This is a genomic window from Paractinoplanes globisporus DSM 43857 (genome assembly GCF_000379645.1).
GTDB lineage: Bacteria > Actinomycetota > Actinomycetes > Mycobacteriales > Micromonosporaceae > Actinoplanes > Actinoplanes globisporus.
In genome coordinates, this window is sequence record NZ_KB903307.1 from 110127 (window position 1) to 167797 (window position 57671).

52 protein-coding genes (1 of these 52 only partly in view) are annotated in these 57671 nt (G+C 70.5%); 34 read left to right on the forward strand and 18 right to left on the reverse strand.

Annotated elements, in window-relative coordinates; all coding sequences use genetic code 11:
* Positions 1–35: 35 nt before the first annotated feature.
* The 3 genes from A3CQ_RS0122980 (at position 36) to A3CQ_RS0122990 (ending at position 2032) form a co-directional block, all read left to right on the forward strand.
* Positions 36–716: a type 1 periplasmic-binding domain-containing protein gene (locus A3CQ_RS0122980; protein ID WP_020513305.1), complete on the forward strand. Its 681-nt coding sequence runs from the start codon at positions 36–38 to the stop codon at positions 714–716.
* Between the two features lie 181 nt (positions 717–897).
* The gene (locus A3CQ_RS53700; protein ID WP_020513306.1) at positions 898–1665 is read left to right on the forward strand and encodes an alpha/beta fold hydrolase; all 768 of its coding nucleotides are present in this window, start codon (positions 898–900) and stop codon (positions 1663–1665) included.
* A gap of 55 nt (positions 1666–1720) precedes the next feature.
* Positions 1721–2032: a hypothetical protein gene (locus A3CQ_RS0122990; RefSeq protein WP_245577307.1), complete on the forward strand. Its 312-nt coding sequence runs from the start codon at positions 1721–1723 to the stop codon at positions 2030–2032.
* A 21-nt stretch (positions 2033–2053) separates the two neighbouring features.
* On the opposite strand, the gene A3CQ_RS0122995 is transcribed toward A3CQ_RS0122990, so the two are convergent.
* Positions 2054–2863, reverse strand: a complete 810-nt coding sequence (locus A3CQ_RS0122995) for an isocitrate lyase/PEP mutase family protein (protein ID WP_020513308.1) — start codon at positions 2861–2863, stop codon at positions 2054–2056.
* A 43-nt stretch (positions 2864–2906) separates the two neighbouring features.
* On the opposite strand from A3CQ_RS0122995, the gene A3CQ_RS0123000 reads away from it, so the two are divergent.
* Positions 2907–3881 (forward strand): ArsR/SmtB family transcription factor, encoded by a 975-nt coding sequence (locus A3CQ_RS0123000; protein ID WP_020513309.1) that lies wholly within the window; start codon positions 2907–2909, stop codon positions 3879–3881.
* 8 nt (positions 3882–3889) lie between these two features.
* Here A3CQ_RS0123000 and A3CQ_RS0123005 read toward each other — a convergent pair whose 3' ends face one another.
* The gene (locus A3CQ_RS0123005; protein WP_026206064.1) at positions 3890–5680 is read right to left on the reverse strand and encodes a serine/threonine-protein kinase; all 1791 of its coding nucleotides are present in this window, start codon (positions 5678–5680) and stop codon (positions 3890–3892) included.
* A 136-nt stretch (positions 5681–5816) separates the two neighbouring features.
* Between A3CQ_RS0123005 and A3CQ_RS0123010 the strand changes: the two genes are divergently transcribed.
* Positions 5817–7529 carry a CocE/NonD family hydrolase gene (locus tag A3CQ_RS0123010; RefSeq protein ID WP_020513311.1) on the forward strand — a complete coding sequence of 571 codons (1713 nt, stop codon included), beginning with the start codon at positions 5817–5819 and terminating at the stop codon, positions 7527–7529.
* A gap of 3 nt (positions 7530–7532) precedes the next feature.
* On the opposite strand, the gene A3CQ_RS0123015 is transcribed toward A3CQ_RS0123010, so the two are convergent.
* On the reverse strand, positions 7533–7892 hold the full coding sequence (locus A3CQ_RS0123015) for a nuclear transport factor 2 family protein (RefSeq protein WP_020513312.1): 360 nt from the start codon (positions 7890–7892) through the stop codon (positions 7533–7535).
* A gap of 22 nt (positions 7893–7914) precedes the next feature.
* Positions 7915–9099 carry a serine hydrolase domain-containing protein gene (locus A3CQ_RS0123020; protein WP_020513313.1) on the reverse strand — a complete coding sequence of 395 codons (1185 nt, stop codon included), beginning with the start codon at positions 9097–9099 and terminating at the stop codon, positions 7915–7917.
* Between the two features lie 68 nt (positions 9100–9167).
* Here A3CQ_RS0123020 and A3CQ_RS0123025 point away from each other — a divergent pair, with 68 nt between their 5' ends.
* Together A3CQ_RS0123025 and A3CQ_RS0123030 are read left to right on the forward strand one after the other, a co-directional pair.
* On the forward strand, positions 9168–9641 hold the full coding sequence (locus A3CQ_RS0123025) for a hypothetical protein (RefSeq protein WP_020513314.1): 474 nt from the start codon (positions 9168–9170) through the stop codon (positions 9639–9641).
* 48 nt (positions 9642–9689) lie between these two features.
* Entirely contained in the window at positions 9690–10043 is a 354-nt protein-coding gene (locus tag A3CQ_RS0123030) for a VOC family protein (protein WP_020513315.1), read from the forward strand.
* 119 nt (positions 10044–10162) lie between these two features.
* Here the strand turns inward: A3CQ_RS0123030 and A3CQ_RS0123035 are convergent, their stop codons facing one another.
* Positions 10163–10501 (reverse strand): YnfA family protein, encoded by a 339-nt coding sequence (locus tag A3CQ_RS0123035; RefSeq protein ID WP_026206065.1) that lies wholly within the window; start codon positions 10499–10501, stop codon positions 10163–10165.
* A 30-nt stretch (positions 10502–10531) separates the two neighbouring features.
* The gene (locus tag A3CQ_RS0123040) at positions 10532–10888 is read right to left on the reverse strand and encodes an STAS domain-containing protein (protein WP_020513317.1); all 357 of its coding nucleotides are present in this window, start codon (positions 10886–10888) and stop codon (positions 10532–10534) included.
* Between the two features lie 287 nt (positions 10889–11175).
* On the opposite strand from A3CQ_RS0123040, the gene A3CQ_RS0123045 reads away from it, so the two are divergent.
* Positions 11176–12180 carry an AraC family transcriptional regulator gene (locus tag A3CQ_RS0123045; protein ID WP_020513318.1) on the forward strand — a complete coding sequence of 335 codons (1005 nt, stop codon included), beginning with the start codon at positions 11176–11178 and terminating at the stop codon, positions 12178–12180.
* 19 nt (positions 12181–12199) lie between these two features.
* On the opposite strand, the gene A3CQ_RS0123050 is transcribed toward A3CQ_RS0123045, so the two are convergent.
* On the reverse strand, positions 12200–12565 hold the full coding sequence (locus A3CQ_RS0123050) for a hypothetical protein (RefSeq protein ID WP_157296192.1): 366 nt from the start codon (positions 12563–12565) through the stop codon (positions 12200–12202).
* A 239-nt stretch (positions 12566–12804) separates the two neighbouring features.
* On the opposite strand from A3CQ_RS0123050, the gene A3CQ_RS0123055 reads away from it, so the two are divergent.
* Positions 12805–13095, forward strand: a complete 291-nt coding sequence (locus A3CQ_RS0123055; RefSeq protein WP_026206067.1) for a hypothetical protein — start codon at positions 12805–12807, stop codon at positions 13093–13095.
* A gap of 15 nt (positions 13096–13110) precedes the next feature.
* Here the strand turns inward: A3CQ_RS0123055 and A3CQ_RS0123060 are convergent, their stop codons facing one another.
* Positions 13111–14010 (reverse strand): Gfo/Idh/MocA family protein, encoded by a 900-nt coding sequence (locus tag A3CQ_RS0123060; protein WP_020513321.1) that lies wholly within the window; start codon positions 14008–14010, stop codon positions 13111–13113.
* Positions 14011–14055: 45 nt separating this feature from the next.
* Here A3CQ_RS0123060 and A3CQ_RS0123065 point away from each other — a divergent pair, with 45 nt between their 5' ends.
* From A3CQ_RS0123065 to A3CQ_RS0123080, 4 genes are all read left to right on the forward strand, one after another.
* Positions 14056–14421 (forward strand): hypothetical protein, encoded by a 366-nt coding sequence (locus tag A3CQ_RS0123065; protein ID WP_020513322.1) that lies wholly within the window; start codon positions 14056–14058, stop codon positions 14419–14421.
* Entirely contained in the window at positions 14414–14857 is a 444-nt protein-coding gene (locus A3CQ_RS0123070) for a hypothetical protein (protein WP_020513323.1), read from the forward strand. Before A3CQ_RS0123065 ends, A3CQ_RS0123070 begins: the two co-directional genes overlap by 8 nt.
* A gap of 105 nt (positions 14858–14962) precedes the next feature.
* The gene (locus tag A3CQ_RS0123075; RefSeq protein WP_020513324.1) at positions 14963–15436 is read left to right on the forward strand and encodes a hypothetical protein; all 474 of its coding nucleotides are present in this window, start codon (positions 14963–14965) and stop codon (positions 15434–15436) included.
* 116 nt (positions 15437–15552) lie between these two features.
* Complete coding sequence (locus A3CQ_RS0123080; protein WP_026206070.1) at positions 15553–16365, forward strand: Fpg/Nei family DNA glycosylase; 813 nt, start codon at positions 15553–15555, stop codon at positions 16363–16365.
* On the opposite strand, the gene A3CQ_RS58505 is transcribed toward A3CQ_RS0123080, so the two are convergent.
* On the reverse strand, positions 16350–17711 hold the full coding sequence (locus A3CQ_RS58505) for a polysaccharide deacetylase family protein (protein WP_020513326.1): 1362 nt from the start codon (positions 17709–17711) through the stop codon (positions 16350–16352). The two genes, A3CQ_RS0123080 and A3CQ_RS58505, sit on opposite strands and share 16 nt — an antisense overlap.
* A 133-nt stretch (positions 17712–17844) precedes the next feature.
* Positions 17845–19179 carry an FAD-dependent oxidoreductase gene (locus A3CQ_RS0123090; RefSeq protein ID WP_051115323.1) on the reverse strand — a complete coding sequence of 445 codons (1335 nt, stop codon included), beginning with the start codon at positions 19177–19179 and terminating at the stop codon, positions 17845–17847.
* A gap of 221 nt (positions 19180–19400) precedes the next feature.
* On the opposite strand from A3CQ_RS0123090, the gene A3CQ_RS53710 reads away from it, so the two are divergent.
* From A3CQ_RS53710 to A3CQ_RS0123105, 3 genes are all read left to right on the forward strand, one after another.
* On the forward strand, positions 19401–29222 hold the full coding sequence (locus A3CQ_RS53710) for an RHS repeat-associated core domain-containing protein (protein ID WP_051115320.1): 9822 nt from the start codon (positions 19401–19403) through the stop codon (positions 29220–29222).
* Between the two features lie 28 nt (positions 29223–29250).
* Positions 29251–29520, forward strand: coding sequence for a hypothetical protein (locus tag A3CQ_RS0123100; protein ID WP_020513328.1), 270 nt, complete (start codon positions 29251–29253; stop codon positions 29518–29520).
* Positions 29521–29604: 84 nt separating this feature from the next.
* Positions 29605–31209 (forward strand): RICIN domain-containing protein, encoded by a 1605-nt coding sequence (locus tag A3CQ_RS0123105; RefSeq protein ID WP_169516298.1) that lies wholly within the window; start codon positions 29605–29607, stop codon positions 31207–31209.
* Here A3CQ_RS0123105 and A3CQ_RS0123110 read toward each other — a convergent pair.
* Positions 31199–32395: a carboxylate-amine ligase gene (locus A3CQ_RS0123110; protein ID WP_020513330.1), complete on the reverse strand. Its 1197-nt coding sequence runs from the start codon at positions 32393–32395 to the stop codon at positions 31199–31201. The two genes, A3CQ_RS0123105 and A3CQ_RS0123110, sit on opposite strands and share 11 nt — an antisense overlap.
* 65 nt (positions 32396–32460) lie before the next feature.
* On the opposite strand from A3CQ_RS0123110, the gene A3CQ_RS0123115 reads away from it, so the two are divergent.
* From A3CQ_RS0123115 to A3CQ_RS0123135, 5 genes are all read left to right on the forward strand, one after another.
* Positions 32461–32727 (forward strand): DUF6412 domain-containing protein, encoded by a 267-nt coding sequence (locus A3CQ_RS0123115; protein ID WP_020513331.1) that lies wholly within the window; start codon positions 32461–32463, stop codon positions 32725–32727.
* Positions 32728–32778: 51 nt separating this feature from the next.
* Entirely contained in the window at positions 32779–33426 is a 648-nt protein-coding gene (locus tag A3CQ_RS0123120; RefSeq protein ID WP_020513332.1) for a YidC/Oxa1 family membrane protein insertase, read from the forward strand.
* A gap of 93 nt (positions 33427–33519) precedes the next feature.
* Positions 33520–34926, forward strand: a complete 1407-nt coding sequence (locus A3CQ_RS0123125) for a carbohydrate-binding protein (protein WP_026206071.1) — start codon at positions 33520–33522, stop codon at positions 34924–34926.
* Between the two features lie 166 nt (positions 34927–35092).
* A complete protein-coding gene (locus A3CQ_RS0123130) occupies positions 35093–36352 on the forward strand; it encodes a chitinase (protein ID WP_020513334.1) in 1260 nt (419 codons plus the stop codon).
* 30 nt (positions 36353–36382) lie between these two features.
* Positions 36383–37573 (forward strand): carbohydrate-binding protein, encoded by a 1191-nt coding sequence (locus tag A3CQ_RS0123135; RefSeq protein ID WP_040432718.1) that lies wholly within the window; start codon positions 36383–36385, stop codon positions 37571–37573.
* Positions 37574–37625: 52 nt separating this feature from the next.
* Here A3CQ_RS0123135 and A3CQ_RS53715 read toward each other — a convergent pair whose 3' ends face one another.
* Positions 37626–38243 carry a DedA family protein gene (locus A3CQ_RS53715; RefSeq protein ID WP_020513336.1) on the reverse strand — a complete coding sequence of 206 codons (618 nt, stop codon included), beginning with the start codon at positions 38241–38243 and terminating at the stop codon, positions 37626–37628.
* 53 nt (positions 38244–38296) lie between these two features.
* Between A3CQ_RS53715 and A3CQ_RS0123145 the strand changes: the two genes are divergently transcribed.
* From A3CQ_RS0123145 to A3CQ_RS0123160, 4 genes are read left to right on the forward strand one after another with little or no spacing between them, the layout of a single operon-like run.
* The gene (locus A3CQ_RS0123145; protein WP_020513337.1) at positions 38297–39934 is read left to right on the forward strand and encodes an alpha-amylase family protein; all 1638 of its coding nucleotides are present in this window, start codon (positions 38297–38299) and stop codon (positions 39932–39934) included.
* 46 nt (positions 39935–39980) lie between these two features.
* Positions 39981–40745 carry a 3-oxoacyl-ACP reductase FabG gene (fabG, locus tag A3CQ_RS0123150; protein WP_020513338.1) on the forward strand — a complete coding sequence of 255 codons (765 nt, stop codon included), beginning with the start codon at positions 39981–39983 and terminating at the stop codon, positions 40743–40745.
* A 58-nt stretch (positions 40746–40803) separates the two neighbouring features.
* A complete protein-coding gene (locus A3CQ_RS0123155; RefSeq protein WP_020513339.1) occupies positions 40804–41205 on the forward strand; it encodes a hypothetical protein in 402 nt (133 codons plus the stop codon).
* A 2-nt stretch (positions 41206–41207) separates the two neighbouring features.
* Positions 41208–42671: a glutathionylspermidine synthase family protein gene (locus A3CQ_RS0123160; RefSeq protein ID WP_020513340.1), complete on the forward strand. Its 1464-nt coding sequence runs from the start codon at positions 41208–41210 to the stop codon at positions 42669–42671.
* A 51-nt stretch (positions 42672–42722) separates the two neighbouring features.
* On the opposite strand, the gene A3CQ_RS57635 is transcribed toward A3CQ_RS0123160, so the two are convergent.
* Genes A3CQ_RS57635 through A3CQ_RS0123175 form a run of 3 tightly spaced genes read right to left on the reverse strand, consistent with a single transcriptional unit; the run spans position 42723 to position 46780 of the window.
* Complete coding sequence (locus tag A3CQ_RS57635; protein WP_020513341.1) at positions 42723–45731, reverse strand: GAF domain-containing protein; 3009 nt, start codon at positions 45729–45731, stop codon at positions 42723–42725.
* Positions 45728–46387 carry a response regulator transcription factor gene (locus A3CQ_RS0123170; RefSeq protein WP_211216669.1) on the reverse strand — a complete coding sequence of 220 codons (660 nt, stop codon included), beginning with the start codon at positions 46385–46387 and terminating at the stop codon, positions 45728–45730. The genes A3CQ_RS57635 and A3CQ_RS0123170 overlap by 4 nt, the downstream gene beginning before the upstream one ends.
* Positions 46388–46420: 33 nt before the next feature.
* Positions 46421–46780, reverse strand: a complete 360-nt coding sequence (locus A3CQ_RS0123175) for a response regulator (protein ID WP_020513343.1) — start codon at positions 46778–46780, stop codon at positions 46421–46423.
* Between the two features lie 153 nt (positions 46781–46933).
* Here A3CQ_RS0123175 and A3CQ_RS0123180 point away from each other — a divergent pair, with 153 nt between their 5' ends.
* The 7 genes from A3CQ_RS0123180 to rocD all read left to right on the forward strand — a co-directional run bounded on the left by A3CQ_RS0123180 (position 46934) and on the right by rocD (position 52742).
* The gene (locus A3CQ_RS0123180; RefSeq protein ID WP_026206073.1) at positions 46934–47785 is read left to right on the forward strand and encodes an alpha/beta fold hydrolase; all 852 of its coding nucleotides are present in this window, start codon (positions 46934–46936) and stop codon (positions 47783–47785) included.
* A gap of 8 nt (positions 47786–47793) precedes the next feature.
* On the forward strand, positions 47794–48753 hold the full coding sequence (locus A3CQ_RS0123185) for an alpha/beta hydrolase (RefSeq protein ID WP_020513345.1): 960 nt from the start codon (positions 47794–47796) through the stop codon (positions 48751–48753).
* 5 nt (positions 48754–48758) lie between these two features.
* Entirely contained in the window at positions 48759–49136 is a 378-nt protein-coding gene (locus tag A3CQ_RS0123190) for a cupin domain-containing protein (RefSeq protein ID WP_157296194.1), read from the forward strand.
* 122 nt (positions 49137–49258) lie between these two features.
* Positions 49259–49858: an ATP-dependent Clp protease proteolytic subunit gene (locus tag A3CQ_RS0123195; RefSeq protein ID WP_051115321.1), complete on the forward strand. Its 600-nt coding sequence runs from the start codon at positions 49259–49261 to the stop codon at positions 49856–49858.
* A gap of 136 nt (positions 49859–49994) precedes the next feature.
* The gene (locus A3CQ_RS57640; RefSeq protein ID WP_157296196.1) at positions 49995–50588 is read left to right on the forward strand and encodes a hypothetical protein; all 594 of its coding nucleotides are present in this window, start codon (positions 49995–49997) and stop codon (positions 50586–50588) included.
* Positions 50589–50709: 121 nt separating this feature from the next.
* Positions 50710–51522: a dimethylargininase gene (gene ddaH, locus A3CQ_RS0123205; protein WP_342663683.1), complete on the forward strand. Its 813-nt coding sequence runs from the start codon at positions 50710–50712 to the stop codon at positions 51520–51522.
* Positions 51519–52742: an ornithine--oxo-acid transaminase gene (rocD, locus tag A3CQ_RS0123210; protein WP_020513350.1), complete on the forward strand. Its 1224-nt coding sequence runs from the start codon at positions 51519–51521 to the stop codon at positions 52740–52742. The genes ddaH and rocD overlap by 4 nt, the downstream gene beginning before the upstream one ends.
* Positions 52743–52845: 103 nt before the next feature.
* Here the strand turns inward: rocD and A3CQ_RS0123215 are convergent, their stop codons facing one another.
* Complete coding sequence (locus A3CQ_RS0123215; protein ID WP_020513351.1) at positions 52846–54003, reverse strand: FHA domain-containing protein; 1158 nt, start codon at positions 54001–54003, stop codon at positions 52846–52848.
* 114 nt (positions 54004–54117) lie between these two features.
* Here A3CQ_RS0123215 and A3CQ_RS0123220 point away from each other — a divergent pair, with 114 nt between their 5' ends.
* Entirely contained in the window at positions 54118–54903 is a 786-nt protein-coding gene (locus A3CQ_RS0123220) for a LolA-like protein (RefSeq protein ID WP_040432721.1), read from the forward strand.
* On the opposite strand, the gene A3CQ_RS0123225 is transcribed toward A3CQ_RS0123220, so the two are convergent.
* Complete coding sequence (locus tag A3CQ_RS0123225) at positions 54882–55967, reverse strand: 1-acyl-sn-glycerol-3-phosphate acyltransferase (protein ID WP_020513353.1); 1086 nt, start codon at positions 55965–55967, stop codon at positions 54882–54884. The two genes, A3CQ_RS0123220 and A3CQ_RS0123225, sit on opposite strands and share 22 nt — an antisense overlap.
* On the reverse strand, positions 55967–56815 hold the full coding sequence (locus A3CQ_RS0123230) for a patatin-like phospholipase family protein (protein ID WP_020513354.1): 849 nt from the start codon (positions 56813–56815) through the stop codon (positions 55967–55969). Before A3CQ_RS0123230 ends, A3CQ_RS0123225 begins: the two co-directional genes overlap by 1 nt.
* Before the next feature lie 39 nt (positions 56816–56854).
* Here A3CQ_RS0123230 and A3CQ_RS0123235 point away from each other — a divergent pair, with 39 nt between their 5' ends.
* Positions 56855–57671, forward strand: partial view of a serine hydrolase domain-containing protein gene (locus tag A3CQ_RS0123235; RefSeq protein ID WP_020513355.1) — the 5' portion only. Its footprint extends 509 nt past the window's final position; the window shows 817 of its 1326 coding nt (coding positions 1–817); it begins with the start codon at positions 56855–56857; its stop codon lies off the right edge, out of view.

The window sequence follows — 57671 nt, forward strand, 5'->3', positions numbered from 1 at the left end:
CGCAACACCCACCACCCCCGAGAGGACCTTTCGACGTGCGCTCCCTGCCTCGGGCCGTCGCCACGCTCGCCGCGGTCGCCGCGCTCGCCGGCGTGAGCGCCGGCTGCGGCAACCCCGACGACGACTGGTCGCGGCCGCACCCGATGCCGACCGCGATCGGGGCGCTCGGCGCGGGCTTCGTCGACCCCACGGCCACGCCGACCCCGGAGGGCACGATCACGCCGAAGCCGGGCTCGTGGAACGACGTCCACCCGCCGAAGGGCTACCGGGTCGTGCTGCTCACGGCCGGGCATGACGAGCCGACCAACGCCCTGGTGGCGGCGGTCAGGGAGTGGGCCAAGGCCGAGGACGTCAGCCTCCGCACGATCGCGGCCGACGGCGACCTCGTGCCGGGCATCTCCAAGGCGGTCGACCTGAAGCCCGACCTGATCGTGAGCGCCGGCAACGAGCTCGTCGACCCGCTGGCCGTGGTCACCGCGAGCCACCTGTCGCAGCAGTTCCTCGTGGTGGGCGCGGAGGTCGCCGAGCCGACCCAGAACGTGACGGCGGCGGACTGGTCGGGCGCGTCGTTCCGCGGGGAGGGGCTCGGCGCGTCCTCGACGTACGACCCGACGTCGTTCACCGCCGAGCGCTGCGGGGCGGCCATCCGCGCGGGCGTGGCCGCCGTGTTGCACAACATCACGGGCATCGTGCTGTGGCTGGACGTCGTCCGATAGTTTTTGAGGCGCTTGACTGAAACTATCGGAAAGTCATCGGAACTTAGGCGTTGACTCCGCCGAAAGCGTGTACCAACAATGAATCGCCCGGGCGGCGCGGCAGTGGGTGGCCGCGCCGTTCGGGCCGCAAGGTGGGAACTGGCCGTTTCCGCGGCCCGCGGGGGCGAGCAGCGTCGGAAGCATGATTCTGCTCATCCATGGCCACCCGTTCGACCACACCCTGTGGGATCCACAAGCCGTCGCGCTGCGCGAAGCCGGCTACGACGTCATCGCCCCCGACCTGCGCGGTTACGGAACCACGCCGACGGTTGCTTCGGAGATAACGTATTTGTCGGACTTTGCCGCCGACCTTGCCCGCGAGCTCGACCGGCACGGCGCCCGCCAAGCGATCATCGTCGGCGTCTCGATGGGCGGCCAGATCGCGATGGAGTTTTACCGCCGATATCCTGACCGCGTCGCCGGCCTGATCCTCTCCGACACCTCCCCGGTCGGCGAGACCGAGGAGGGCCGCCGGTACCGCAACGACCTGGCCGACCGGCTGCTGGCCGAGGGCATGACCGGCTATGCCGCCGAGGTCCTGGACAAGATGATCACCCCATACCACGTGAATGCGCTGCCCGGCGTCGCTGAGCATGTCCGCCGGATGATGCTCGCCACCTCGCCGGCGGGTGCGGCGGCGGCGCTGCGCGGCCGGGCCGAGCGCCCCGACTACCAGGACACCCTCGAGACCGTACGGGTGCCGACGCTGATCCTGGTCGGCACCGAGGACCCGTACACCCCGCTCGCCGACGCCGAGCTGATCCGCAAGCTCGTCCCCGGCAGCGATCTGGTCGTCGTCGACGGCGCCGGCCACCTGCCCGGCCTGGAGAAGCCCGAGCAGGTCAACGCGGCCCTGCTCGCGTTCCTCAACTCACACTTTCCGATCGAGCGCATTCCGGCCGAGGCGTGATCGGCGCCATCGTGGTAGACCCGACGGCGACGGGTACCTCGAAAGGATGGCGAACATGGCTAGTGAAGATCTCCCCACCGAGGCGGCCGAGGGTCATCGCGACCGCCGGTTCCACGGCGGCACGCCCGCGCACCTGGACGACGACGAGCTCGCCCGGCGCACCGAGGCCGAGCGCGCCGAGGCCGGGGTGTCCGATTACGACCCCGGCGACGTGCCCGCGGCCACCGACGACCCGGTCCCGTTCGACCCCGCGTTCGACGAGGTCGAGCAGGACATCGAGAGCGTCACCGCGCGGCAGGAGGCGGAGGGCGAGACGACCCCGCTCAGCGAGGACAACCCGTTCCCGCCCACCCGCTACGCGGAATAGCGCCCCGGCTGCTGGGGGCGCTCAGGCCCCCAGCAGCCCGTTCAACTCGCCGTATTCGATGGCTTCGCCGACCGACGTGTACGTGCCGTCGGTGAGCGCCTCCCGCGCGGCGCGTCGCATCAGCGCGTACGCCGCCTGGGCCACGCCCGAGCCCAGGCTGACCCGGGCCACCCCGAGCGCGGCCAGCTCCGCCACCGACGGCGCTCCCGGCCAGACCAGCACGTTCATCGGCGCCGGGATCTTCGCGACCAGCGCGCCCACGACCTCGGGATCGACCGCACCCGGCACGAAGATGCCGTCCGCGCCCGCCGCAATGTAGGCCTCGGCCCGGGCCACCGTGTCGGCGAAGTCGCCGCTGCCGAGCAGGTAGTTGTCGATCCGTGCGTTGATGAACAGGTCGTCGCGCGGGGCCGCCTCGCGCGCGGCGGCCAGCCGGGAGACCATCTCGTCGACGGGCCGGAGGGAATCCTCGATATTGACGCCCGCGGCGCCGGCCGCGACCACGCCCCGGATCGTCTCGGCGACGCCGGCCGGGTCGTCGCCGAAGCCCGACTCGATGTCGGCGGTCACCGGCACCGAGACGGCGGACACCACGCGGCGAACAGCGGCGACGGCCGTCTCACGGTCGAGGGCGTCGCCGTCCCGGGCACCGAGGCTCCAGGCGACACCGGCGCTGGTCGTGGCAACGACCGGGGAGCCGGCGGCCTCGGCGACGCGGGCGCTGGCCGCGTCCCAGGCGTTGGCGAGAACCAGCGGCGAGCCCGGGACGTGCAGGGAACGAAGAAGTGCGGCTTGTTGAGTCACGAGGACAGTCTTCGCCCCGGTCGGCATCGCGCGTAAGGTTTCAGCACCAGCTAAAACCACGGAGGCGGCAATGGCCACCATCGGCCTGTCGGCGACGGCCGCCACGCGCATCCGCTTCGCCGTGTCCTGCCTGTGGGAGGTGCTGGCGAGTGTCCGCATACTGCGCGACCCCGGGGTGCCGGCCGTGCACCGGCGCTGGGCCGACCGAGCCCGCGCCGGCGTCGACGAGACCGGCCTGTTGTGGCAGCTGGTGGCCCCGAGCGGCGGCTACACGCCCGACTTCCTGACCCCGTCGCCGACCGGGCTCGCCGCCGACCTCGACCGCGAGCTCGACGGCCTGCGCGCCACTCCGCCGTCGGTCGTGCGCTTCCAGCTCGCGTCGGCCGGTCGCGCCGGCCCGTCCCGCGACGACCCCGCCGGCCATCTTGCCCGGCTCGCGGACGACCCGGCCGCCGGCCTGGCCCGGCTGGCCGACGAGATCGCCGCTTACTGGTCGGTCGCGATCGCCCCCGACTGGCCGCGCCTGCGCGCGCTGCTCGACGCCGAGGTGCAGCGCCGGGCCCGCCGCCTGGCCGAGAACGGCAGCGACGCGATCCTGAACGACCTGCATCCCCGCGTCTCCTGGCGGGCCGGGACGCTCACCATCGACCAGCCGCACTGTGTCGCCCCCGACGTCCCCTCCGGCTCCGGACTCGTCCTGATCCCGTCGGTCTTCGTCTGGCCGTCGGTCCTCACGGTCACCGTCGGCGAGCCGCAGCTCGCCTATCCGGCTCGCGGCGTGGCCACCCTGTGGGAGCGTTCGTCCCGCGAGTCGGACGCGCTGACCGCGCTGCTCGGCCGGGGCCGGGCGCGTCTGCTGACCGAGCTGGCCACTCCGCTGTCCACCACGGAGCTCGCCCGGCGCACGGGCATCACTCCGGGCGGTGTCTCGCAGCATCTGACGACGCTGCGCGCCGCCGGGCTGGTGGTCGCGCACCGTCAGGGCCGGTCGCTGCTCAACACGCGAACCGCGGTGGCCGAGGCGCTACTCTCCGCCGCGTCCTAATCATTCGCTCACAGCGGCAGCACCACCGGTGTTGGCGTGCCGGCCACGCAGGTCACCGTCATGCGATAGCGCGTCGGCGTGCCGGCGAAGACGATCACCGCGGTGAGCGCCGGGCCCGGCTCGACCTTGTCCACGGTGTAGCCGGAATTCTCGTGCCACGAGGTCAGCGTCGCCTTGCCCTGCCCGCAGGTCGCGAAGGCATAGCCGCCGGGCGAGTCGAGCCGCTTCCCCGCGGGCGCCGCCGATCCGCCACCGGACGGGCTCGGCGTCCCCGGCGATCCGGACCCCGGGCCGGCCGATCCCGCCGGCACACCGCCGGGGCTCACCGACCCGATCGGCTCACTCCCCGCAACCGGCGGTCGCACCGGCACGTCGGTCGGAGTCGGTCGCGTAGCCGCACTTCCGTCACTCACCGCAGGCATCCCAAGACCGGCGCTCACGCTGGGTGCGGCAGTTACGGTCGCTGCCGCCTGCGGCGCCTCACGATCCACATCGGACGGCCCGCCGAGCGCCAGCCCGACGAGCGCCGCGATCACGACGACCACGATCGCCACCCCGAGCAGCACCCGGCCACGCTGCTCAAAAAACCGCGGTTCGCCGCCGGCTTCCGGTGGCTCATTCCCCTTTTCCCGTACGGGGGAGCCACCGCTCCCGACCACAAGACCGGCTCCCCATTTCGCGGGGGAATCCCACCGCGCGCCGGCCACCGTCTCGGCCGCCGGTGCGCGCCGCTGGTTGACGGCACCCCGCGCCGGCCGGACCACCGCCTCGGCACTCTCCTGCCCGGCGTTGCGCCTGCCCGCCGCCGCCGGCTCGGGTTCGCCGGCCGGTCCCGCGTTGAAGCCCGGCCTCCCCCGGCCGCCGTCGGAGTCTCGTCCCAGGCCGGTTCCCCGGTTGGCCGCGGCCGCGCCCGCGCGCACCGACGTCTCCGCATCGAGATCGTCGGCTCCGCCGTCGGCGGGCGCTTCCACCCGTACGAGATCGGGATGTGCGGCCTCGGCCGCGTCACCCAGCGTGGCCGACACCTCGGCCGCGCTCGGACGGGCGTCGGGATCCTTGCGGAGGCAGCGGTCGATGAGATCGCCCACGGCCGGCGGCACGCCCGGTAACGACGGCAGCGGCACCGGGTCCTGGTAGACGTGGGCGCGCAGCATCTGCGTGGTGCTCTCGACCGACCAGGGCGACTCGCCGGTCAACAGCCGATAGAGCAGCACGCCGAGGGCATAGACGTCCGACGCTGGGATGATCAGATCGCCGGTCAGCCGCTCGGGAGCCAGATAGGCCGGCGTGCCGACCAGCATGTCCTCGGGCGACGCCGGTCCCGCCGCCGCCGCGATGCCGAAATCGACGACCTTGGCGCCGGCCGGGGTGACCATGATGTTGGCCATCTTGATGTCGCGGTGCACCAGGCCGTGATCGTGCGCGGCCGCCAGCGCCGCCGCCACCTCGCCGCAGATGCGGAAGACCGTGCGCGGCGGCAGCTTGCCCGAGGAGACGCGCTGCTGCAGCGTGGGACCGTTGACCAGCTCCATCACCACATAGGGCGTGCCGGTGCCGGTCGCCTCGCCGTAGTCGTAGACCTGGGCGATGTTCGGATGGGACAGGGTCGCCGCCGAGCGCGCCTCGTCCCGGATGCGGGCCCGTGACTGCGGATCGTCGACGAATCGCCCGGCCAGGAGCTTGACCGCGACCGGCCGCCCGAGGACCTCGTCCCGGGCGCGCCACACCACCGCCATGCCACCACTGCCCAGTTCATCGAGCAATTTGTAGCGGCCGCCGAGCGTCTGCCGAACCTCCACCGTGGCAGTGTGCCCGTCCGGACGGAAAATCGCACATCCACATCCACTCGAATGCCATTCACATTTCATTTCCCAGTGTGATCAACTGTCATTTCCACCGGTTCCCGAGAATTGATCAAGAGCGAGGGGTACGGGGATGGCCGAATCGACACGGCGGCTCACCGACGCCGCCCTCAGCCGGCTGCTGCGCCTGCCTCCGGTGCGCAACGACTACACGGTCTCGCCCGTGCGCACGCCGATGCGCGACGGTGTGATCCTGCAGGGCGATCATTTCGAGCCCGTCACGCGTACGTCCCGGGGCACCGTTCTCGTGCGCACGCCGTACGGCCGCGGCTGGCCCCTCGCCCTGCTCAACGGCCGGGTCTTCGCCGCTCGCGGGTACCACGTGGTGATCCAGAGCGTGCGCGGGACGTTCGGCTCGGGCGGCGCGTTCCGGCCGATGGCCCAGGAGATCGAGGACGGCCCCGACACCATCGCGTGGCTGCGCGACCAGCCTTGGTTCGACGGCCGGCTGGCCACGCTGGGCGGCTCCTACCTGGGCTGGACGCAGTGGAGCGCTCTGATCGAGCCGCCGGCCGAGCTCCGGGCCGCGATCGTGCTGGTCGGCCCGCACGACTTCCGCACGGCGGTCTACGGCACCGGCGCCTTCACGCTCGGCGACTTCCTCGGCTGGAGCGACCAGATCGCCCATCAGGAGGACGGCGGATATCTGCGGCGGGCGGCCGTGATGGCCCGCGCGCCGCGCCGCCTGCGCCCCGCCCTCGAAGGCCTGCCGCTCCCGGTGGCGGCCGAGCCCGTGCTGCGCGGCCGCGCGCCGTGGTACCGCGAGTGGCTCTCCCACCCGCTCGAGGAGGACCCGTGGTGGGCGCCGTACCGGGCCGGCGAGGCCCTGCGGCGGATCGACGCCCCGGTCCTGCTGATCGGCGGCTGGCAGGACCTGTTCCTCGACCAGACCCTTCAGCAGTACGCGGCACTCCGCTCGCGGAACGTCGAGGTGGGGCTGACCGTGGGCCCGTGGACCCACCTGGACGTCGCCACCCGCGGGACGGGCATCGTCGCCCGCGAGACGCTCGCCTGGCTGGACCAGCACCTGGCCGGCGGCCCGGCCGCCCGCAAGCACCCGGTCCGCGTCCACCGAACCGGCGAGTCCCGCTGGCACGCCCTGCCCGCCTGGCCCCCGTCCACGCTTCCGGCCGTCTTCCACCCCCACGCCAACGGCACTTTGACCACCGCACCCGCGGCACCTGCCGAGCCCACGCCCACCGAGCCGGCGCCCGTCACGCCCGAGCCCGCGACGCCTACGCCCGCATCGGTGCCGGTCGGCGGAACGGTGAGCTTTCGTTACGACCCGGCCGACCCGACGCCGGCGCTGGGCGGGCGCACGCTCACCGGCACGATGGGCGTCAAGGACAACCGCCCGCTCGAGGCCCGCCCCGACGTCGTCACCTTCACCACCGACCCGCTGCCCACCGCGGTCGACGTGGCCGGCCGCCCGGCGCTGACGCTGGCCATCGCCGTGGACCCGCCGCACGCCGACGTCTTCGTCCGCCTCTGCGACGTCGACGACCACGCGCGCTCGCACAATTTCGCCGACGCGATGCTCCGCCTCGACCCGGACGCCCCCGCCGGCGAGGTGCAGAACGTGACGCTCACCCTCGACCCGTGTTTCCACCGGCTGCGGGCCGGCCACCGGCTCCGCCTGCAGATCTCGGGCGGCGCCTTCCCTCGTTTCGCCCGCAACCTCGGCACCCCGGGCAACCCGGCCGACGGCCACGTCCTCCGCCCGTCCCACCACACGATCCACTGCCCCGCGACGAGCCTCACCCTCCCGGTCGCCGCGGCCGAATAGCGATCAACTCTTGGGGTGCTGCATCCACCACTCGGTGAATTGGCGGGCCTGACCGAGATTGTCGAGCCGCAGGACCCACAGGTTGCTGAACGTCTTTTTCGGATATTTCGTCGTCGCTTCGATGATCGCCACTTCGTCGGTGATGATCACCGGATGCCACTCGAAGGTGGTGGTGCCGGGTTTGTCGGCATTCTTGATCCAGTTTTCGACAATGGCGTCGCGGCCCAGCCAGGGTTTCGCGAACGGCTCGGTGAAATACGCGCCGTCCTCGGCGAAAAGCCCGGCTATGTCCTCCGGATCATTCGACTCCCACGCCTTGCGATAGTTCTCGATCCACGCCGTGACCGCGTCGAGATTGCTCATCGTGCGCCCTCCCCAGGGTCGATCACTGTCCCGCGCTCCCATCCTCCTCGCGCGCGAGCCGGTTGAACTCCGGCAGTGCGCCGCCCCACAGCAGATCGCTGACCTGACTGAGCACGATCGCGATCAGCCCCTCGGCCGGGTCGTTGAACCAGGTCGTGCCGTAGCCGCCGGACCAGCCATAACGACCGGCCGCGGACACCTCGTCATCTGCCACGGTCACCGCCATGCCGTAACCCCACCCGGCGCCGCCGAGGAGGAAGCCGCCGCTCTCGATCTGGGCCGGGCTCAGGTGGTTGCGCGTCATCGAGGCCACCGACTGCGCCGAGAGCACCCGGGTCCCGCCGTGGACGCCGCCGTTGAGCAGCATGCGGGCAAAGGCGAGGAAGTCGTCGGCGGTGGAGGCCAGGCCGCCCGACCCGGACGGGAACGCCGGCGGACGGCTCCAGATCTCGGGACCCGAGTTCGTCTGCTCGGTCATCTTTCCGGTGGACTGATCGGTCATGTAGTGCCCCGGGAGCTCGGCGGCGCGCTCGGCCGGCAGCCAGAAGCCGGTCTCGCTCATGCCGAGCGGGGCGAACACCCGGTCGTACAGCACCTCGGGGAGCGGGCGGTCGTCGGCCCGGGCCAGCAGCACGCCCAGGAGCAGGGTGCCGACGTTGTACATCCAGGCGTCGCCGGGCTGGCGGATCAGCGGGAGCGAGCCGAAGCGGCGGATCCACTCGTCGGGGGCGTGCGGGGAGCGCGGGTCGGGCGGGCCGAGGACGAGACCGAGCTCGATGCCGGCCTGGACGATCGGGTAGGGCGGGTCGATGCCGTCGGCGGTCAGGATGTGCCCGAAGCCCATCGTGAAGGTGAGCAGGTCTTCCACCGTGAGCGGGCGGACCGCCTCGACCGTGTCGTCGAGCGGGGCGTCGGGGCGGCTCAGCACCCGCTGGCCGGCGATCTCGGGCAGCAGCTTGGCCACCGGCTCCTCGAGGTCGAGACGATCGTCCTCGGCGAGCATGAGCGTGGCGGCGGCCATCACCGGCTTGGTCATCGAGGCGATGCGGAACGGGGTGTCGCGCCGCATCGGGACGTCGCCGCCGAACCTGGTCGTGCCGACGGTGTGGACAGTGACGTCGTCGCCGCGGGCCACCAGCGCGACCAGGCCGGGGAACTGGCCGCGCCCGACCCGGGCGGCGATGGCATCACGCAGAGGAGAAGTCATGGGGACAGCCTGCCAGGCCCCTCCGACATTTTCCGGTTCTGTCGGAGGGCGTCACTAGGGTCGGCGGCATGGAACAGAACTGGCGGCATCTCCCGCCACCGGCCCGGCCGATCGCGGTCGCGGCGGTCGCCGCCGTCGACGCGGCCCAGCGCCACGACGAGCCCGATCTGACGGCCGCGGTCGACGACCTCGCCGCGCTCGACCCGGCACAGACCGGCCTCGTGCTGGGCACCCTCGTGCGCCTCCTGCTGGAAGACACCCATCCCGACGGCCTCGACGGCGAGGCCGTGCGTGGCGTGCTCGAGCGCGGCGTGCGCGCCGCCGCTCAGTGGCAGCCCGAGGTCGACCCGCATGTGATGTTGCTGCTGCTGGCCGGCGCGCTCGGCGTCACCGACGAGGGCGACGACGAGCCACCGCCGAAACCCGGGACGCTGGCCCGCCACTCCGCCCTGCTCGTCGCCGACCTGTTGGGTCCGCGCCCGGTCGGGCCGTTCGTCGCCGCCACCTTCACCGAGCTCGAGCGCGCCCAGCTGAACGACTGATCACCCGATTCGATCGTTGAGAGAGCGCACCGACGATCGAGGAGAGACATGGCCATCGTGCGCACCGATCCGGGCCTGCTGCTGCGGCCGATCGTTCACGTCCGCGACCTCCCCGCCTCGATCGCGTTCTACGAGCGGCTCGGCGCCGAGCTCATCCACGGCGACCGTGAGACGGGCTGGGTCCTGCTCCAGCTGGGCACGGTCCAGATCGTCCTGACCGCGCGCGGCGAGCCGGGCATCGAGCTGCACTTCGAGGCGGACATGCCGCTCGAGCAGCTGGAACGTCGCCTGCACCGGGCCGGCTACCCGGTGGCCGAGGTGGCGACCGACCGGGATTTCGGCGAGCAGCTCCGCGTGCGTACGCCCGATGGATTTGACATCACGATCAGCCGGTGGGAATGAGCCAGGTCGCTCTCGGTGAGTCTCCGGCGGTCGCGGGCCTCGGAAACTGCCGATGATTTTCGGTCCGCCCTCCTCGACGATTGCCGGCCGGCGCATCACGAAGTTCGGCAAATGCCAGATCAGGCCGCGCCGCGCGGTGCGTACATGATGACGGCGACGCCCGCCAGACACAGGCCGGCCCCGATCAGGTCGTACCGGTCGGGGCGGAATCCGTCGGCGACCATCCCCCAGACCAGCGAGCCCGCGACGAAGATGCCGCCGTACGCCGCCAGGATCCGGCCGAAGTGCGGGTCGGGCTGCAGGGTCGCCACGAAGCCGTACGCCCCGAGCGCGAGCACCCCGGCGCCCACGAAGAGCAGCCCACGATGCTCCCGCACACCCTGCCAGACCAGCCACGCGCCGCCGATCTCGGCGAGCGCGGCCAGCACGAACAGCCCGATGGAACGCAGCACGGTCACGTGCCGCATTCAACCATCAAAGGCCTGAAGTCAGGACGGGCGCAGGCCGACCGACGTGCGCGGCTGGGGCGGCTCGGCGCAGCCCAGCAGGCCGACGAGCCCGGACACCCACAGCTGGCGGTAGACCGTCGGGCTGGGATGGCTGACCACCAGCTTGACGCCGCTCGCGGCGGCGGTGTGGAAGCAGGCGACAAGTATGCCGATCCCGATACTGTCGATCAGCATTACCCGTTGCAGGTCGAGGCAGATCTTGCCCGGCGTGCTGCTGGTGAGGACGTCGTTGACGGCGTCCCGCATCACGTGGGCGTTGTCCAAGTCGATCTCTCCGCTGGGCGCGACCTCAACGGTGCCATCGGCCAACTGGCGGGTAGTGATCGGCAGATACACGGCTGCCCTCTTCCTGGCGTCGAGCGGGCCGACGCCGAACCTACCGCGTGGAGGCGCGCGGCCGACTGAAACCGCCGGACCGGACGCCGGGCGCCTCGCCCAGACGCCGCCCTCCCACCGCGTTCCTACAACAATCCGCTGGTCTGCAAGTTACGCCACGTAGGCGCGGAACGCCAGAGTAGTTCATATGGCCTGAATGTGCTGGAACGGTCAGTGGGTGGCGGGAACGTTGACGTTCCAGGACTCGGGTGCGAATACTCACCGTATGCGATGGAGTCCGCTTCGGTATGGATGATGTCTACCCGTGGTCCGGCCCGGCATACTCCGAAGTGCCCGACATAATCCACTTCAGCAGCGTAGACATCGATCAGGCCCAGTCCGTGCTAAATCGTTTCTACTATCCTGTGGCAGTCGGCACGCCGGAGGGCGCGGACAGTTTCGGCCTGGGTGTGGAAGTGATCCAACTCGGACCGTTGACGGTCGGACAAATCAGCTTCGCGGGCGCGGTCAGCTTTGTCGTGCCCGAGCTCGACGCGTACCACGTGAGCATGCCGACAGCGGGGCGTATGCAGGCCCGGCACGCTGGGCACGAGGTCGTGGCCGGCCCCTCGACCGGGGTCGTCTTCGGCCCGGGCGGTCCCGTCTACACCATGCACGACGCGAACTCGGCCGAACTCGCCGTGAAGATCGAGCGGGCCGCCCTCGAACAGGAGCTGGCCGCCATGCTCGGCCGCCCGGTCGTGGGACCGATCGACCTGCCGCCGGCCATCGACCTCTCCGGCGGGCCCGGGCACAGCTGGAGCCGGCTGGTACGGCTGCTGCGTGACGAGCTGGAGCACAAGGAGAGCCTGATCTACCAGCCGCTGATCGCCGAGCAGCTGCGCAGCAGTGTCCTCAGCGGCCTGCTGCTGAGCGTCCCCCACCGCTACCACGCCGAGCTGACCGGGCCGGTCACCGCGGGTCCGCCGCGCGCGATCCGGCGGGTCGTCGACGCCGTGCACGACGAGCCGGAGCGGGCGTTCACGGTGGCCGACCTCGCGGCGATCGCCGGGATGAGCGTGCGGTCACTGCAGGAGGGCTTCCGGCGGCACCTCGGCTGCACGCCGATGGCGTACCTGCAGCAGGAGCGCCTGCTGCGGGCGCACGAGACGCTGCGGCTGTCCGACCCCCTGAGGATCACCGTGGCCACGGTGGCACACCGCTGGGGCTTCGCTCATCTCGGCCGATTCGCGTCGGCCTATCGGACCCGCTTCGGCGAGGCGCCGTCGGACACGCTGCGCCGGCCGAGCTGAGCCGTCACCCGATCGAGGGTCACTCGCCCGGGTCGCTGCGGCGCGGCTGCGGCACGCCGTTGGGCCGCCGGGCGCCGGAGAAGACACCGAACAGGTGACCGCGCTCAGGCGTCCACTCGCGCCACGGCCCGAGCCGGCGCGGTACCGCCGCCAGGTCGCCGTCCCCGGCCCCGCGCTGCTCGCGGAGGAACTCCACGACGCGCTCGCAGGCCGGGCCCGCGTCCTCGGCCAGCGCCAGCAGCAACCGCCGTGCCTGGTCGGCGGCCGGATCGCACGGGTCGAGGCCGGGCACGTCGCCGGCCGGTCGCCGCAGCAGCGCGGCCATGCCCGCCAGCGCCTGCATCACGTCACATGCGTCCCGCTCCGCGTCGGACAGGCTTGTCACGCGTCTCCCCCTCACCAACACGACCGGCCGGGCTCGTTCACCGTGGGTACGGACTCCGTCACTTCCGTGCACGCGAAAATGTATTCGTCCCGCTACTAAGCGTCCATCCGTAACGCGCGATTCCTGTCCAGTTAGCGCTCAGTTTGACCGGTCGAGGGCTCGATCGTCCGTTTCCCACCCATGGTCACCATGGGCATGACGGGGTAAGACGGGTATGACGCCAACTCTGGAGGATGACCATGACTGACGAGATTCGCCCGCCGCTGGAGGAGAGCGAGGAGGTGGCGGACGCGATCGACGACGACGTGGCCGTGGACGCCTTCATCACCGGCGGTGGCACCGACCGCGACACGCCCGAGTTCCTCCAGCCGGGAGAGGAGCCGCACTGGCGTACGGGCGCCGACCAGCAATGGGACCCGGAGGACGTGGCGGTGGCCGAGGGTCGCGACCCGACCCCGGAGAACGTCGAGCGCGCGCGCAAGGAGATCGAGCGGGACGGAGCGGCGACGATCGAGCGCATCGTCCCCTGAGACGGTGGTGCGGCCCTATCGGCCGACGGCGACGGTGCGACCGCTGGTGATCGCCTCCTGGCAAGCCGCCAGGACGGCGGTCACCTCTGCGCCGAACCGCACGTCGATGGCCGGCGCCGGTCCTCCCCCGGCCGCGGCGATCAGCTGGTCGATACCGCGCCCGAGCGCCTGGTCGGCACGCCATTGCGCGTCCGGGAACCGGCGCAGGCCGGCCTCGCCCGCAAAGACCACTTCCTGGCGTACCTCATCCTCGGCGGCATCGACGCTGAGGGTGAGCGTGCTGATCGCGCCGCCCTCGTGCCGCAGCAGGGCGTGGGTCATGTCGTGCGGCCCGGCCATCGCGGTCACCTCGGTGACCGGGCCGAGCACCGGCAGGAGCAGGGCGAGCGCGTGCGGGCCGACGTCCCAGAGACCGCCCCTCGCCTGGCGCCACGCCGACTCCCCGAACGGGCTGCCGGTCGTGAAGATCGAACCGAGGTGGTCGACGCGCGCCTCTCGCCAGCCACCGAGCGCCACCAGCTCGGCCAGCAGATCGTCGGTCTCGGGCACCAGCCGCCGGGTGAAGAAGACCACCGACGCCAGGTCACGCTCGGCGACGGCCTCGGCGATCTCGTCGGCCTCGGCCGCGGTGAAGGCAACCGGCTTGTCGAGCAGCAGATGTCGGCCGGCCCGGGCGGCCCGCAAGGCGATCGGCGCCTGCACATCCGGCGGGAGGGCGATCGCGACGGCGTCGACATCACCGATCAGATCTTCGATTTCCCCGTACGCCTTCGCGCCGTACTCGGACGCGAGAGCGGCCGCCTTGTCGGGATCGCGCCCCCAGACCCCCACGAACTCGACGTCCTGGTGATCGCCCAGCGCGGGCGCGTGTGCGAGGTGAGCCCAGGGTCCCGTGCCGAACAATCCGAAGCGCATGGTCCGCAAGCTATCAGGCTCCAAGCGATCAGTACGCTGTGCCGGGTGAACGGTCCCCTGTCGGTCGCGACCATCGTCGCGGCCCTCGTGCTGGCGGCATGGTTCCTGCTGCGCGCCGCCCTCAACCGCGCGCCCGGGCGCGCCGAGCTCATCGCCACCGCCGTACTCGGCGTGCTGGTCGCGGTGCTTGTCATCGTGGCGGTGATCGGCCTTTTCGACGGCTCCCGCCCGCAGGAGACGGCCACCTTCGCGGGCTATCTGATCACCACGATCGCGTTCGCCCCGGTCGCTCTTTACCTGGCGAAGATGGAGCCCACCCGCTGGGGCAACCTCATCCTCGGCGTCGCCTGCCTGGTGCTGCCGGTCCTGGTGCTGCGGCTGCAGCAGATTGCGTCGGTGACCGTTGCCTGACTCACCCCCCACCACCCGGCCCGCCGACGCCGCGCTCAACACCGGCCTCGGCCGGGTGCTTCTTTTCGTGTACGGGGTGTTCGCCCTCTCGGCGAGCGCCCGCGCCCTGGTGCAGATCGCCACGCACTTCTCCGAGGCGCCCCTGGCCTACCTGCTGTCGGCCCTGGCCGGCCTGGTCTACATCGCCGCCACGGTCGGCCTGGCGATCGGCGGCACCCGCGGCCGCCGCATCGCGCTGACCAGTTGCAGCATCGAGCTCGTCGGCGTCCTGATGGTCGGCACCCTCAGCATCGCCGACGCGATCGCCTTCCCCGACGACACGGTCTGGTCGCGGTACGGCAGCGGCTACGGATACGTCCCGCTGGTCCTCCCGTTCATCGGCCTCTGGTGGATCTGGCGCCACCGTCCCACCCGTCCCACCCCTGACGCGGAGTAATACCGGCTGCCCGGTACCCGTTTACTCCCGCTGGCCGCAATGCCGGCCCCGCCCTTCCGGATGAGCATCGATCGGAGAAGCTCGCCGTCGAAGGGAACCGGACCGATGACCAACCATGTGATGCACGCGGGTTCACACGTAACCTGGCGTGACACCGCCGTAGCCCAGCGCGCGCTCGCCGTCGTGACGGCGGTCCTGCTCGGCGTCGACGCCTACGTCCACCTGCACGACGCCGGCCAGTACGACCAGTTCCGCTCGTCCGTGATGAGCGAAGGCACCCTCTTCCGCATCCAGGCCGTCGTCGCGATCGTGGTCGCCCTGGCCGTGCTGATCCGGCCGAACATCCTCACCTGGATCCTCTCGCTCCTGGTCTCGGCGAGCGTGGCCATCGCGGTGACCCTGTACACGTACGTCAATGTGGGCCAGCTGGGCCCGATCCCCAACCTCTACGAGAACACCTGGAACGAGCCCGGAAAGGTCGGCTCCGCCGTCGCCGAGACACTGGCCGCCCTCGTCTCCATCGCCGGCCTGATCCTCGCCCTCCGAACCCGCCGCCACGCCACGCACCGGGCAAGCTAGTCGCCGGCCGATCGACCGGGTCGCCAGGCCGACGAGGTCTCGAACGCCCGGAGGTCGCGAGGCGGGAAGGCATGCGCCAAGCGGTTGCCGGCAGCGTCTGAGTACCGTTGTCGATCGTGCCAGAGGGACACACCATTCATCGGCTTGCGGCTCGGCATCGGGAGCTGTTCGCGGGGCGGCGGGTTGCGGTTGCCAGTCCGCAGGGGCGGTTCGCGGCGGGGGCCGGGGTCGTCGACGGGCGCAGGCTGCGCGATACCGAGGCGTACGGGAAGCATCTGCTGCACCACTATGAGGGCGACCTGAGCGTTCACGTCCATCTTGGACTGTATGGGAAGTTCAGCGACGGCGAAGCGCCGGTGCCTACGCCGATCGGGCAGGTGCGGATGGTGGTGAACAGCGACGCGCATTGGCTCGAGCTGCGCGGGCCTACCGCGTGTGAGGTGTTCGATCCGGTGCAGGCGCGGCAGCTGCGCGAGCGGTTGGGGGCCGACCCGCTGCGGGACGACGCCGACGCCGAGGAGGCCGGGCGGCGGGTCCGGGGCAGCACCAAGCCGATCTTCGCGCTGCTGCTGGATCAGTCGATCGTGGCCGGGTGCGGGCTCATCTACGCCAACGAGGTGCTGTTCCGGGCCGGGCTGGCGCCCACCACGCCGGGGCGGTCGGTCGGCGCCGAGTTGTGGGACGAGATCTGGACCGACCTGCGCGCGCTGATGAAGGAGGGCGTGGCCCGCGGCCGGATCGACACCGTGCACACCCAGCACACGCCCGAGGCCATGCGGCGGGCGCCGCGCGTCGACCGGCACGGCGGCGAGGTGTACGTTTACCGCCGCCCCGGCCAGCCGTGCCTGGTCTGCGGCACGGCGGTGGCCCGGGGTCCGCTCGCCGGGCGCAACCTCTACTGGTGCCCGGTCTGTCAGCCCAGTTTCTGAGCGTCGGCCCCGTCGGCCGCGCCGGCCGCGTCCGCCGGATCGGGTGACGCCGAGGCGGCCGGGTCCGGCGTGGCCGGGGTCTCGGTCGGCGTCGGGTCGGAGGCCGGCGGGGTGGTGACGGCCGGGGCCGGCTGGCCGGGGATGCCCAGCGTGAAGTTCTGCTTCAGCCAGGGCAGCAGCTTCTGGTACGCGGCGATGGTGTCCGGCTGGTTGAAGTCGTGAGACAGGATGATCGAACCCGGCTTCACGTGCTTCTTGATGTCGGCGATCACCCGGGCGGTGTGCGCGGCGTCGGTCTCTCCGACCTTGTGGTCCCAGTCCGCGGGGTCGACCTGCCAGTAGAGGGAGGCCATCCCCTCGTCCGCGGCCACGCCGACGAGCCGGTCGGTGAAGTTGCCGCCGGGCGCCCGGAAGAACGGGATCTTCGCGTCCGGCACGGCGGCGCGGATCGCGGCGCTCGTCCTCGCGAGATCGGCCTTGATCTGCTCGGGCTTGTCCTTACCGATCGTGAGGCTGTGGTTCCACGTGTGGTTGCAGAGCGTATGCCCCGCGGCCACGATCTGTCGCACGATCTCGGGATGCTTCTGCACCTGCTGGCCGACCAGGCAGAAGGTCGCCTTGACCTGGTACTGCGCCAGGAGGGCGAGGATCCGCGGTGTCTGCACCGGGTCGGGGCCGTCGTCGAAGGTGAGCGCGACCGTGGTCGAGCCGGTGGTGCGCAGCGAGTGCCCGGGGCCGGCGTTCTTGACGTTCTTGCCGGCGGGGCCGGTCGCCTCGAGAACGGGCACGTTGCCGCCGGTCGCCGCGGAGGCGCTCGGTGTGGGCTTCGCCGGCCGGGCGTCGGTGGCTTTCTTGTCGTTCCCGTCGTCGGCGGCGTTCGCCTTGGCCTTCGCGGGAGCGCGGTTGCCGACCGCCCGGGCGGCGGCCGCGTTGACCGCCTCGATGCCGTTGCGTGCGGGCGTGCCGGGCACCGCGACCAGCAGCAATCCGACCGCGACCAGGGAGGCGAGCAGCACCTGCTGCCGCTTCTTGCCCATCAGCAGCCAGGTCTCGATCGGTAGCGTGCCGGGCGCGCGGTGGCTGCCGGTGACCGGCGGCCGGACCGGCGCGGCCCGGTGGGCGGCGCGGCGTGCGGTACTGCGAGAAGTGGCGATGCGCGGCAGGGCGGCGCGGCGGGCGCGCCGGGTCTGATGGCGCGCGGAGCGCGGCCCGGGGACCCAGGTGTCGTCCTCCAGCAGCGTGCTCACCCGGAACGCGGAAGGCGACTCGGGGCGGCGGTGACGCCCGCCCGCCTCGGCGACGTCGCCGGACGCCGGGCTCGGGGAACGGAGGGAGTGCGGCGACATGCTGCATCTCTACCGTGCGGCAAGATCTGACGCGATACCGGATGGGTGATCTCATCCATACGGTACGTAGTAACACCAGCTAGCGCTCCGTGATTGCCATGGCACAAAATCGACCGGATCCGACTATCTCGGCTCACATTGCACTGTGGACGGCATCGGTGGCCTTGCGGGCGGCGATCAGCACCGGGTCCCAGACCGGCGCGAACGGCGGCGCGTAACTGAGGTCGAGCCCGGTCATCTCCTCGACGGTCATCCGGTTCCACACCGCCACGGCCAGCGCGTCGATCCGCTTGGCGGCCTCGGTGCGGCCCACGATCTGCGCCCCGAGCAGCGTCCCGGTGCGGCGCTCGGCGATCAGCTTGATGGTCATGAAGGCGGCGCCCGGGTAGTAGCCGGCCCGGCTCGTCGACTCCACGCTGGCCGTCACGAACGCGTACCCGGCCCGGCGGGCTTCCTTCTCGGTGAGGCCGGTGCGGGCCACCTCGAGATTGCAGACCTTGGTCACCGCGGTGCCGATCACGCCGGGGAAGGTCGCGTAGCCGCCGCCGATGTTGATGCCGGCCACTCGGCCCTGCTTGTTCGCGTGGGTGCCGAGCGGGACGTGCACGGGATCGCCGGTCAGCAGGTGCCGCGTCTCGACGCAGTCGCCGGCCGCCCAGACCCCGTCGACGCCGACGACGCGCATCCGGCGGTCGGTGCGCACCCCGCCGGTCACCCCGATCGGGAGGCCCGCGTCGGCCGCGAGCGCGCTGTTGGGGCGTACGCCCAAACCGAGAACCACGATGTCGGCCGGAACCGCGCCGCCGGGGGTGAGCACCTCCCGGACCCGGCCGTCCTTCGTCCCGATGCCCTCGACGTGGGCGCCGGTCACCACCTCGATGCCCATCTCGCCGATCGCCTTGCGCACCAGCGCGCCCACCTCGGGGTCGACGGTCTTCGCCATCGGCTCGGGTGACTTCTCCAGCAGGGTGACGTCGAGACCGCGCAGCACCATCGCCTCGGCCATCTCCACGCCGATGTAGCCGCCCCCGATCACCACCGCCCGCTGCGGCGTGGGCTCGCGGTCGAGCCAGTCGTGGATGGCGGCGCCGTCGTCGAGCGTCTGGACACCGAAGATGCCGGCCGCCGGAATCGACGCCCACTCCGGCGTCACCGGAACCGCGCCGGTCGCGTACACGAGATGGTCGAAGCCCTCCCGCACCTCGCCGCCGCCGATCAGGTCGTGCGCGACCACCTCGCGTTTGTCGAGGTCGATGCCGACCACCTCGTGCCGCATCCGCACGTCGATACCGGCGTCGCGGTGCTGGTCCGGCGAGCGCGCGACAAGCTTGTCGCGTTCCTTGACGGCACCGCCGATCCAGTACGGGATGCCGCACGCCGAATATGACGTGAAGTGCCCCCGCTCGAAGGCCACGATCTCCAACCGGTCGCGGTCCAGCCGCTTGCGGGCCTGCGACGCCGCCGACATGCCGGCCGCGTCCCCGCCGATGACCACCAGCCTCACGAGCCCAGCGTAGCGGGCGTCTTGCCATCGTTTCTCTATCGTTCCGCTATCACGCGGCAATTGCCCGCCGCGGGCACTGTCCGGAGCTGTGCGGTCGCTGTAAATTACGCGGCGACGGAAAGCGGCACGATAGTCATCGATGTGTCGCCCGGCTCTTCCCACGGGGGTGGAAGATGCGTCGTGGCTTGCTCCGGCCTGCTCGCGGTAAGGACCCAAAGGCCGCTCTGATCCTTGCTCTCGGACTGTCCTTCCTGCTCACGGCCTGTTCGGCCGAGGAGGGCACCAGCGCCGTCCAGCTGCATCACCGGGTGGTCACCGCCGCGGCGCGGACGGCGCCGAAGCCGGCGCCCGCCCAGCGGTGGGGCGACGCGTCCGGGCTCGACCCGGTGGCCGGCGGGACGCGCAACACGTTCCGCCCGCCGTCCGAGAAATCGAAGTACCCGCCGGTCGAGGCGCCGTCGCTGCCCGCGAACGTCGCGAAGAACGTCGCGGCGCCGGCGACCAAGACGCGCGGATTCCGCGCCGACGGCAGCAGTAAGGAGATCACCTCGCGCCGGGGCGCGCACGAGCGGACGTACGCGAACGCCGACGGCACCGAGACCACCGAGTTCTCGGCCACCCCGCTGAACTACCGCAAGGCCGACGGCACGTGGGCACCCATCGACTCCACCCTGGCCCGGGACCCGGCCGGCGGCTGGCGGCGCGGCGCCGACTCGGTCGGCCTGTGGCTCGCCGACCGGGCCGACGCCGCCGAGCTGGTGCGGGTGACGCTGCCCGGCGGCGGTGAGTTGGCCTACGGCGCGGCGGGCGCCCGGCCGGTGACCGCGACGGTCAAGGGTGACACCGCCCGCTACGCCGGCGTCTGGTCCGATGTGGACGTCGAGCTCACCGCCCAGCCGGGTGGCGTGAAGGAGACGCTGGTCCTCGGCTCGGCCCGAGCCGCCGGCTCGTACACGTTCCCGCTGCGGCTCACCGGGCTGACCGCCGTGGCCGACGGCGACCAGGTCCTGCTGCGCGACGCGGCCGGTGCCACGGTGGCCACCATCCCGGCCGGCCACCTGGTCGACGCCGACGGCGCGGTCTCCACCGACGTCCGCTATCAGTTGGTGCCCACGGGCGGCGGCGTCGCGCTGCGCGTCACGGCCGACAAGAACTGGCTCACCGCGCCCGGCCGTGCCTTCCCGGTCCGGCTCGACCCGCCGGTGCTGGCCAACGGCGCCGCGTCGGAGAGCCTGGTGGTGAGCGAGAGCGGGTCGCGCGGCGGCGGCGACACGCTGACCGTGGGCAGCCGGGACGGCAACAGCTCGGCGTCCTACCTGCGCTTCGGCGGCCTGGTGTCGTCGCTGGCGCGGGAGAGCATCTTCAGCGCCCAGCTGTCGCTGGTGGCCTACGAGGCGCCCTCCTGCAAGCCGCGCGCGCTCAGCGTGCACCCGGTGACCGAGTCGTGGAGCTCGAGCACGAACACGACGTACCCCGGCCCGTCGGTGGGCGGCGCGCTGGCCACGGTCTCGTTCGCGCAGGGCTACGTCGGCCTCGGCCAGGCGAGCTCGTCCTGCCCGGTCGTCGGCACCGTGATCGACCTGGGCAGCAAGGGCCGCGACCTGGTCCAGGGCTGGGTGGACGGCAAGGCCAACAACGGCATCTCGCTGCGGGCGCCGGTCTCGGACAACAGCGCCTGGAAGACCATCGCCGGTCCGAGCAGCGCGAACCCGCCGACGCTCTACGTCACGCACACCCCGTACAACGCGAAATATTCGATCCCGAACCCCACGCCGAAGCCGCCGGTGCTGCAGAACCAGGGCGGCAAGGTCAAGGTCACGGTGACCAACAAGAGCGCCATGGACTGGACCCCGGCCGGGTTCCAGCTGGTCTACCGGGTCTACAACGCGAAGACCGGCACCCGCATCGGCCAGTACGTGGCGGCGCCGCTGGCCGGGAACGTGGCGCGCGGCGCGAGCACCACGCTCGACGCGACGATCCGGGCGCTGCCGATCGGCGACTACCTCATCGACTTCAGCATGGCCACCACCGGCGGCAAGGTCTTCACCGACGAGCTCGTGCCGCCGGCCCGGATCGCCCTGAGCGTGCAGAACATCCCGCCGGTCGTGGGCGAGCTGTTCCCGCCGAACGGCTATCAGTCGCCGACGTTGCGGCCGCAGCTGTGGGCGCAGGGGGTCGACATCGACGCGCCGCCGTCGCAGACGCTCCAGTACAAGTTCGAGTACTGCTCGGTGAGCAGCGCCGGCGCGCCGACCGGCTGCACCGTCTCGGCGTACCAGGCCAAGCAGTCGTTCACCGTCCCGGCCTCGGTGTTCAAGTGGAGCACGCCGTACATGTGGCGGGCCTACGTCAAGGACAACACCACCGAGGTGGTCAGCGCCTACTCGACGCTGGTGACGGTCGCGCCGCAGCCGGCCATCACCTCGCGGGTGGCGAACGCGCCGTACGGCACCAGCGACAAGGAGTTCGACCCGGACCTCGGCAACTACAGCACCGCGGCCGTGGACGCCACGGCGGCGACGGCGGGGCCGGCGCTGAGCGTCACGCGCAGCTACAACAGCCTCGACCCGCGCCGCAACCTGGCCTTCGGCGCGGGCTGGATGTCGCAGCTGGACCTGCGGGTGGAGGCCGACGCCGACGGTTCGGGCAACGCGCTGGTCACCTACGCCGACGGGCAGCAGGTGCGGTTCGGCCGCAACCCGGACGGCACGTTCGCGGCCCCGCCCGGGCGCACCGCCCAGCTGTCCATAGTGAACAGCGCCTACGTGCTCAAGGACCTGAAGGGCACGACGTACACGTTCCGCTCCGGCGACGGCCGGATCTCCACGATCGTCGACAAGTACAGCCGGGTCCTCGAGTTCGTCTACGACTCCACCGGTCACCTGCTGCGCATGCAGGTGCGCAGCAACACCAACGCGACGCCCGGCCGCAAGCTCGTCATGACCTGGAACACGGCCGGCACCCATGTGACCGGCGTGACCACCGATCTGGGCGGCACCTGGACCTACGAGTACACCGGCGACCTGCTCACCAAGGTCTGCAGCCCCGGCGGGGCGAGCTGCACCACCTACACGTACGCCGCGGGTTCGCACTACCGCAGCAGCGTGCTGGACAGCGGCCCCGCCTCGTACTGGCGGCTCGGCGAGAAGGCCGGCGCGGAGGGCGCCGCCAGCGAGGTGCTCAACAACCTCGGCAAGGACGCCGGTGTCCTGCGCAACGTGACGCTCGAGCAGGCCGGCGCGCTGCTCGGCACCGACGACACGGCCGCGCTGTTCAACGGCAGCAACGCGGTGGCCGAGCTGCCCAAGGGCGTGGTGAAGCGCAGCCGGGACACCGCGGTCGAGATGTGGTTCAAGGTCGCCCCGAGCCAGACCGGCGGCCCGCTGATCGGGTACCAGGACACCGCCGTCGACACGACGCCGACCATCGGCGTCCCGTTGCTCTACGTCGGCTCCGACGGCCACGTCTACGGCCAGTTCAAGACCACGGCCAGTGCTCCCGCGCCGATCGACGGCGGGGTCGACGTCCGCGACGGCAAGTGGCACCACGTGGCGCTCTCGGTCTCGGCCGACGCGCAGACCCTCTATCTGGACGGTACGGCCCACAAGCCCGCGACCGTCGTGCCGCTCGACTACAACACGCTCACCTTCAACCAGGTCGGCGCCGCCTGGGCCACCACGCCCACCGCCTGGAAGAACTGGGGTTCGACGTCGGCCAAGCGCTACTTCAACGGCAGCATCGACGAGGTCGCGATCTACGGTCACGCGCTCGGCGACCAGGCGGTCAAGGCCCACGTGCTGTACGGCACCGCGCAGGCCGACCAGCTCTCCAAGATCACGCTGCCGAGCGGCAAGACCTCGGCCGAGACCACCTACGACACCGCCGCGGACCGGGTCGCCGAGTACACCGACGGCAACGGCGGCACCTGGAAGATCGGCAAGCCGACCGTCTACGGGAACGACACCGACCTGCGCCGCGCGGTCGAGGTGCGGGACCCGGCCGACCGGAAGTACCTGTACGAGTACGACGCCCTCGCCAACCGCCCGCTGCGCACGGCCTCTCCGCTGGGCATCGACACCCGGCCCGAGGACAAGCCGCTGCCGGCCACCCCCTCGCCGACTCCGACGCCAACGCCCACGTGCGTGTCGCCGGATCCGAGCTACCCGACGTTCTGCACCACGATCCCCGGGGACTCGCCCGGCCCGATCTTCAGCGAGAACGAGCTGACCGGCTCGGTCATCCGCTCGTTCGGCTACGACGACAAGGGCCGGCAGAACCAGGTCGTCGACGAGAACGGCAACGTCCTCACCATGACGTTCGACGACCGGGGGAACGTCACCTCGCGCAAGACCTGCCGCAAATCCGGTGACTGCCAGACCTCGTACACCAGCTACACGACGCCGAACGCGAGCAATCCGTTCGACCCGAAGAACGACCTGCCGATCGAGTCGCGCGATCCCCGGTCGAGCGGCGCCACGGACAACAAGTACCGGACCGTCACCGCGTACAACAACGGCGGCGACGTCTACACCGAGACCCGGGCCGACGGCGCGATCACCACGAACCTCTACACCGGTGGCAACGAGATCGGCTACGGCAGCACCACCGACACGGTTCCGGCCGGCCTGACCTCCTCGACCACCGACGTGGCCGGCCGGATCACCCGGTACCGGTACACGGCGGCCGGCGACCTGGCGCTGGTCACCTCGCCGACCGGGCTGGTCACCGAGTACACGTACGACGCGCTGGGCCGCAAGACCCAGGAGAAGGTGACCTCGGACAGCTACCCGTCCGGCGTGGTCACCACCTTCACCTACGACGACTTCGGGCACCCCCTGGTCACCATCGGGCCGATCACCACCAACGCCGTCGACGGCACCCGGCACCAGGCGATCACCACGAACACGTACGACGTGGACGGCAACCTCGTGCGCACCTCGATCGAGGACGCGCTCGACGCCACCGAGCCGGAGCGGGTCACCACGATCGAGTACGACGACCACAACCACCCGACCCGCACGGTCAACCCCGAGGGCGACGAGCAGACCGAGGGCTGGGACAAGTTCGGCAACCGCACCTCGGTCGTCGACGGCAACGGCAACCGGTACGGGTACGCCTTCACGGCCCGCAACAAGCTGGCCGAGGTCCGCCTCTACGACTACCGCGACGGCCACGACAACGGCGCCGACTACGTGGTGCTCAACTCCTACGCGTACGACTACGGCGGCCGGATGGCCGTCCAGATCGACTCGATGGGCCGCCGGACCGAGTACACCTACCTCGGCGACGACAAGCTCGCCAAGGTCGTGCTCAAGAACTTCCACAACCCCGACGGCAGCACCCGCGACTACGTGCTCGAGGACAACACGTACGACGCCGCGGGCAACCTGACCAAGTCGGTGATCGACAACGGCACGCACACCACGACGAACTCGTTCGACTCGCTGGGCCGGACCGCGACCACCGCGTTCGACCCGACCGGCCTCAACCGGGCCACCACCTACCAGTACGACCTGCTCGGCAACGTCACCCGGACCACGACCACCGGCAACACGGTAAACGTGCCGTGGCTCGTCCAGGCCGGCGCCACGAACGTGGTCTCCCGCGTCTACAACGCCAAGGGGCAGCTCGAGCAGGAGAAGGAGCTCGACGGCACCGCGAGCCGGAGCACCACGTACGCGTACGACCAGCGGGGTCTCACGCTCAGCGTGACCGACCCGCGCGGCGGGATCACCACCTTCGGGTACGACGAGAACGGCGACCGGATCTCCTCGACCGCGCCGACGGTCGGCGTCGAGAGCGGCGGGAACCCGGCGCAGAGCACGAGGCCGACGGTGGCCACCGGCTACAACGCGTTCGGCGAGGCGACCGCGGTCAAGGACGCGCTCGGCAACGTCTCGCACACGAAGTACGACCGGATGGGCCGGGCGGTCGAGTCCGACGGGCCCGCCTACACCGCGCCGGCCGGCCCGAACGTCTCCGGCGCGCCGATCCTCAAGACCAAGTACGACGCGCTCGGCAACGTCGTCGAGACCACGGACGCCAAGCAGCACGTCACCCGCTACACCTACGACCGCCTCAACCACGTCGTGCAGAAGGACGAGCCCGGAAGCACGGACACCGAGCGGCTCGTCACCAAGTACACGTACACCCGCACCGGCAAGGCGCTCTCCACGGTCAGCCCGACCGGCATCCGGGCCGAGGCCACCTACGACGACCTCGACCGGAAGGTCACCACGACCGCCTTCGAGCGCAAGCCGACCGCGCGGACGCTGACCACCACGACGGCGTACGACGACGCCGGCAACGCGGTGCAGGTCACGTCGCCGACCGGGCTGGTCACCAAGTCCACCTACGACGCGGCGGGCGATCAGCTCAGCGTCACCGACCCGGCCGGGGTGCCGACGCAGCAGGGCTACGACGGGTTCGGCAACGCCGTCCGGCAGTCCGACGGCGCCGGCCGCACCACCCGGCACGACTTCAACGCGTACGGCGACATGATCACCGAGATCAATCTCGCCCCGGACGGGACCGAGCTGCGCCGGCAGACCTACGACCACGACAACAACGGCAACGTCACGGCCGTCACCGACGCCCTGCAGAAGAAAACCACGTTCGAGTACGACCCACTGGACCACCTCGTCAAGCAGGTCGAGCCGAAGAGCGCCACCGCCTCGATCACGACGACGTTCGGCTATGACGCCGCCGGCAACCGCACCCGCTACACCGACGGCAACGGCAACGCCACCTACTACGGGGTGAACAGCCTCGGCCTCACCGAGAGCGTGACCGAGCCGGCCACCACCGCGCATCCGGCGCTCTCCGATCGGCGGTGGCTGGTCGCCTACGACCTGAACGGCAACGCCACCACGATGGTCGCGCCGGGCGGGGTGACCCGGAGCCGCACGTTCGACGCCGCCGACCGGCTGATCGACGAGTCGGGCAGCGGCGGCGGGACGGCCGGCGCGAGCCGCGGGCTGGCCTACGACCAGGAGGGACGGACCACCGGCGTCACCTCCGGCGGGGGCTCGGCCAACACCTTCGGCTACGACGACCGCGGCGATCTGCTGTCGGCCACCGGGCCTTCCGGCAACAGCACTTTCTCGTACGACGACGACGGCTCGCTCACCGGCCGGACCGACGCGGCCGGGACGGCCACCTTCGGGTACGCCAAGGGCCGGCTCAGCACGATGAAGGACGGCACGTCCGGCGTCACGCAGACGGTCGGGTACGACGCGGCCGGCGTCGTGAAGAGCATTGACTACGGCGCGGGCCGGGTGCGCGGCTACGGCTACGACAACCTGGGCCGGCTGACCACCGACACGCTCAAGAACAGCGCCGGCGGCACGGTCTCCTCGATCACCTATGCCTACGACCTGGCCGACAATGTCACCGGCAAGAACACCACCGGCACGGCCGGGGCCGGCAACAACACCTACGGGTACGACGACGACGGCCGGCTGACCTCGTGGACCTCGAGCGCGGGGACGGTGGCGTACGCGTACGACGATGCCGGCAACCGGACGAGGGCCGGCACCAAGACCGCGACCTACGACCAGCGCAACCGGCTGCTCGGCGACGGCGACTACACGTACGCGTACACGCCTCGCGGCACCATGGCGTCCCGGACCAGTTCGGGGCTGACCGACACGTACAGCTTCGACGCGTTCGATCGGATGGTCGGCGCCGAGGGGCAGACGTACGTCTACGACGGACTGAACCGGCTGATCAACCGCAACGGCGCGCTCTTCGCCTACTCCGGCACCGATCAGGACCCGGTCTCCGACGGAACCGAGAAGTACGGCCGCGGTCCGGACGGCTCGCTGCTGTCGGTCTCGTCCACGGCCGGCGGCGTGAAGCTCACGATCTCGGACGAGCACGACGACGTGGTCGGCGCGTTCGAGGCGGGCAGCTCGCTGGGCGCGCTGGACAGCTCCACCGCCTACGACCCGTTCGGCACCCGGACCTCGACCGCCGGCGCCCAGTCGAACGTCGGCTTCCAGGGCGACTGGACCGACCCCGCCACCGGCCAGGTCGACATGGGCGCCCGCTGGTACGACCCGGGCACGGCGGCGTTCCTCTCCCGGGACACGGTCGACTACACCACCGGTGACGCGGTGCTGGCGAACAAGTACGCGTACGCCGCGGACGACCCGCTGGGCAACAACGACCCGACCGGCAACTGGCCGTCCTGCGGCTGGTGCAAGAAGGCGATCAGCCAGGTCTCCTCCGTCGTGAGCACCGGCGCGAGCTATGTGTGGTCCGGGGTGCAGACCGCGTACCACGCCACCACGAGCGCGCTGTCGAGCGCCGGCTCCTGGCTCTACAACCAGGCCAGTGCGGGCCTGTCCGCGCTGAAGCGGGGCTGGGACTACGCGTACGGCGCCACGAAGAACTTCATCAAGAGCGTCGGCCACAGCATCGTCGACACCTGGAACAACACGATCCGGCCGACCCTGTCCCGGGCCAAACAGTGGGCGAAGGCCCAGGCCAAGATGGTCTACCAGCGAAGTGTGGCGATCGCCCAGCACGCCCGGGCCGCGATCAGCTACACGATGCAGCACGTGTCGCTCAAGAGCGTCGGCGCGATGGTGAAGTCGCAGCTCAAGAGCATGAAGCTGCACATCTCGGCGAACATCATGCCGAGCCTGGTCGCCAGCTTCAGCAACGTGACCCAGGACCTGGGCATCAACTCGCTGCTCAGCGGGGCGGCGTCGGTCGGCGGCATGCTGATGTCCGGCCTCTCGGCCGCGGGCGACTGGGTCGCCGACCACAAGGCCGAGATCATCGGCGGCCTGGCCGGCGCGGTGGTAGGCGTCGGCTGCGGTGCCCTGATCGGCTGGACCGGCGTGGGCGCGATCGGCTGCGGCTTCCTGTCCGGCGCGGCCGGTTCCCTGGTCACCGACCTGGTGGCCGGCGACAAGGGCTGGAAGGAGATGGGCGCCGACGCGCTGATGGGCGGGGTCACGGGCGCCGTGATGGGCCCGCTGAGCGAGTTCGGCGGCGGCGCGGTGAGCAGCGGCGCCCGCACCGCCGTCACCTCGGGTTCCCGCGAGGGCGTCGCCATCGGCACCGGCTCGGCGACCCGCGCGGTGGCGGCCCGCGAGGCCGGCGGGGCCGGGGAGGCGCTGGCCGGCCGCTCGGCCGGCACCGCCGGCCGCGACGCGGTCGAGTCCTCCAGTGCCGGTGGCCGGAACTTCGGCGCCCGGGCCGAGAACGCCGCGAGCTGCGCGGGCGCGAACAGCTTCGCCGCCGGCACGCTGGTGCTGATGGCGGACGGCTCCACCAAGCGCATCGAGGACGTCAGGATCGGCGACAAGGTCGTCGCCACCGACCCGACCACGGGCCGCACCGGGGTCCGCGTCGTGACCGCCCTCATCGTCGGCGTCGGCGAGAAGCAGATGGTCGAGCTGACGGTCGACCTCGACGGGGACAAGGGCGGAAAGACCGCCACCGTCGACGCCACCGACGGCCACCCGTTCTGGGCGCCCGACCTGCACCGCTGGGTCGACGCGGGCGACCTGAAGCCGGGTGCCATGCTCCGGACCGGCGCCGGCACCTACGTCCAGGTGACCGCGACGAAGAAGTGGACCGCCCAGCAGAAGGAAGTCCACAACCTCACGGTCGACGGCCTCCACACCTACTACGTCGTGGTCGGCGGCCGGGCGCTACTTGTCCACAATGCCGGCTCCACATGTCCCGTGCACGGCGGGGCGACGGGCGTACCGAACCGCGACCTCGTGAAGCCGCAGGAATGCACATGCCCCGGCGGCCGGGGACGAGTTGACAATGATGCGCCCGGGCTTGACGAGGGCGCACCGGAGACGGCTAATAGGCGTATCGAGCTTGCCGAGGATCTCAAAACACAACGGACGAAGCGCGAGGCGGTCGTCCGCGGTGCCAAGGGCGAGGTGGAAGCGGTCAAAGACCACACGGACCCGGTGGGCGGAATTCTTATCATCATTCTTGGAGTTTGGGCGAAGGCAAAAAGAGCCCTCATCGACTGAATTTCGTACGGGATAGCGGGAGGTCATCGTGGACGAATCCGTGTGGCTTGCGATTTCCGTGGCCGTGTTGGTCGTGGTGGTGGTCGGAGGCGGGCTCGTCGTCGTCCGGAGGCGCCGGGCGCGCGCCACGGATGATCCCGAAACGCGGAAGAGGGAGGCCGGGCGCCGGGCGATCGAGCAGATGGACAAAGGACGGCGGCGCGGTCGGAAGGGAACCATTCGCGGCCAGGGTGGAGGCGGTGACGAAAAGACTCAGCAGGACGCTGGATACGGGACCGATTTCGACGGCGGAATCTGACGTTGTATCGATTGTTGAATGACAAGCGGGGGAGGGCCAGTGGGAAATGTTGGACGGGGTCGTGTTCTGCGCGGCCTCATGGTGATGGGAACTGTTCTCGCGGGGGCGGCGACCGTCGCGCCCGGGGTCGCGCAGGCGGCGATCACGCCGGCCGCGGCGGTGCAGATCAGGGCGGGGCACAGCAACAAGTGCCTCAACGTCGATCATGCGCTGACCGCCGATGACACGAAAGTCATTCAGTACACGTGCGGCGCGTCGTACACGAACGACAAGTTCCGGGTCGTGCCCAAGGGGTCGCAGACCTTCCAGATCGTCGCGCAGTTCAGTGGCAAGTGCCTGAACGTCTACAAGAACGGGACCACCGACAACACGCCGGTGCACCAGTACACCTGCAACGACACCGCCCAGAACAACCTCTGGAAGTTCCTGCCGGTGGCCGGGAACACGACCTACCGGATCCAGTCGGTGGCGAGCGGCAAGTGCCTGAACGTCTACCAGAACCTGACCACCGACAACACCGCGATCAACATCTACACCTGCGGCGCGGTGTCGACGCAGCTCAACGACCAGTTCTACTTCCCGCCGGCGACGGCGGCCACGATCACGGCGCTGCCGACCACGGCGCAGCCGGTGGTGGCCGCGCAGGCCGGCGTGAACACGGCGGCGGTCGGGGCGCTGGTCTACGGCTTCGTCGACACGCTCGGCACGTTCTGGCGGGGCTATCAGAGCGATCCGGAGACATTCAGCCCGGTGTGGCAGGCGGTCCCCGGCAACGAGCGGTTCACCGGCCACGTCTCGGTGAACAAGCAGGCCGACGGCCGGGCGCAGGTCTCGGGCCGCAACGCCACCGACGGTGACCTGTGGATGTCCACGCAGACCACCAAGGACACCAACACGTTCTACGGCTTCGCCGACGTCGGCGGCTCCACCAACTCCAACCCGGTGCAGGGCGTCATGCCGGACGGGAAGCTGGTCGACTTCGAGCTCGTCGGCGGCCAGCTTTGGCGGTCGGCTCAGGACGGCACCAACGTCCCGTACGGCGCCTGGCGCTACATCGGCGGCACGGGCCTGACCGGCGAGCCGGCCCTCGCGCCCACCCGGGACGGCCTGCGCGTGTTCGCCCTCGACGGCACCGGCGCGTTGCAGACCGCGACATACGCGGCCGGCGTGCTGAGCGACTGGACGAGCCTCGGCGGATCGGGTCTCAACGGCAAGCCGGCCGTGGTGATCCGGCCGGGCTACGCGGTCCGGATCGTGATACGCGCGGCCGACGGCTCGATCGTCACCAAGGCGCAGAACGACGACGGCACGTTCCCGGCGGACTGGACGACGATCCCGGGCTTCACCGCCGCCGGCGCGCCCGCCGCGGTGATGGACCCGACCACCGGCCGGGTCGGCATCGTGGCGCGGGCGGCCGACAACACCGTCTACTTCGTCGGTGAGACCGGCCAGAACACCGGCGCCTGGGGTTCCTGGGTGCAGCCGTACGCGACGCAGGTCGTGACCGATCCGTCGGTGGTCGTCTACGACAAGACGAGCGGCCGCGGCTGGGCCTACCTGGTCCGGGACGCCAACAACAAGGTGTACGCGGTGACCGCGAACGAGGTCCCGGGCGGCAGCCTCGCCGCCGCCCGGGCGGCCAACCCCGCGTTCACCTCGCACACCCTGCCGGCACTGCCTAAGAAGTAACCGGCTGCCGAGGGGCGGCGCCGGAGTTCCCGGTGTCGCCCTTCGTCGCGGCGGCCAGCCAGTCGACCACGTCGGCGACCGAACCGCTCTGGGCGAGGATGGCGCGCTGGCGGGCCGCGCCCGTGCCGTGCGCTCGCAGCCGTCCCATCAGGACGGTGGCAATCTCCAGGTCGCCGTGCCGATCGAGCTCCGGGCGTACGTGATCGAAGAGTTGCCGCATCAGGCGCCAGGCCGGCCGCGGCTCGCGGGTGGCCAGGTCGACCGCGACACCCTCGAGGCCGTCGTGCGCGGCCCGCCAGTGCGCCGCCATCAGCAGCGGGTGCGGCACCTGCGGGGCCGGGATGCCCGCGTGCACGTCCCGCAGCAGGGTGGCGACCAGGGCCCGGGCCAGCGCGGCCAGCAGCATCGCATCGTCGAGCGTGGGCGTGACGTCGCCCATCCTGATCTCGACGGTGGGGTAGTTGGCCGAGAGGCGGGCGTACCAGTAGAGCATTCCCTCGTCGAACATCGCCCCGGTCTTCTCGAGGTCCTTGACCAGCGTCTCGTACTCGTCGAGGGACTCGAGGTAGGGCGTCGGGCCGACGGTGGGCCAGCGCTCCCACATCATCGAGCGCCAGCTGGCGTAGCCGGTGTCGTGGCCGCCGAACAGCGGCGAGTTGGTGGTGGCAGCGTGCAGCACCGGAAGCCAGGGACGCAGGTGGTTCAGCACGAGGACGCCGGTCTCGGCGTCCGGGATGCTGACGTGCACGTGGGTTCCGCACATCCCCTGTCCCGGGGAGAGGTCGCCGTAGTGTTCGCGCATGCGGTGGTAGCGCGGCCGGTCGAGCACCCGGATGGCCGGGCCGGCGGCCGGCCCGGTGCCCACGGCCAGCAGGCGCGTGCCGGCCCGCTCGGCGGCGCCCGCCACCTCGGCACGCAGCGTGCGCATCGCCTCGAACAGGCCGCTCAGCTCGAGCTGAGGTGGGCTGGCCACCTCGATCTGACTGCGCAGGTACTCGTGCTGCACCGAGCCCCGGATCTCGTCGGGGACCAGGTCGACGACCCGTTCGACGGCCTCGACGCCGCGCGGCTCGTCCGCGTCGACCAAGATGTATTCCTCCTCGATTCCGAGTGTGAGGAGATCATGTGACTCGGCCTCCTCGGCCATCTCGTCGGAAATCGTGGTCCCACCGGAAACCGCGTCCATGAGTTAAGAATTACCCGCCGGTCACCATCGGAAAACGATGGCGCCACCGCGCTACCGTTGAGCCCATGCTTCTGCAGGCGCTCGTAGCGCTCCTGGACCCCTCGCGGGCCGGCGCGCCGACGCAGCTCGTGCTGAGCCTGGCCCTGGTCGCCGCGGCCGTCCTGATCATCGCCGCGGCCGCCGCACTGCCGGTGCCCGCTCTGTTCGCCGCACCCGCGGTGCGTGCCTTCGCCCGCCGTGCCCGCGTCACCGCCCGCCCGCGCCTCGCCGATCCCGATGCGGCCGGCCGTCCCCGTTCCCGAGCACCCTCCGGCACCCCCGCGGCAGCGTAGTTCCTGCCGCCTCGCGTCCTTTTCCCTCTGGATCGCTTGGGGTGCCCTTTCATGTCCATTTTCGCCATTCCCGGTGCGGCTATCGAATCTCTCGCCCACCTTTTCGTCCCGTTTGCCGGTACGGCCGCCGCGGCGCTGGCCATCGTCGTGTTCACCGTGCTCGTCCGGCTGTTGATCAGTCCGCTCACCTATCAGCAGGTCCGCGGTCAGCGCCGCCAGGCCGCCCTCGCGCCGGATATTGCCAAGCTGCGCGAGAAACACGGCGACGACCCGATGAAGCTCGCCACCGAAACGCTCGCCCTCCAGCGCGCGGCCGGCATCAGCCCGTTCGCCGCATTCCTGCCGGCGCTGATCCAGGCTCCGTTCTTCATGGTGATGTACCACGTCGCCCTCAATGCCCCGGACGGATCGCTGCTGGGCGTTCCGCTGGCCGCCCATCTCGCCGCCGGGCTGCCGATCTTCGCCGTGTTGCTGGTGCTGGCCGGGGCGTTGGCGTGGTGGTCGTCGCGCCGGATGACCGCGGCGATGACGACCCCGGTGGCCGGGCCGATGGGTTTGATGCGCTACCTGCCCTATCTGTCGGTGTTCGCGGTCGCGTGGATGCCGCTCGCGGGCGGGCTCTACCTGGTCACGTCGACCGCGTGGACCGCGCTGGAGCAGGTCGTCTATCGCCGCCCGGTAACAACGGGCAATCGTTGACCGCCAATATTGACACGCCACCGTAACGAGCGTGAAATGCCCGTGAGAGCGCTCTCACGCCTCCTCACCCCCCTACGGAAAGGCGTTTCTCCGATGGCATCTCGCACCAGAAGACGACTCCGCGTGGCTCTGGCGGTATCGACCGCCGCCATTGCCGTCGCCGCCACCGCGGTCTTCACGATGGACGCGAACGCGGCCGTCCCGTCGGCGCCCGCCGGCATGACGACCGTGTTCAGCGACGACTTCACCGGCGCGGCCGGCACCGGCCTGAACACCTCGAACTGGCTCTACGACATCGGCACGTCCTACCCGGGCGGCGCGGCGAACTGGGGCACCGGCGAGGTCGAGACGATGACGAACTCGACCGCGAACGTCTACCAGGACGGCGGCGGCAACCTGGTGATCAAGCCGATCCGCAGTTCGTCCGGGCAGTGGACGAGCGGCCGGGTCGAGACGCAGCGCACCGACTTCGCGGCGCCGGCCGGCGGCAAGCTGCGCATGGAGGCGCGCATCCAGCAGCCGAACGTGAGCGGCGCGGCGGCGGCCGGTTACTGGCCGGCCTTCTGGGCGCTCGGTGCGGCGGCCCGGCCGGTCGGCGCGACCAACTGGCCGAGCATCGGCGAGGTCGACATCATGGAGGACATCAACGGCCGGTCGTCGGTCTTCTCCACGCTGCACTGCGGCACCGCCTCCGGCGGCCCCTGCAACGAGACCACCGGCCTCGGCTCCGGCGAGCGCGCCTGCTCCGGGTGCCAGACCGGATTCCACACGTACGCGGTGGAGTACGACCGCAGCGTCTCGCCCGAGCAGCTGCGCTTCTACCTCGACGGGAACAACTACTTCACGCTGAACTCGTCCCAGCTCGACGCCACGACCTGGAACAACGCCCTGCACCACGGATTCTTCATGATCCTGAACGTGGCCATGGGCGGCGGCTTCCCGGCCGCGTTCGGCGGCGGGCCCACCGCGTCGACGCAGTCCGGCGTGCCGATGCTGGTCGACTACGTGGCCGTCTACCAGTCGTCGGGCGGCACCACGACCCCGCCGACCACCACCCCGACCACGTCGCCCACCACCACGCCGCCTACCGGTACGCGGGACGCGTACTCGCGGATCGAGGCGGAGTCGTTCAACGCGCAGTCCGGCACCACGACCGAGGCGTGCGCCGAGGGCGGTCAGGACGTCGGCTACATCGCCAACGGTGACTGGCTGCAGTTCAACAACGTCAACTTCGGTACGGGCGGGGTCAAGGACTTCCTGGCCCGGGTGGCGTCGGGGGCCGGCTCCGGGGTGAGCGGTCTCGTCGAGGTGCGGGTCGACAGCCGCGGCAACGCGCCGATCGGCAGCTTCGCGCTCGCCAACACGGGCGGCTGGCAGACCTGGACGTCGATCCCGGGCAACGTGTCGAACCTGTCCGGCACGCACACGGTCTACCTGACCTTCACGAGCGGGCAGCCGGCCGACTTCGTGAATGTGAACTGGATCCAGTTCCGCAAGTAAAAACGCACGTCGATGGGCCGAGGGCGTGACCTGCGTCTTCGGCCCATCGTCATGTCGTACGTCATCCGAAAAGATTTAAGGTTCTTTAACGTTCGGCCCTCTGGACTTTTACTGTTAACAGTCCTAAAGATTGACGCATCTCAACGTGATGCATGGAGGGACGGCGATGAACCGCTCCAGATCGGTGATCCTTGCGACCGTCGCCGCGCTCCTCGCGGGCGGCGCCGCGGTGTACTTCGGTGGCGACGCGAGCGCCGCGACCGCCTGCGCGCCGGCCTGGAGCGCGACGGCCGTCTACGTCGGCGGCAACTCGGCCTCGCAGAACGGCCACAACTACACGGCGAAGTGGTGGACGCAGAACGAGTCGCCGGCCACGCACTCCGGTCAGTGGGACGTCTGGGCCGACAACGGCGCGTGCGGCGGGACGACCACCCCGCCGACCACGCAACCGACGACGCGGCCGACCACCACCCCGCCGACGACGCAGCCGACGACCCCGCCCACGACCACGCCGCCCTCCAACGGCTCGCTGCCGGCCCACTTCCTCACCGGGTACTGGCAGAACTTCTACAACGGCGCCGCGGCGCTCAAGCTGGCGAGCGTCCCGAGCAACTACGACCTCATCGCGGTCGCCTTCGCCGACGCCACCGGGACACCCGGCGCGGTCTCCTTCACCCTCGACTCCGGGCTCGCCGCGCAGGTCGGCGGGTACACCGACGCCCAGTTCAAGGCCGACATCGCCACGATGCACTCGCGCGGCAAGAAGGTCATCATCTCGGTCGGCGGGCAGAACGGCACGGTCAGCGTCTCCGACTCGGGCTCGGCCACCAACTTCGCGAACTCCGTCTACTCGCTGATGACGACGTACGGCTTCGACGGCGTCGACATCGACCTCGAGAACGGCATCAACGCGACCTACATGGGGAGTGCGCTGCGTAGCCTGCGGGCCAAGGCCGGCGCCAACCTGATCATCACGCTCGCGCCGCAGACCATCGACATGCAGAGCACCGGGTCGTCGTACTTCGCGCTGGCGCTGTCCATCAAGGACATCCTCACCGTGGTGCACACCCAGTACTACAACTCCGGCTCGATGCTCGGCTGCGACCAGAACCAGGCGTACTCGCAGGGAACCGAGAACTTCCTGACCGCGCTCGCCTGCATCCAGACACAGGGCGGCCTGCGGCCCGACCAGGTCGCGCTCGGCCTTCCGGCCAGCGGCAGCGCGGCCGGCGGCGGCTACCAGTCGCCGGCGAACGTCAACGCGGCCCTCGACTGCCTGGCCCGCGGCACCAACTGCGGCACGTTCAAGCCCCCGGCGACCTACCCGGGCATCCGCGGCGCGATGACCTGGTCGATCAACTGGGACGTCAGCAACGGCAACTCGTTCGGCAACACCGTCAAGCCCCACCTGGCCACCCTCCCCTGACCCGACCCCCACACCCCCGTAGGAGTCCCCGTGAAACTCGGCAGAAAACTGCTGGTGGTCGCCGCCGTGGCCGCCGCCGGCCTGACCACCGCCGTCATCCCCATGACCAGCTCGAACGCGGCCGTCGCCTGCGTGGCGGCCTGGTCGTCGAGCGCCGTCTACGTCGGCGGCAACCAGGCCTCGCAGAACGGCCACAACTACACGGCGAAGTGGTGGACGCAGAACGAGTCCCCCGCCACCCACTCCGGACAGTGGGACGTGTGGGCCGACAACGGCGCCTGTGGCGGCACCACCCCGCCGACCACGCAGCCCACCTCCGGCCCGACCACGAACCCGCCGACCGGCGGCAAGATGGCGTCGGCGCCGTACGTCTACCCGGGCTGGGGCAACCCGCCGGCGCCGTCGACGGTCACCAGCGCGACCGGTATCAAGGCGTTCACCATGGCGTTCGTGCTGGCCAACGGCGGCTGCAACCCGGCGTGGGACGGCGAGAGCGGCCTGACCGGCGGCGTGCACGCCAGCTACATCTCGCAGATCAAGGCGGCCGGCGCGGACATCGTCCCGTCGATCGGTGGCTGGAGCGGTAACAAGCTCGGCCCGAACTGCACCACCGTCGACGCGCTCGCCGGGGCGTACCAGAAGGTCATCAATGCCTTTGGTCTCAAGGCGATCGACATCGACATCGAGAACACCGATGAGTTCGAGAACACCGTGGTGGCGGACCGGATCGTCGGCGCGCTCAAGATCATCAAGCAGAACAACCCGTCGGTGAAGACGATCCTGACCTTCGGCACCTCGACGACCGGCCCGACCTACTACGGCACCCGGCTGGTGCAGCAGGCCAAGGCGCTCGGCGCGAACATCGACATCTTCACCCAGATGCCGTTCGACTTCGGTGGCGGCTCCGATATGTACACCTCGACCGTCAACGCCTCCGAGGGCCTGAAGAACCTGCTCAAGACGACCTTCGGGTACACCGACGCGCAGGCGTACTCGCACATGGGCATCTCCGGCATGAACGGCCTGTCCGACCAGCAGGAGCTGACCTCGACCGACACCTGGACCCGGATCCGCGACTACGCCAAGAGCAAGGGCTTCGCGCGGTTCACCTTCTGGGCGGTCAACCGGGACCGTGGCTGCGCCGGCGGCGGAGTGGTCTCGAACTGCTCCGGCATCGCGCAGGCCGACTGGGCATTCACCAAGATCAGCGCAGGTTTCTGAGGGGGGACGCTTCGCCAACGCCGTCCCCTCGCGGGCCGGAATCCCCCGCTGATCACGACGGGCGGTCGCTACGCACAGCGGCCGCCCGTCGGCGCTTCTTGACCACCCACCAGACGACCGCACCCACGAAGAACGCACCGACCGCGTAGTCGAACCAGTGGCTGTACTTCTCCACGTCGCGCCAGCGCTCGCCGAGCAGATATCCGGCCCCGACGAACAGCGCGTTCCACACTCCGCTGCCGAGAGCGGTGAAAACCACGAATTGGCCGAGCGGCATGCGATTGGCTCCGGCCGGAACAGAGATCAGCGACCGTACGACCGGAGCACAGCGCCCGAAGAGCACGGCGCCCCGCTCGTGCCGCTCGAACCAGCGATCGGCCTTGTCCAGGTCGGCCGCGTCGACCAGCGGAATCCGGTCGAGCCATCGGCGGAGGCGCTCCTCGCCCAGCCACCGGCCCAGCCCGTACAGCGCCAGCGCCCCGGCCACCGACCCGGCGGTGGCCGCGATCAGCACGAGCACGAGGCCGACCCGGCCCTCGGCGGCCAGATAGCCGGCCAGCGACAGCACTATCTCGCTCGGGATCGGCGGCACCAGATTCTCCAGCGCGACGAGCAGGCCGACGCCCAGCTCGCCGAGCGCTTCGATCACCGACGCCACCCATCCGCTCATCAACACCTCTTACCCGGTTTCGCGGATGTCACCCGGTGGCATCTATGACGGGTATGAGTGACCGCTGGTACAAGAAAGCCGTCGTCTACTGCCTCGACATCGACACCTTCGCCGACTCGAACGGGGACGGGGTCGGCGACATCCGCGGCCTCATCGGCCGGCTCGACTACCTGGCCCGGCTCGGGATCACGTGCCTGTGGCTCAACCCGATCCACCCGTCGCCCGACCGGGACGACGGCTACGACGTGTCCGACTTCTACAACGTCGACCCGCGCTTCGGCACGCTCGGTGACTTCGCCGAGCTGCTGCATCAGGCGGACAGTCTCGGCATCAAGGTGATCATCGACCTGGTCGTGAACCACACCTCGGACCAGCACCCCTGGTTCCAGTCCGCGCGGTCGTCACCGGAATCGCCGTACCGGAACTGGTATGTCTGGAGCGAGAGCGCGCCGCCGGACCGCCACCAGGGCATGGTCTTCCCCGGCGAGCAGGGCGAGACCTGGAGCTACGACCGCACCGCGAAGGCCTGGTACTACCACCGGTTCTACAAGTTCCAGCCCGACCTGGACATCAAGAACCCCGCGGTACGCGCCGAGATCAAGAAGATCTGCGCGTTCTGGCTGCAGCTGGGCGTGGCCGGGTTCCGGATGGACGCGGTGCCGTTCATCATCGAGGAGACCGAGCCCGGCAATCCGAACTCGCCCAAGGACTACGACTTCCTCACCGACCTGCGGCAGTTCCTGCAGTGGCGCAAGGGCGACGCGATGCTGCTGGCCGAGGCGAACGTGGAGCCCGCCCAGCTCGGCGTGTTCTTCGGCGACTCCGGCGGCTCGAACAGCCGGCTGCACATGCTGTTCGACTTCATGCTCAACACCAAGCTGATGCTGGCCCTGGCCCGGCAGGACCCCGAGCCGATCATGGAGGCGCTGCGCGAGACGCCGCAGCTGCCCGACGGCGGGCAGTGGGCCACCTTCCTGCGCAACCACGACGAGGTCGACCTCTCCCGGCTCACCGCCGACCAGCGCGCCCGGGTGTTCGAGGAGTTCGGGCCGGAGCCCGCGATGCAGCTCTACGGCCGCGGCATCCGGCGACGGCTCGCGCCCATGCTCGGCGGCGACCGGCGGCGGATCGAGCTCGCCTACTCGCTGCAGTTCAGCCTCCGCGGCACGCCGGTTCTGCGGTACGGCGAGGAGATCGGCATGGGCGACGACCTCGCGCTGGAGGGACGGGACGCCATCCGTACCCCGATGCAGTGGTCCCACCTGCCCAACGCCGGCTTCACCGAGGGCACGCCCACCCGCCCGGTGATCTCCGACGGTGAGTACGGCTACCACCGGGTCAACGTGACCGATCAGCGGCACGACACGACGTCGCTGCTCTCCTGGTTCGAGCGGATGATCCGCACGCTCCGCGAGGCGCCCGAGATCGGCGCCGGCAGCTGCACCCACGTCGACGTTCCGGTACCGGCCGGAGTGCTGGTGCACCGGGCCGACGACCGCACCGGTACCATGCTGTTTGTGCACAACCTGTGCACAAATGATGCGGTCGTCGATCTCAGCTCCGTGTACGCCGAGGCCGAGTCACCGAACGACATTCTCGCCGACCGAGAGTACCCCGACCTGGGCAAGCTCGCCGAGGTCCCGGTCGCCGGGTATGGCTATCGGTGGATCCGGCTGCGGCGCTGCGCGTGAGCCGGGTTACAGTCGGCCGTCGGCGCAGAGATCACTGGAGGTCGCGATGTCGCAGTCCGCTCCCACCCGCGTAGCCATCGTCACCGGTGCCGCGCGCGGCATCGGGGAAGCCACCGCCCGCAAGCTCGCCGCCGACGGTCTGGCGGTCGCGGTGGTCGATCTCGACGAGGGCGCCTGCGCCAGCACCGTCACCGCGATCCACGACGCCGGCGGCACCGCGCTCGCCGTCGGCGCCGACGTCTCCGACTCGGCCCAGGTCGGGGCCGCCGTCGAGCGGATCGTCACCGAGCTGGGCGCGCCGACGGTGCTGGTCAACAACGCCGGCGTGCTCCGCGACAACCTGCTGTTCAAGATGACCGACGACGACTGGGAAACGGTCATGGCCGTCCACCTGCGCGGGTCGTTCCTGTTCAGCCGCGCGGTGCAGAAGCACATGGTCGACGCCGGGTGGGGCCGGATCGTCTCGCTCTCCAGCACGTCGGCGCTCGGCAACCGCGGCCAGGCCAACTACTCGGCCGCCAAGGCCGGCCTCCAGGGCTTCACCAAGACGCTCGCGATCGAGCTGGGTCGCTTCGGCATCACCGCGAACGCCGTCGCCCCCGGCTTCATCGTGACCGACATGACGGCCGCCACCGCCGCCCGGGTTGGGATGGATTTCGCCGATTTCGAGAAGGCGGCCGTGAGTCAGATTCCCGTCGGCCGTGCCGGGCGTCCCGAAGACGTCGCGAACACCGTATCCTTCCTCGTCAGCGAGGGCGCCGGCTTCGTGTCCGGCCAGGTCATCTATGTGGCGGGCGGCCCTCGGGACTAGGCCCAGTGGCTCGGTGCCGGTTGCTGAGAGGCGTTACAAAGAAATGATGAACAAACGCATGACCTCCCGCAGTGTCTCGCTGACCAGTAGCTTCCTGTTGCTGGCGGCGGGTGGCGCGGCGGCCTGCGACAGCGGCAACCAGTACCACGACGAGGGCTTCTACTGCGCCGACGCGAACGGTGTGATCGTCGACGAGGACTACTGCGACGACAACCGTCACTACGGCGGCGGCTTGGTGCCGTACTACATCTGGCACTCGTCGGGTTACCGGTCGGGCTATCCCATCGGTTCGCGACTGCCGGCCGGTGGCGCCAAGTTCGCGTACAACGACAAGGCGTCGCGCTCGTCGTTCGGCCTGCCCTCGACCGGCAAGATCGGCAACGGCACGGTCAAGACCAGTGTGGTCGGCAAGGGCGGCAGCGGCAGCAAATCCGGCAGCCACAAGTCGGGCGGCAGCTGACCGTGCGCCGGGTTCCGTACGGTCCGGTCCGGGACGGGTGGAAACTCACCAACTTCAGCCTCGGACTGACCTACAACGACACCGAACTGCCCGACGGGACGATGATCTCGTACTGGCAGGAGGGCCCGTACTACGACTTCACGGCGGCCGAGATCGAGGAGCTCGAGTCGGCCACCTCTGTTTTGCACGCGATGTGCCTCGAGGCCGGCGACTGGATGGTCAAGCAGTGCCCGCGACACACCGTCGAGGGCCGTCGGCAGGGCTACTTCGCCTCGATCTGCAACCCGTCGACCTGCTTCCTCGCCAAGATCGGCATCCCCGAGTTCGCGCATGAGCAGATCATCCGTACGTGGTTCGACGGCGACGCGGAAACGTGGACGCACTACGACAAAGACCCCGACATGCGGCTGCCGATGGAGACGCCGGATTACTCGCCGAGCGTCTACGGCCGCTTCGACCTCTGGTACAACGGCGCCGGCACCACGCCCAAGCTGCTCGAGTTCAACGCGCAGACGCCGACGTCCCTGGTCGAGAGCGCCGTCATCCAATGGCACTGGGTCGACCAGACCGGCGTGACCCGGCACCCGTGGCGCCAGTGGAACTCGATCCACGACCGCCTGGTCGGCTGGGAGGCGATCGACGGCGAGCCCGCCAACCCCGGCGCCTGGCGGCGCAACATCGCCAAGCTGCGCGAGGCCCGCACCTGGCTCCCCGAGAAACCCAAGATCTTTTTCGCGTACGAGACCAGCGAGGTCTCCGGCGAGGATCGCATGAACGTCGCCTACCTCATGTCGACCGCCGAGGAAGCCGGTTACCCCGTCGAGCTGATCGCGATGAGCCAGATCGGCTGGGACGTCGCGGGGGACCGGGTGGTGTTCGTCCCTTCGCCGGGCGAGGAGCACAAGGCGCAGCCGATCGACATCATCTTCATGCTGTACCCCTGGGAGTGGTTCTGGCACGAAGAGGGCGGCAAGGCCTTCTTCCGCAACATGGCCGACCCGACGAAACACGGCACGGTCTGGATCGAGCCGCCGTACAAGGCCGGGCTGCTGGGCAACAAGGCCATCCTGCCGGTGCTGTGGAAGCTCTTCGGCGACGATCCCGAGCGCTCCCGCTTCCTGCTGCCGTCCTATTTCGCGGGCTCCTCCGGCGCGGCTGCGCTGAAGTCGTACGCGAAAAAGCCGGTCTGGGGCCGGGAGGGCGGCTCGGTCACCCTGGTGCGCGAGGGCGAGACCATCACCGAGAATCCCTCCGAGTACGGCGCGGACGGCCTCTTCGTGGTGCAAGAGTTGTGCGAGCTCCCCTCCTTCGACGGGCTGGAGGGCACGGTCCATCCCGTCCTAGGCGCCTGGCTGATCGACGGCGAACCGGCCGGCATGGGCATCCGCGAGGGCCTGGGCGTCGACGGCCTGGTCACGAAGAACCAGTGCTATTTCGTCCCACACACCGTCGAGGCGGACGCCTGACCTCGCCCGTTCTCCGCGCCGACCTCGACGTCGACTCGCAGACGATTTCGTTCAGCCGGGCCGCGGTATCGGCAGGGAGGCGTGCACCGCGGTGCCGCTGCCGGCGGTGCTGGTTATGCCGAGGGTCCCGCCCGCGGCGCCGACACGGTCCGACAGGCCGGTCAAGCCGGTTCCGCCGGCGGGATCGGCCCCACCCACGCCGTCGTCACTGATCTCTATCGAGAGGTTGGCCCCGTCGAGGCGGACTCTGACCTCGGCCTGGGTCGCGCGCGCGTGCTTGATGACGTTCGTCAGGGCCTCGGCGACGATGAAGTAGGCGGTGGTCTCGATCTCGGTGGGCAGCGCGGGCGTGTCGAGCCCGAGCCGGACGGGAAGGCTCATGTCGCCGATCAGGGATTCCAGTCCGGTGCGCAGGCCGCCTTGGGTGAGGGCCGCCGGCAGGATGCCGTGGACGACGTCGCGCAGGTCGTTGTTGGCGCGTTCGGCGTGGTAGAGGGCTTCGTCGATCTGGTCGCCGACCGCCCGGCCTCTGGTGAGACTGTCCCGGGTGAGTTTCAGCGTGATGATCGCCTGGACGAGCCGTTGCTGTGCCCCGTCATGGACGTCGCGCTGCAGCCGCCGCCGGGTCTCATCCGCGGTGGCCACGACCCGGGCTCGGGACGCCGTGAGCTGCGCCTTGTTCTCGGCGTTGGCGATGGCCAGGGCGGCGAGATCGGCGAACTGCCGGAGGCGCTCGGTCGTGCCGGCAACGGGAGGCTCCGGGATCTGTGCCGTCAGTGTTCCCCAGATCTGTCCCTCGACGGTGACCGGAACCGAGACCTCGCCGGGCGCGACGGCAGACCGATCGGCGTCGAACGGTCGCAGCACCGCCGGCGAGCCGCCCAGCAGCTTTGACGCTTCCGTCGTGATCGCCTCGAACAGCTCGCCGAGGGCAGTGCCGTGGGCAACCAGTTCGGCCACCCGGCGGAAGGCGGCCTGCTCCTGCGCGAGGGCGCGCACCTCGTCGCGGGCCTGAGCGGCGGAGATCGTGGTTCCCGCAAGCTCGGCAAAGCTGGTGAGGTCGTCCAGCACCGTTTCGGAGATCGGCCGGTCACGGCCCACGGCGACCAGCACTCCCCAGAGCTGGCCCTGCAGTCGGATGGGTACCGCCGCGCTGGCGGAGAAGCCGAAACCGTGGGCGACATGAGGCCACCGCCCCGACATCCCGGCGAGGTTGTCGATCCGGGCCGAGCGGCCGGTGCGCCACACCCGCTGCACGGCCCCGTCACCGGTGCCGGGCGCGCGCATTCCGGGCACGAGGTCTCCCGGGGCGCCGCTGAGCGCCACGATTTCGGTTGATCCGTCGGGCTCGTACCGCAGGACCGTGGTGAACGACACGCCCGCCAGGTAGGACGCCTGCACGGCAACTGATTCGAGGACCTGTTCCGCCGACGCGTTCGCGGCAGCGAGTTCGGCGACCTGGCGCAGCGCCGCTTGCTGGCCGGCCATCTGCTCGACCTTCGCCCGGGCCTGGTTGTTGGCGAGCGCGGCGGCGACCAGCTCCGCGAACTGATCCAACCGCTGTTCCGTGTCGGCCGGTAGCCGACGTCCCGGAGTGGTGACGCCGATCATCCCCCACATCCGGTCCTCGACGACGATCGGCACGAACACGCTCGAGCCGACACCGAACTCGGTGTGCCCGAGCAAAGGGCCGGTCTTCGCGCCGTAGTCGTCCAGCCGCGCCGACCGTCCGGTCCGTAGCATCTCGGCGACCGGGCCGCCGTCGTCGAGGGGAATCTCCACGGTGTACCCGACCGGCGCCGGGCCGCCATGGGTGGCCACGACAGTGATCGTCCGCTCACCGGTGAGCCGCGCCAGGGTGCTCGCCTCGTTCCCGGTGAGTGCGGCGGCCTCGCCGGTGACGGCGTCGAAGAGTCTTTGACCTCCCGTTCCGCGGGCGACGAGCTCGGCCACCCGCCGCAACGCCGCTTGCTCGGCGGCCAGCCGGCGCAGATCGGCCCGGGACTTCGCGCTGAGCATCGCGATCGCGGCGATCTCGGCGAACTGCGAAAGACAGCGTTCGGTGTCCGGCGGGAGGGGCCGGTCGTTCGAGGTCATCGCCAGCAGACCCCAGATCTCGCCCGCCACCGTGATCGGGACGCCCACGCTCGCCCGGATGCCGGAAGCCCTCGCCTCGGTCGTGGCTTCCGAAACCGGCGCCGACGAGTAGTCGTCGATGCGGGCGGCCCGGCCGTGTCGTTGCACGACGGCGCCCAGGTCGTCACCCGTGAAGCGGACGCTTCCGGCCGCCCGGCCCCGTTCTCCGCTGACCGCCAAGACGGTGGCCGTGCCGCCGTGGTCGAACCGGGCGATCAACGTGCGGCAGCCGTTCCGGAGTGCGGAGACCTCGACGGCCAGCGCCCGGAAGACATCGTCCGGTTCCGTCCCCCGGGCCGCCAGCTCCGCGACCCGACGGAGGGCAGCCTGCTCATCTGCCAAAACCCGGAAGTCGTCCTTCGCGTGGGCGCCGGCGACGGCCGTCGCGGCGATGTCGGCGAAATCCGCGATCCGATGTTCGAGGCCGGCCGCGACGGTACCGGAGAGACTCATCCCGGTGAGCACGCCCCAGAGGTGGCCCTCGACCAGGATGGGGGCGGCGACGCCGGCCGTGATGCCGAGCTCGTGCAACCGGGCTGCCTCGTCGCGGGGCACGTCGGCGTAGTCGACCCGGACCGGCCGCCCGGAGTCGAAGACCCGCAAGACCAGTCCGTCGGGCAGGTGCGGGGCCCGTTCGCCGACCTCCAAGCCGGGTGGCCCGTTGCGCAGGGCGACGATGTGTGCGACTCCGTCCGGTTCGTACCTGAGCAACGCGGTGAAGTCGACCTGGAACGCCGCGTACGCCTCCGCGACAATCGCGTCGAACACGGCCGCGCGGTCGATCCCTCGAGCGACGAGCTCGCCGAGGCGGCGGAGCGCGGCCAGCTGATCGACGAGCGGACGTTCCCCCGTGCCGGGTGGCTCGCCGGCCGGCGGCGCATCGGCCGTCCGGTCCGCGGGGCCGCGCCGGCCGGGATGGATCACCGCCGTTCACCGCTCCCGCGAAGAAACGCCAGGACGGCGTGCACGCGCCGATGCTCGCCACCCGCGGGCCGGATGCCCAGCTTGCGGAAGATGGCGGTCACGTGTTTCTCGACCGACGCTTCGCTGATGTGCAGGGTGTCCGCGATACCAGCGTTCGACTTGCCCTCGGCCATCGCCGCCAGCACCGCGTGCTCGCCGGCGGACAGCACGCGCAGCGGGTCGTCCGGTCTCTGCCGACCCAGGAGACGCCCGACGACCTCGGGATCGAGCACGCTGCCGCCGACGGCCACCCGGTTGATCGCCTCCAGGAAGGTCTCGACGTCACCGACCCGTTCCTTGAGCAGGTAGCCCACCCCTTCGGGCTGGTCGCCGATGAGCTGCAAAGCGAGCGACGGTTCGTAGAACTGCGACAGGATCAATACCGCGGTCCGGGGCAGGCGCCGGCGAAGCTCCACGGCGGCGACCAGTCCGTCGTGCTCGTGGTGGGGCGGCATTCGCACGTCGATGATCGCGACATCGGGACGGTAGGCAAGGGCCTTGCTCATGAGTTCGTCCGCGTCACCGGCCTGGGCGACCACGTCAAGGCCGGCCTCGGCCAGCAGCCGCGCGACGCCCTCGCGGAGCAGGACGTCGTCTTCGCCGATCATGACTCGCAGGACCGTTGCCGAGCCCGTCGTGTCCATGACCGCTCAGCGCTCGCCCAGCAGATCGTCCAGGGCGTCCTTCGTCAGCTCCGTTTTGGGGAGGAATCCTGCGGCGCCGGCGCGGTGGGCTGCCGACCGGAACGCCTGGTCGGAGTCCGTGGAGATCAGGACCACCCGCACGGGCCGGGGCAGCGCCGTCAGGCGCCGGCTGACGGCGAAGCCGGAGCCGTCCGGCAACCCGACGTCCACAAGGGCGACGTCGGGCCACATCTGAGAGGCACGCGCAAGCGCCTCCGCGACGGTGCCCGCTTCGCCGACCACGTCGTGTCCCCAGTCTGTCAGAAGTTGTCTGGCGAGAGCGCGGAAGGCAGGGTCGTCGTCGACGACCAGCACCGTGCTTGGCATCCCACCATGCTGTCAGGGTGGCACGAATGAGAAGGTAGGGGTAGCCGGAAATCGGTGCCGGAGAACCCACTCCGGCCGTCGGGCCAACGGGCCTGTCCGCAGATGGCACCCTCTGGGAGATTCCCTCGAAGGAGCGATTCGAGGGGGCACATGATGGGAACGATCACGGTCGGCCGGGAGAACCTCGCCGACATCAATCTGTACTACGAGGATCACGGCAGCGGCCGACCGGTCGTGCTGCTCAGCGGCTGGCCGCTGGACAGCCGTTCCTGGGAGCCTCAGGTGCACGCGCTGCTGTCGGCCGGCTATCGAGTGATCGCATACGATCGTCGCGGGTTCGGCCGCTCGGATAGGCCCACTGTGGGGTACGACTTCGACACGCTCGCCGCCGATCTCGACCGGGTTCTGGCCCGGCTGGACGTGGTGGACGCCACCGTGATCGGCTTCTCACTCGGTACCGGCGAACTGGCCCGGTACATCGGCACCTACGGGACGGGGCGGCTCAAGAGCTGCGTCTTCATCGAAAGCCTCGCGCCGTCGTTCGTCCGGTCGGACGAGAACCCGCATGGGGTCGACCAGGCCGGGGTGGACGGGGTCCAACAGGCGATCCTCGACGACCGGGCCGGCTGGCTGACCGGGCTGCTCAAGGACTTCCTCAACCTGGACGACTACCTCGGCACCCGGGTCAGCGAGGAGACGGTCCGTACCAACTGGAACGCCGGCGCCGACGCCTCGCCGTGGGCGACGTGGGCCTGCGTGCCCACCTGGCTCGAGGACTTCCACGCCGACGTCAAGGGCATCGACGTCCCCACGCTGATCCTGCACGGCACCGCCGACCGAATCCTGTCGCTCGAAGGTCAGGGCCGGCGCATGCACGCCGCCGTACCGCAGGCGCGCTACGTCGAGATCGAGGGCGGCCCGCACGTGCTGTGCGTGACGCACGCCAAGGAAGTCAACCGTGAGCTGCTGGCCTTCCTTGGGCAGCACGCCGAAAACGCCGGCTAGGAGATCCGATGTCCGCACATAACCGCATCGTTCTCGAGCCCGCGGCGCAAGACCTCGCCGATGCCACCGCGAAGCCGCCCTTCCTGTACGAGCTCGGGCCGGAAGCGGCCCGCAAGCTTCTCGACGACCTGCAGTCGGGTCCGGTCGAGGCCCCGCCCGTCGACGACCGATGGGTCACCGTCCCGGCCGCCGCCGGGGACGTCCGCGTCCGCGTCGTCAAGCCGGTCGACGCCGGGCCGCTGCTGCCCGTCGTCGTCTACATGCACGGGGGAGGCTGGATTCTGGGCAACGCCGGCACCCACGACCGGCTCGTCCGTGAGCTTGCCGTCGGCGCGCACGCGGCCGTCGCGTTCGTCGAGTACACGCCGTCGCCGGAGGCCCGCTATCCGGTCGCGATCGAACAGGGATACGCCACCGCACAGTGGATCATCCGCGAAGGAGCGTCCTACGGGCTGGACGCGAGCCGGATGGCGGTCGCGGGCGAGTCGGTCGGCGGGAACATGACGGCGGCGCTCGCGCTCATGGCCAAGCAACGCGGCGACGTCACGTTCGTGCAGCAGTCGCTCTACTACCCGGTCACCGACGCCGCCATGGACACCGCCTCCTACGACGAGTTCGCCACGGGCTACTACCTCAGCCGCCGGTCCATGGAGTGGTTCTGGGACGCGTACGTTCCGGACACGGCGCAGCGTACGGAGATCACCGCTTCGCCGAACCAGGCCGACGTCGAGCAGCTCCACGGACTACCCCCGGCGCTGCTGCTGGTCGACGAGGCCGACGTGCTCCGCGACGAGGGTGAGGCGTACGCGGCCAAGCTTCGTCTCGCGGGCGTGCCGGTCACCACCGTGCGCTACGACGGCACGGTCCACGACTTCATGTTGCTCAACTCGCTGGCCGGCACGCGGGCCGCGCGCGCGGCCATCGCCCAGGCCATCGACTTCCTGCGTACCGCATTGACCGCGAGGTGATCGCCGTGACCACCGCATCGCAACCGGCCGACGCGCTGGCCGGAAAGCTCAAGCGCACCGAGCTCCTCCGTCAGCCGTCCTCGATACCCGGACGCGAGATCGTCCAGGTCCGCACCGAGATTCCCGTCGGCGTCGAGTCGGGCTGGCACACCCATCCCGGTGAAGAGGTCGGCTTCATCCTCGCCGGCACCGTGACCATGATGATCGAGGGATGGCCGACCCTCACCCTGCACGCCGGCGACCCCTTCCTCATCCCGCCCGGCACACCGCACAACGCCCTCGACGTCGGGCCCGGAACCGGCCAGATGCTGTCCACCTACATCGTCGAGATCGGCCGCCCGCTGGCGGCGCTGTTGCCGTCCCCGGGAAGACATATGGGATGAAACCGACGGTGATCCTCGCCCACGGCACGTCAGGTCGGCAACGGGCTCCGATGAGGAGCCGGCGGTTATGCCTAGAGGAGAATCGCTGGGTGCGGGTCGGATGGATGAGAGAAAGTAAGAGCATGAGTGTTGACGAGTTGGCGATGCGCGGCGGCGCATCCTTCGACGACCAGGTCTTCGAGCGGCTCCTGCGGGAGCGCATCATCTTCCTGGGCAGCGAGGTGAATGACGAGGTCACCAACCGCATCTGCGCCCAGATGCTGCTGCTCGCCTCGAACGACAGCGAGAAGGACATCGCGCTGTACATCAACTCGCCCGGTGGCTCGATCAGCGCCGGCATGGCGGTGTACGACACGATGCAGTACATCAAGAACGACGTGGCCACGATCGCGATGGGCATGGCGGCCTCGATGGGCCAGTTCCTGCTCTGTGCCGGCACCCCCGGCAAGCGGTACGCGCTGCCGCACGCGCGGATCATGATGCACCAGCTCTCCGGCGGCATCGGCGGCACCGCGGCCGACATCGCCATCCAGGCCGAGAGCATGCTGCACATCAAGAACGTGATGAACGAGCGGATCGCGTTCCACAGCGGGCACACCGCGGAAGAGATCGAGCGCGACGCCGACCGCGACCGCTGGTTCACGGCCAAGGAGGCGAAGGAGTACGGCCTCGTCGACCACGTGATCAGCAAGGCCAGCGACGTCGTCTCCCTGCCGGCCTGAGAAACGCCGCCTGAGAGACACCGCTGAGACACCCTGAAGGGGCGCGTGACCTGCCGGTCCGCGCCCCTTGGTGTGCCCGGCGCGAGATCGGGGTACAGGCAGTGTCATCCCCGACATCGTCAAGGAGGTGCTGGACGTGAGAATCCCGACGTTCTCCCGCCAGACCGAGCCCGAGACCGCGGAGGCCGAGCGTCCGGCGGCGGCGAGTCCCGCCACGGCCACCGACAACCGCACCACTCCCGTGCTACCCCGGCGGGACGATGAGCCGACGACCACCGAGCTGCGGCGCACGCCTCCCCCGCCACCGCCGCCCTCGACCGTGTCCCGGCCCGTCTTCCCGAAGGACGACACCGACACTGACACCGACACCGACACCGCGGTCCGGCCACCGGTCGCCGCCGGGCCGAAACCGCGGGCCAGCATGCTCGCCACGTTCGGCCTGATCCTCGGCGTGGCCGCCGTCCTGCTGGTGCTCTCCGGGCCGCTGCTCGGCTGGGGCATCGGCGTGGCCGGCCTGGCGCTGATCCTGTCACTCAGCGGTATCCACGCCACCGGCAAGCGGCACGTGGCCGGCAAGTCCGATGCACTGCTCGGCATGGTGCTGGCGCTCGGCGCGATCGTGCTCGGTGTGCTGGCCCTGACCGGGTCGCTGTCCTGGCTGGGCACGGACACCAACTCGGTCTCCACGTTCCGCGAGTGGCTGGACGCGCACACGGTCAACCACTTCTGACGGGCAGCAGGGGCGGTCCCGATGGGGCCGCCCTTGCCCATGCAATGATTCGCCGCCACAACGGCTGAGTACGCAACAATCGAACGCGGCACGCACGGTTGAGCGCTGGGTGCAACCACGGGTGCGACCTAGCGTTTCAGTCATGCGCCGATACCTCATGTGCCGCCCCACCCACTTCGCGGTCACGTACCGGATCAACCCGTGGATGGATCCCACGGCGCCCTACGACAACGCGCTCGCCGTCTCGCAATGGGAGACGCTGCGGCAGACATATCTCGATCTCGGGCACACCGTCGACCTGATCGACCCGCTGCCGGGCCTGCCCGACATGGTCTTCGCCGCCAACGGCGCCACCGTCGTCGACGGCCGGGTGCTGGCCGTGCAGTTCCGCGACGCCGAGCGGGCCGACGAGGCCCCGGCGTACGCCGCATGGTTCCGCGAGCACGGCTTCGACGTGACCGTGCCCAAGCACACCAACGAGGGCGAGGGCGACATCCTGCTGGCCGGCGACATCATGCTCGCCGGCACCGGCTTCCGCACCTCGCACGCCTCGCACGCGGAGACGCAGGAGGTCCTCCAGCGCCCGGTGATCACGCTGCAGCTGGTCGACCCCGCGTACTACCACCTCGACACGGCGCTGTGCGTGCTCGACGACACCAACGTCGCGTACTTCCCGCCGGCCTTCTCCCCCGGCTCGCAGGCCGTCCTCCGCCAGCTGTACCCGCACGCGATCATCGCGAATGCGGAGGATGCCGCCGTATTGGGCCTCAACGCGGTCAGCGACGGCCGTACCGTTGTCCTGCCGGTGCAGGCCACTCACCTGACCGCCGAGCTCAAGGCGGCCGGCTACCAGACCATCGGGGTCGACGTCTCCGAGCTTCGCAAGGCCGGCGGCGGACCCAAGTGCTGCACGTTGGAGGTGCGCTCATCATGACCAGTGTTGACCTTCGTACGCCGGAAGCGCTCGCGGAGGCCGAGCGCTGGACGGCGCACAACTACCACCCGCTGCCGGTCGTCATCGCCGAGGCCGAGGGCGCCTGGGTCACCGACGTCGACGGCCGCCGCTACCTGGACTTCCTCGCCGGGTACTCGGCCCTGAACTTCGGCCACCGGCACCCCGGCCTGATCGCGGCCGCGCACGCCCAGCTCGACCGGGTCACGCTGACCAGCCGGGCCTTCGTGCACGACCAGTTCGGCGAGTTCTGCCACGAGCTGGCCACGCTGTGCGGGAAAGACCTCGTCCTGCCGATGAACACCGGCGCCGAGGCGGTCGAGACGGCGATCAAGGTGTCCCGCAAGTGGGGATACCAGGTCAAGGGCGTCCCGGACGGGCAGGCCGAGATCATCGTGGCGGCCGACAACTTCCACGGGCGTACGACCACGATTGTGAGCTTTTCCACCGATCCGGACGCGCGCAACGACTTCGGGCCGTACACCCCCGGATTTGTGATCGTCCCCTACGGCAACCTGGCCGCCCTGGCCGACGCGATCACGCCGAACACGGTGGCCGTGATGATGGAGCCGATCCAGGGCGAGGCGGGCGTGCTGGTGCCGCCGGAGGGCTACTTCGGCGGCGTCCGGGAGCTCTGCGACGCCCACAATGTGCTGTTCGTGGCCGACGAGATCCAGTCCGGGCTGGGCCGCACCGGCACGACCTTCGCGATCGAGCACGAGGAAGTCGTCCCCGACATGTACGTGCTGGGCAAGGCGCTCGGCGGCGGCATCGTGCCGGTGTCCGCGGTCGCCGCCGACCGGGCGGTGCTCGGGGTGCTCAAGCCGGGCGAGCACGGCTCGACCTTCGGCGGCAACCCGCTGGCCTGCGCGGTCGGCGTCGAGGTCGTGCGGCTGCTGCAGACCGGTGAGTTCCAGCGGCGCTCGGCCGAGCTCGGCGACCGGCTGCACGCGGGACTGAACGCCCTGGTCGGCAAGGGTGTCGTGGCGGTGCGCGGGCGCGGGCTGTGGGCCGGCGTCGACATCGACCCGGCGCTGATGACCGGCCGGCAGGCCTGCGAGCGGCTGGCCGCCCGCGGCGTCCTCGCCAAGGACACGCACGGCTCGACCATCCGCCTCGCCCCGCCGCTGATGGTGACCGCGGACGAGCTGGACCACGCCATCGCCCAGTTAACGGCCATACTTCGCGATTGCCGCCGGTGAGATGGCATGTGGTTTTTCGACGCCGCGGGGTTTGCGGGGTCGGAAAACCGCCTGCCATCTCACCGGTTACAAGGCAATCGCCCGCGGAGCGAAGCGGAGCCAGCTAGCTCCGTTCGAACTTGCGGAGGGCCATCGTCGGCGCCTCGCCCATCACCGACTGGGTCTGGGCGACGCCGCCGGTGGCCCACAGCTTCGAGCGGCCCACGTTCACGCCGCCGTAGAGCTCGACCACGTCGGCCGGCGCCAGCTGGCGGGACTCGCCGCGACCCAGCGTGACCCGCTCGTCGTCGTCCTCCGAGCCGCCCGGCCGGATGCCGGTGCCGTTCGTGCTCACGTCCTCGACGACCAGGCCGCCGCCCGGGAGCAGGGTGAACTTCGCGTGTCCGCGGCTGATCCACTTCCGGGCGTCCTCGGTGAGCCACTGGCCGAGCATGACGCCCTTGCCACCCTCGGGTGCGCGGCCGACCACGACCGGCGCGTCGGCCGAGACCACGAAGCGCTTGCGGACCACGCCGTCGATGCGTACGGAAAGAACCTCGACGGCCGGGCGGGCCCCCGCGTCCTTGAGTTTCGCGCCGTGCCGCGGGCAGCTCGGCACCCCGGCCCGGATCGCCGGCGGCGGCTGCGCCACCGGGCTGGTGAACGTGCGCATGTCGGCGAACGGGCTGTCCGGGTCGCCGCCCGAGCCGAAGCTCGTGCAGTTGGACTCGGAGCAGCGCCACACCCGGGCCAGCATCCGCTCCCCCATCGGCGAGCGCTCCGGCTGCTTGGTGGGGTCGCCGCGACCGACCCGGGAGACCAGCACCGGCGCGCCGCCCTCGCCCGCCACCGCGGCCAGCAGCCGGCCCGGCTCGTCGATCCACTGCCGGCGCCCGCGGAACTGGTCACCCCGGGTGCGGGTCAGCACCGGCACGCCCAGCAGCTCGGCCACCTCGAAGACCCGGTCGTCGAGCACGGGCACCACCTCGACCTTGCCGTCGTCGGCCCAGCGGCGGATCACCATGCGCTCGTTCGAGGTGAGATCGGTGTCGGAGAGCAGGCCGCGCGGGGACACGACGTAGACCGGGACGTTGTCCTCGGCCAGGTAGCGGCCCAGGGCGTCGACGACCAGGCCGAGGCGCACCGAGCTGGCCGGACGACCGCCGTCGAGGTCGGCGTACCGCACGATCTCGGACAGGTCCACGACCGCGCGCGCCAGCGCCGGGTCGGTGCTCAGCCGCGCCTCGATGGCGTCCAGCACCTTGCTGACCTCGAACCTCACGGATCCTCCAGGTGTTTTGCCTCCCGCCATAATGCCGCGTCACCCGGGGTCGTTTGCCCACCGGGGCGGTCGGGAATTGATGTCTGTCACCTCGAACTGTCAGGAAGGACGGACATGCGGACACCACGGCTCGCCGGTTTGGGCCTCGCGACGATGGCCACAGTCGCCCTCGCGGTGGCCGGCTGCGGCGACAACACCGCCGCCACGCCGTCGTCGAGCGGCGCCCCGGCCCCCCATACAAGCGTCACCGGTTCGGCCGATCCCACGGCGGCCGCGAAGCTCTCCGTCGCGGCCGAGCAGCTCGGCGACACCAGCTTCACCCTCACGGCAACATCCGGACCCGGCTTCAAGCTGACCGCGTCGATCGACCCGCCCGGCGGCAAGGGCACCGCCCAGCTCACCGCGAGCGGCCCGAACGCCGAGATCAACATCAAGACCCTGCTGATCGGGCAGGACCTCTACGCGCAGGTGCCCGGAATCACCAAGGCCGGCACCTGGACCCACGTCGACGGCTCCCGGTTGCCCGCGGGCGTGAACATCGGGCTCAAGCCCGGCCAGATCGACCCGGTGAGCACGGCCGACCTGCTGAAGAACACCACCGACGTCAAGGCGACCAGCGATACGAGCTACTCCGGCTCGCTGGATCTGTCGAAGGCGGCCGGGCTGGCCGGCCTCGGCCAGGTCACCGTCGCCGCCTCGGACGCGCCGGTGCAGAACGTGCCGTTCACGGCCACCCTGGACCCGCAGGGCCGGCTTTCCACGCTCACCGTCGAGCTGCCGCAGAGCGAGCCGCTCCAGGTGACGTACGCGAACTACGGCAAGCCGATCACCGTGACCGCGCCCGCCGCCTCGGAGATCACCGAGGCGCCGGACAGCTTCTACAGCTCGCTCGGCTCCTGAGCCTTCTCCCGAGGACCACGCCGGCGGGCGGTCCAGTCCGTGCTCAGCGGGCGGACCGTCGGCCGGTGCTCCTCGATCCACGAGTCGATCCGGGCCCACCAGTCGTAGAGCCAGACGACCCGCTCCTCCTCTCCGGCCGGCACCTCCTCGGGCGGAACGCTCCAGAACCGCATGACCAGCTGCTTGTCCATCGGCAGCTCGCGCCACACGTCGGCCACGGTCATCAGCCGGTCGAGCCCGGTGTGCGCCACGAAGATCACCCCGGCGTCGGGGGCCGCGTCGATCGCCGCCGAGAGGCCGCCCGGCTTCGGCGGCAGCAGGTTGCGCAGGTTCTCCGCCCGTTCCGCCATGTCGGACAGCCCGCGGGCGCGCAGCCAGGCGATGGCCTTGATCCGGCGGCGCGGCGTGAAGTTGCCGCCCTCCGGGAAGATCACGAACGCGTCGTTGTCGTCCAGGCCGTCGGCCAGCTCGCCGACCTCCTGCTCGAGGTTCTTCGAGATCGACCGACCCGGCGAGATGAACCGGCTCGGCAAGCGGTTGAGCAGCACGTCGATCGCCGGGTCCCATTGCAGGGTCGCCTTCAGCACTATCCGCGGCTCGCGGTCGAACCAGTTGACGAGGCCGTGGATCAGGATGAACGAGTCACCCGGGCCGGCGTGCCGGCTCACCACGATCTCGGGGCGGCCCGGCATCGCGGTGTCCGGGTCGGTGCCGACCACGTCCACGGTCAGGTGCAGCGACCAGCGGGCCACCCAGAACAGGACCCCGAGCAACTTGCCGGTCAGCACGTAGTGGGCCCGCTGGAACCGCGGGTTGCGGATCTTCCACCCGAAGCCGGAGACGACCCAGAGCACGACCAGCGCTACCAGCGCGGCCGCGTCCCACACCACGTACACGATCGCCAGGAACACCAGCCGGGGCACCCGCAGATGGCCGGGGACCAGCGGCGACGCGGCGAGCGCGAGCAGCAGCCAGACCGGCAGGGTGGTCAGCAGGCCGACCGCGAGCAGCACGACCGCCGGCGCGAAGATCAGCCGGCGAACCCAGACCGGGGGCAGCGGCATCAGCCACCGCCCGGCAGCGGGTTCACGTTCGCCGACAGATAGCGGCGGGACGCCGTGTAGGCGCGGCTGATCCGGCGGCCGACGGCCGCCATGTCGCGGTACGCCCACGGGCTGTCGTCGCGGGTATCGCCGCCGCCGCTGGGAAGGACGTGCACGCGTACATCGTCGGGCAGCGAGGCAAGCTCGCGCGCGAACCGGTGCCGGCGGGCGATCTCGAACGCCACCTGGGCCACCTCCCACGGCCGGCGGGGCACGCTGAGCGGGCGCTCGATCCGCCCCACCTGGAGCACGAAGATCAGTCTCGCACCGAGCCGGACCGCTTCACCGATCGGGATCGAATTGACGATCCCGCCGTCCACATAGTGCTCCCCCGAGATCTCCATGGGCGGCAGCAGCCCCGGCACCGCCGACGACGCCAGCACCGCGTCGACCAGCGGACCGCTGTCGAACCAGTGCTCGGCGGCCCGCTCGATGCTGGCCGCGCAGCAGTGGAACGGGGTCTTCAGGTCGGCGAACGTGGTGTGCTCGCCGAGCTCGCCCTCGAGCAGCCGGCGCAGCGGGCGGGGCGAATGGAGGTGGGTACGGGCCGCGAACCGGCGCATCTGCCGGCCGATCGAGTCGCCGTAGACCGCGGCCGCCTCGGGCGACGTCCAGAGGCGCACCAGCCGGTCGGTGACGGCCTCGCTCGGATCGGCGGCGACCAGGGCGCCGTTGACCGCGCCGATCGACGTACCGACCACCACGTCCGGGCGGAAACCGGCGCGGAAGAGCGCACGGAGCATGCCCACCTCGACCGCGCCGAGAACTCCACCGCCACCGAGCACGAACGCCACCGGACTGTTGACCATGACTTCATCCTGGCACGGACGCGTGTCATCATCGTCGCCGTGACTCTTTCGCGCCGCGCCGTTCTGAGCTCGGGCCTGGCCGCCGGCGCCGCCGTGCTCGCGGGCTGCGGCCGGTCGTCATCGTCCTCCGCGACGTGGGCCGAGCCCGTCGCGACCAGCGCGCCGCTGCCGGAAGCCTCCGGTGCCGCGCAGGCGGTCAAGCCGGCCGGCGCGCCCGCCTCGCCCGCCGCTTCCGGGCCGTCTTACGCCGCCGGGGTCAGGGCCGCTCTGGTCAAATACCTCAAACCCACAAAAGACAACCCCAAGCATCCCGGGTACGCCGGAGCGGTAGCGCTCGTCGCACAGGACGGAAAGACGCAGCTCACGACGGCGGTCGGAAACGCGCTGCGATACGGCGCCGGTCCCGTCGACCTGCCCGCGGCGAAGCGCGTCGCGATGCGTACCGACTCGATCTTCGACCTGGCCTCGCTCACCAAGGTGTACACGGCGATCCTCACCCTGCAGCTGGTCGACCAGGGAAAGATCGCCCTCGACGCACCCGTCCAGCGGTACCTGCCCGAGTTCACCGGCGCCGGCAAGGACAAGGTGACGATCGCGATGCTGCTGGCGCACACCGGCGCGCTGCCGGTCGGCGCGAAGGTCACCGGGATGGCCGACAACACGGCCCGCTGGCGGTCGGTGATGACCGCGCCGCTGGTCAGCGGCGGGGTGCCGGGCACGACGTTCCGCTACTCGAGCGTCGGGCTCATGGTGCTGGGCCGGCTGGTCGAGAAACTCACCGGCAAAACCCTCGACCTGGCCGTACGGGATCACCTCACCACCCCGCTCGGGCTGAAGGACACCGGGTTCCGGCCGC

Excerpts from the sequence above, each read along its gene's own strand:
- A3CQ_RS0123185 (WP_020513345.1), top strand. The coding sequence starts at position 47,794 with ATGTCCGCACATAACCGCATCGTTCTCGAGCCCGCGGCGCAAGACCTC.
- A3CQ_RS0123015 (WP_020513312.1), bottom strand. The coding sequence starts at position 7,892 with ATGAGCAATCTCGACGCGGTCACGGCGTGGATCGAGAACTATCGCAAG.
- A3CQ_RS0123030 (WP_020513315.1), top strand. The coding sequence starts at position 9,690 with ATGGCCATCGTGCGCACCGATCCGGGCCTGCTGCTGCGGCCGATCGTT.
- A3CQ_RS0123055 (WP_026206067.1), top strand. The coding sequence starts at position 12,805 with ATGACTGACGAGATTCGCCCGCCGCTGGAGGAGAGCGAGGAGGTGGCG.
- A3CQ_RS0123045 (WP_020513318.1), top strand. The coding sequence starts at position 11,176 with ATGGATGATGTCTACCCGTGGTCCGGCCCGGCATACTCCGAAGTGCCC.
- A3CQ_RS0123120 (WP_020513332.1), top strand. The coding sequence starts at position 32,779 with ATGTCCATTTTCGCCATTCCCGGTGCGGCTATCGAATCTCTCGCCCAC.
- A3CQ_RS0123130 (WP_020513334.1), top strand. The coding sequence starts at position 35,093 with ATGAACCGCTCCAGATCGGTGATCCTTGCGACCGTCGCCGCGCTCCTC.
- A3CQ_RS0123195 (WP_051115321.1), top strand. The coding sequence starts at position 49,259 with ATGAGTGTTGACGAGTTGGCGATGCGCGGCGGCGCATCCTTCGACGAC.
- rocD (WP_020513350.1), top strand. The coding sequence starts at position 51,519 with ATGACCAGTGTTGACCTTCGTACGCCGGAAGCGCTCGCGGAGGCCGAG.
- A3CQ_RS0123125 (WP_026206071.1), top strand. The coding sequence starts at position 33,520 with ATGGCATCTCGCACCAGAAGACGACTCCGCGTGGCTCTGGCGGTATCG.
- A3CQ_RS0123010 (WP_020513311.1), top strand. The coding sequence starts at position 5,817 with ATGGCCGAATCGACACGGCGGCTCACCGACGCCGCCCTCAGCCGGCTG.
- A3CQ_RS0123060 (WP_020513321.1), bottom strand. The coding sequence starts at position 14,010 with ATGCGCTTCGGATTGTTCGGCACGGGACCCTGGGCTCACCTCGCACAC.
- A3CQ_RS53715 (WP_020513336.1), bottom strand. The coding sequence starts at position 38,243 with ATGAGCGGATGGGTGGCGTCGGTGATCGAAGCGCTCGGCGAGCTGGGC.
- A3CQ_RS0122995 (WP_020513308.1), bottom strand. The coding sequence starts at position 2,863 with ATGCCGACCGGGGCGAAGACTGTCCTCGTGACTCAACAAGCCGCACTT.
- A3CQ_RS0122990 (WP_245577307.1), top strand. The coding sequence starts at position 1,721 with ATGGCTAGTGAAGATCTCCCCACCGAGGCGGCCGAGGGTCATCGCGAC.
- A3CQ_RS0123090 (WP_051115323.1), bottom strand. The coding sequence starts at position 19,179 with ATGTCGGCGGCGTCGCAGGCCCGCAAGCGGCTGGACCGCGACCGGTTG.
- A3CQ_RS0123020 (WP_020513313.1), bottom strand. The coding sequence starts at position 9,099 with ATGACTTCTCCTCTGCGTGATGCCATCGCCGCCCGGGTCGGGCGCGGC.
- A3CQ_RS58505 (WP_020513326.1), bottom strand. The coding sequence starts at position 17,711 with ATGTCGCCGCACTCCCTCCGTTCCCCGAGCCCGGCGTCCGGCGACGTC.
- A3CQ_RS0123110 (WP_020513330.1), bottom strand. The coding sequence starts at position 32,395 with ATGGACGCGGTTTCCGGTGGGACCACGATTTCCGACGAGATGGCCGAG.
- A3CQ_RS0123075 (WP_020513324.1), top strand. The coding sequence starts at position 14,963 with ATGACCAACCATGTGATGCACGCGGGTTCACACGTAACCTGGCGTGAC.
- A3CQ_RS0123175 (WP_020513343.1), bottom strand. The coding sequence starts at position 46,780 with ATGCCAAGCACGGTGCTGGTCGTCGACGACGACCCTGCCTTCCGCGCT.
- A3CQ_RS0123145 (WP_020513337.1), top strand. The coding sequence starts at position 38,297 with ATGAGTGACCGCTGGTACAAGAAAGCCGTCGTCTACTGCCTCGACATC.
- A3CQ_RS0123155 (WP_020513339.1), top strand. The coding sequence starts at position 40,804 with ATGACCTCCCGCAGTGTCTCGCTGACCAGTAGCTTCCTGTTGCTGGCG.
- fabG (WP_020513338.1), top strand. The coding sequence starts at position 39,981 with ATGTCGCAGTCCGCTCCCACCCGCGTAGCCATCGTCACCGGTGCCGCG.
- A3CQ_RS0123230 (WP_020513354.1), bottom strand. The coding sequence starts at position 56,815 with ATGGTCAACAGTCCGGTGGCGTTCGTGCTCGGTGGCGGTGGAGTTCTC.
- A3CQ_RS0123220 (WP_040432721.1), top strand. The coding sequence starts at position 54,118 with ATGCGGACACCACGGCTCGCCGGTTTGGGCCTCGCGACGATGGCCACA.
- A3CQ_RS0123180 (WP_026206073.1), top strand. The coding sequence starts at position 46,934 with ATGGGAACGATCACGGTCGGCCGGGAGAACCTCGCCGACATCAATCTG.
- A3CQ_RS0123000 (WP_020513309.1), top strand. The coding sequence starts at position 2,907 with ATGGCCACCATCGGCCTGTCGGCGACGGCCGCCACGCGCATCCGCTTC.
- A3CQ_RS53700 (WP_020513306.1), top strand. The coding sequence starts at position 898 with ATGATTCTGCTCATCCATGGCCACCCGTTCGACCACACCCTGTGGGAT.
- A3CQ_RS0123105 (WP_169516298.1), top strand. The coding sequence starts at position 29,605 with ATGGGAACTGTTCTCGCGGGGGCGGCGACCGTCGCGCCCGGGGTCGCG.
- A3CQ_RS0123115 (WP_020513331.1), top strand. The coding sequence starts at position 32,461 with ATGCTTCTGCAGGCGCTCGTAGCGCTCCTGGACCCCTCGCGGGCCGGC.
- A3CQ_RS0123025 (WP_020513314.1), top strand. The coding sequence starts at position 9,168 with ATGGAACAGAACTGGCGGCATCTCCCGCCACCGGCCCGGCCGATCGCG.
- A3CQ_RS0123225 (WP_020513353.1), bottom strand. The coding sequence starts at position 55,967 with ATGCCGCTGCCCCCGGTCTGGGTTCGCCGGCTGATCTTCGCGCCGGCG.